Below are 57,671 nucleotides of genomic sequence, written 5' to 3' on the forward strand. Positions count from 1 at the left end.
AACATCGCGCGAGAGCAGCTTGCAAGCCATCCGGTGCGAGAGCAACTGGAACGGCTGGTGGAGTCTGTAGACAGTTCGGAATAACAGCACGTCACGCATCCTGTCAAAAATCGAATACGTCGCAGAAGTACAACGTATCTTCATCCAGGTCGTGTAGCAGGATGTAGCGAGAGCAATCGCCAATGCCCGGCCACGCATACATTTCCTGGCGACTTGGTCCCGGCGTCTTCAACCAATCTCTGGGCATGTAAGCCCAAAAGTCGCCATTCTGTGGATCTGCTGGAGCCAGTGGAACCAAATTCCAGTGCTGGATGATGCGCTGTTTCGCATCGTTTCCCGCGTTGAGTTTCCAGAAGAAAGCCCACCCCCAACCATCGCTGTGTCGATAGGCCGTGATCTTGAGATCGTCCTGTCCCGCCTGCTCAGCCGCTTCCAGCACGCGACGAGTCTCATCAGGCCAATGCTCACGGTTCTCGACGAGCCCAGGCCCCCAACGCAGTTGGTACGCTCGCTGGCTGGCCTCGTACTTTCGCCAAGTCAAGCCCACTGTGGCGAAGCACACGGCCGACATGGTGATCCATTTTAGAAGAGACCACAGCGAAAAGTGGGGAGACGACTCACTCACCGATACCTCACTCCGACTGCTCTTGAAGTTGCTTTGCCCTTCTCGCCAGGTCTGCCTCGCGGTCCGGCGGCTCGCCCACGACGATCGTTGTTGCCGGCAATCTCTGCCGCAGTTGCTCGACTACTACTGGCGAAAGCAAGCTGTATCCAAGCTCGAGCTCCTTCAATTCGGAAAATGCCGCGAGTTGCTCGACTGTTTCGTCGTCGATTGGAACGTCGCTGAACCATCTGCAGTGAAGGCATAGCTTGGTCAGACGGAAAAAAGCTCTATTCTCGTTCGAAACCAACAGTGACTTTACCATACCTGGCGGTCCCTGCCATTCGAATTCGGCACGCCCCGACAACCCCACGCCACACATCGGCACAAGGTCTTCCTCGTAGGCTTCGTAAATGTAGCCGCCTAGATTGGCTTCTAGTGTCTTGAGTGCTACCAATTCACGTTGCCGCTGCCGAGCCGCCCAGGAATACCAACCGGCAAGACATGCCACCACGGTCACCAGAAGCAGCAGTTCTCGCAGACGGAAGCGTAGCAGTTTGCGAAGCATTTGCCGCTCTCCGCTGGAGTGGAGTTGGTGACTTAGCGACCGACACTAAGTGTACCGCACCCCCTGATGCTCCGCTTCGAAGAACGCCGGCAGCAAACTGTCGACGCGGAGCAAACCATCGCGGGTCAAGCGAATGCGGTCCTCGTCTAGATTCGCGAGACCCTCACCCGAGTATTGCTGCCACACCGGCTGCCAGTGCTCGAGGATGTCGACGTCGTACTTATCCTGGAAATAGGCAGGGTCGAGCCAGCCTTTTTTAAGCTGCAGAATCATCTCCCGCACCAGGGCCTGGTGCGGCGTAATTTTCAGGGCCCGGCCAATGGGCAGTTCGCTCGCGTCGCCGTCGGCGTCGAGGCGGCCGACGTACTTGTCCCATTCCGGCTCGTTCTGGTAGTGCACCCCGGAGACGTGCCCAAAGCTGGCGATACCGGTGGCCAGCAAATCACTACCCCGCCACAGATTGTCGCGGTAGCTGAACTCTACACCGGGCTTGACCATCGTGTAGGCGCTCGAGGTGACGTAGCCCGCGTCCTGCAGCTGGTCGAACGCCCAGGTCAGCCAGTCGCGTTTGGTTTCCCAGTCGGCCACGGGCGACTCGATATCGCCGCCCAGGATGTCCTTGGAGTACACGGTGTTGAACGGCAGTTCCATCTGGTAGATCGTCACGCTATCGGGATCCATGTCGATCGCCCGCCGCACGGCGTCCTGCCACTTCTCGGTAGTGTCGCCGACCATGCCGCTAATCAGGTCGATGTTCACGCTGTCGAACCCGGCCGCTTCAATCCAGGGCCAGGCCTTAAAGATTTCGGGCGACTGGTGGGCACGGCCATTGTCTTCGAGAATCTTGTCGTCAAAGTGCTCGACGCCGAGGCTCAGCCGGGTAACGCCAATCTCCTTGAGTGTCTGAACCTTGGCTTCCGAGAGCGTGCCCGGCTCGCACTCGAACGTGACCTCCTCGGCCAGGCTCCAGTCGATGTTCGCCCGCAGTCGATCGACGAGTCCATGCAACTGCCGGCTCGAAAGGAACGATGGTGTACCGCCGCCAAAATACACGAATCGGAACGGTCGCCCACCCATAGCCGGCAATTTGCTTACCAGTTCGATTTCGCGCGACAAAGCGGCGAGGTACTCTTCGACTTCTTTGGCATTGCGGTCGGTGAACACCTTGAAGTAGCAGAACTTGCACCGTTTGCGACAGAACGGAATGTGCAAATACAACCCCAGCGGCACCTCGGCCGGCGGGGAATTGAGCGCCGCAAGCGCATCGCCCACGTTGTCCCGCGACCATTGCGAAAACGGCGGGTAGTTGCTGATGAAATAAGAGCCGACTTCGGTTTTGGTAGATTCAGACATTTGGCAGCCACGGATAAATTTAGCCACAGATCAACACAGATTAACACAGATGCTTTGCAGCATAGCTAATCGTAGACCAGGCGTTTGACTTGAACCTTAGGCTGACCAAAATTTAGCAGCAGACCAACGCGATTGTCGGTTGCGCGCAGGTAGTTGATGGACTGTGCAACATGCGAATCGTCTATGGCTCGAACATGCTTCAGTTCCACTACAACTATGTTTTCGACCAGGAGATCGACATAGTACTCACCGACGACTACTCCATCATAATGCACAACGAGGGGGTGTTGCTGGCTAACCATCAATCCAGACTTTCGGAGTTCGTAGGCGAGTGCGTTCTCATACACCTTCTCGAGAAATCCAACTCCCAGTGTATTCGATACTTGGAACGCGCAGCCGATGACCATCTCGGTAATCTCGTTCACTTCAAATCTGTGTTTATCTGTGTTCATCTGTGGCAATTGCGTCTGCTGCGACCAACTTCGGCTAGTTCTTCTCTCCAAAGCAGTAAAGGGTGCCGTCGGTGTTGGCGATTAGCAGTTTGCTATCGACCACCACCGGCGAAGCGACGAAATGTCCGCCGGCGTCGTAGGTCCAGGTAGCCTCGCCCGACTGGAGGTCGATGGCGTGCAGCTTGCCTCGCTGCGTGGCGGCGATGGCCACGTTGCCAGCGATGATGGGAGAGCTTTCCACGCGTGTACGGGTGGGGAACGTCCACTTGCGGTTGCCGGACTCAATGTCCACGGCAAACACCGCCTTACCCTGGCTGCCGTAGACCGCCAGTTTGTCGGTCACCGCTGCGGCCGTGCGAATGCCCTGCTTGCGGCGTTGGTCGATATAGGTCCACAGCACCTTCATCGGCTCCTGGGCAGTGTCGATGGCATAGAAGGTACCTTGCTCGGTACCAAAATACACCTTCGAACCACGAGCCGCCGGCGTGCTACCCGTGGGCCCGTCGATGTCGAGCGTCGTCACTTCTTTCGCGGTGGTAACGTCAATGCCATGCAGTTGACCATCGCAACCAGCCAGCATGGCCCGCCCATCGACGATGGTGGGCGTGCAGCGTAGCGGCGCGTCGATCACGAACTCGTTCAGCTGCTTGCCATTGTCGGCGTTGTGAATGGTGAAGGTGCCTGCCTCGGTGGTGACGAGCACCTTTTCGTCGGTCACCAGCGGTCCGGCCATGACTTCGGCTTTGAGTGTTACCTTCCAACGCTCCTTGCCATCGGCCAATGCCAAACAGCGCAGATCGCCATTAAAGTCGCCCACGAACAGTCGATCGCCATCGATGGCTGCAGGCGACAGAAATCCAGTATCTTCGAACTCTTGGGTCCAGACAGCTTTGCCCGTAGCCATATCGATGGCGTGAAACGTTCCGTCGACATCGCCCAGATAGGCAATGCCATCCTTTACCACGGCTGTAGCCTCAAACGCACCATCTTCGAGTTCGTAGCGCCAAAGCACTTCGGGCGAAGCGGGTAGGCTGCTCGACGCCACACCGGTTGAATTGAAATCTCCGCGGGCCACCAGCCAATCTTCGGCCAAGCACACGGGGGCAACGAGTAGCAGGATTGCAGAAACGGCGGATGCCTGAATTCTCAACCTATTCATACGCAGCCTCGTAGATAAACAGATAATCTTGCTCACTCAATTCGATAGGATTGAAAGTGCCTGTCCACTGTTTCGTGGCGGCAACCGCCAGGTGCTCCAGCCGGTGGCGTTCGATGCCTCGCTCCTGTAGTGTACCCGCCAGACCGGCCTGGCGAGCAAGTTGAGCGACAAAATCGGCTAGCGCAGAGGGACTTTGGGACGATAAATCTTCGTACCACGGCCCGACACTTTGGGCGTTGTGCCGAATAATGTGCGGCAGCATCAGTCCCACCGCCTCGCCGTGCACGACACCATATTCGGCCGTCAATGGGTTCGCCGAGGCATGCGCGGACCCAAGCATCGAGTTCTCAATCGCCAGTCCCGCGAACATTGCACCGAGCTGCATATCGCACCGCGCCTGCAGATTGTCGGGCTCGGCCAGTATCCGCGGCAAGGCGGGCGACAACAGCGCCCACGCCTCGCGACTATAAGCCACCGACATCGCGTTGCGTTTCTTGGTAACGAACGTCTCGAGCGTGTGTGCCAGGGCGTCGATGCCGGTAAGCGCTGTAACTCGCTGGGGCTGCGTGAGTGTGAGCTCCGGATCCAACAACGCCACTCGGAACGCCGCCCGCTTATCTCCGCAGGCCATTTTGACGTGCGTCTCGGCATCGGAGATCAGCGCGAACGACTGTGTCTCGCTGCCCGTACCAGACGTCGTGGGCACAGCGACCATCGGCAGCATGTCGGCCGTGGCTTTGCCGACACCCCAGTAGTCCTGCATTCGCCCTCCGCAGGAGTAGACAAAGTTGATCCCCTTCGCACAGTCCATGCTGCTACCACCGCCAATGGCGACGATGGCGTCGGGCGAAAAGTCGGTGGCCACGGCCAGCCCGGCATCAACGTTCTCGGTAGTAGGATTCTCCTGCAGCCCATCAAAGACGTGCGTCTCGAGCCCCGCCGTGTGTAGCGACTCCACGCCTCGCGCGGTGTGCCCCGCCTTCTCGATGCCCGGATCGGAAACCACGAGCACCCGCTTCACGCCAAGCGCAGCGGTGAGTGTTCCCAACTCGGCAATGCGGCCGGGGCCGTAGATGATTCGCGTTGGGCAGTGGAAATCAAAAGCCATGATTTTTTTGCCGCAGACGGAGGCGGGACGGCTGGGGTTTGGGGTGGTGCCGAGGTTCTTAAGGAGCAATGTCGCGAAGCGACGCTTATCCCCCTCTCCCTTGCGGGGAGGGGAACATGGCGTGTGCGCCTCGCAAGCGAATGGCAAAGCTGCTAAGCCAATTCACTTTCAACCAATCTGCAGCGCGCGGTTCTTGTACAGGAACTCGATCAAGTTCCCTTCGTGCGGTTGCAGCCAGTCGACTTGGGGGGTGGGGATCGGGCCGAGGTTCAAACGGTCGATTTCGGTGCAGGCAATCAAATCGCGGCGGAGTTCCTCGTCGTTCGTAACACCGGTGCAAATCAGCGAGTAGTCGATCGCGTCGATCATCTTGTCTTGCGGGCACTCGACCACGTTCACCATCGGGAACATGTATTCCTTGTTGCGAGAATCACTCTCAATGGATGCATGATGCAGCACGACCGGTCGGATGTAGGCCACCGGGTCGCGTTCAACCAGCCGCTCGCCATATTGACTGGTCATATCGGTAACAAGCGATGCCTTCGCGTCGTTTTCAATGGCGCCCCAGATCGCCTTCGCGGCGCCTTCGATCGTGAAGGCGGCGAGTCCGGCGTTCGGATCGTCGGGCGGCAAAACTTCGATCGGGCCGAGCTTGGCCGCCAGGGCTTCGGCAATTTCTTTTGTGTGCCGCGAGGCGTAGATACTCGAGGTGTTCAGACAGCTGCGGCCGCCGTTGCGGTAGACGCTGTCGGCCATCATGTCGACGTACTGCTCCCAGTCGTCGACGCAGTCGTCGCCCAGCAGAATCTTGGAAAAACCCGGTCCGTGGACCTGCACCTTGGGATTGCCCGAGTACTGCTGGACGGTTTGGGGGCCGCCAAAAATCATGCTGCGTCGGCAGCTGGAGAGGATCGCCCCGCCAATGTCCGCACCGGCACCGGGGTACAGGCAGAACGTTTCACGTGGGATGCCGGCTTCGACCATAGCAGAATAAACCCGGTAGGGCGTCCAAGGTTCCGATGAGCCGGGCTTCAGCACCAGGCCCATCTGCAGGGCGATCACCGGAATCCATAGCGTATGCACGCCGGGCGAGTTCGACGGCAGCACCGCACCAAGGGCGTCGCACTGCGCCTGATAGCTGACCGTGACGCCACGTTCCTCTTCGCCGTAGCCACGTGCCAGAATATTAAGATCGAGCCCGCGGGTCAGGGCGTCGAGAATCGTATCGATGTTTTTCAGCACAAACGCGTTCTTGGTGACGTTCGCCTGGCACATGGCGATCGGCATGCCAGTGGTGGCCGACTGCTGCTGGATGAAATCCTCGGGCGTCTGCTTCGAGTCGCCCACTTGGAGCGTGCCGGACTCGAACAACTCGCCCGCTTTCTTGCACATGGCGATCAGATCGGCCGGCGAGATCGCCTGCAGCGCGCGGCGGGCGAACTTCGCCTTCTTGGCATCCCGCTGCACGATCCCGGAACCCACGGTATGCACCCTGGCGACCGGCTCGCCGGTGTAGAAGTGCTTGACCTCGTCGATGTCGAGCGACTCGTAAGGCTCGCCCCAGCGGATGGCTTGTAGTTCGATCATTTTTGCGGAGGGGTCGGGATTCAGGGGTCAGGGAGTTATTGGGCCACGGATGAACCACATCACTCCAGGTGGCAAACCAGATTCTTCAGTCGCTTAGGCTCCCTCAGAATGACACAATCACGCTGCTCTGCGGGCGCTGTGTCCTCTGTGGCTAGTAAACTCCCACGGTCGTACCGCCGGCGAGTTTGCTGAAGGGGCGGACACCGCTGATGCCATCCCAGGGGTATTGCTCGCATGGCGGTTCGCGCTCGCCTTCGTCGCGTTCCAGGAAGCCTGGCACGAAGAACTCCTTGGTGAGCGTTGTCAGCTTGGAGCGGCCGGTCTCTCCGTAGCCAACCACCTTGTCGGTGTCGTCGAAGTCGACAACCTGCAGCACCGCGCGAGGCTGGGGGGCGTGGTAGGTGATCTTGTATTTGTTCTCTTTGGTCACCGGTTCGCTGCAGGCCAGGCCCATCAGGGTGTTGCCATAGGTGGGGGTCATGTAGATGCCACTCACTTCGGGTGGGCCGCCGAACAGCTCCTGGACGCAGAATTTGGTCCACTGTGGGGTGAACTCGGTGCCGCCAGAGAAGATGCCGGTGATGCCACACTCGGCGAGCGAGGTGCCGCGGTTCTCGAGTTCCAGGCAGAGTTGCTCGATCAGCTTGGGCGTACCGAACATGCACTTCACGTCATGTCCGGCGGTGAGAATGGTGACGGCCTGGTCGATGCAGTGCTTCTTGTATTCTTCCAGGTGATCCATCCACCCCTTCTTGATGAGCTTGATCACCCACCGCGGGTCGAGGTCGATACAAAAACAAATGCCGCCGCGATGCTGGGCCAGGTGCTCTACCGCCAGGCGCAGTCGCCGCGGACCGCTGGGACCGAGCATCAACCAGTTGCTACCAGGGGGAAAGTACTCGTCGGGCAGCGTGTCGCTGAAGTTCGAATAGTCGGTGCGAAAGTCCTCCATGGCGATACGACTTTTGGGCACGCCGGTCGTGCCGCCAGTTTCAAACACGTAGACCGGCTCGTGGGCCAGCCCCTGCGGCACCCATCGCCGCACCGGCCCGCCACGGAGCCATTCGTCCTCGAAGTCGGGAAATTTGTCCAGGTCGGCGAAGCATTTGACCTCGGTCAACGGATCGAAGTTCAGCTCGCGTTTCTTTTCGAGCCAGAAGGGACAACCCGTGTCGTCGCCAAAGTGCCAACGCACAATCTCGATCGTGTGAGCATCGAGTTGTTCCTGTGCCTGGTCGACGGCAGCTTGAAGAGAATCGGACATGGCGGGAGAGCGGCCTGGTGGGTGGGAAAGAAAGTTTCGAGGTTCAATTTTCAATATTCAACCAAATATGCTGATTGAACGCTGAGAATTGAACGCCGATCCTGGTGGTACTGAACGATAGCGGACCGGGCGCCGGGTGGCAAGTTTGTGAGACTCACCCGGCCCGTAAACAGCAATAGCCCCGACCAGAGTTGGCCGGGGCTATTGACGTTGAATTTCCGGAGTACCGCAGAACTTTAAGACTGAGCCTCGGATGTGTTCTGGGCGCCACTGGCACCGAGTTGGGCAAGCACCTGAATCACGCCATTCAGGTGGGCGAGGCGCGGTCCGTAGCGGTCGATGAATTCGTTGAGCATGAACTCACCTTCGACCAGGTCGTGCCGGGAGTCGCTGACCTCTTCGGTCAACCGGTCGAGGTATTCGACTTGCACCTTGCTGAGCACTTCGGCCGCTTCGCGGCAGCCATCGGCCAGGCCAGGGTTCGCCTTCTTCCACTGGTTGAGTTCGTGGTTGCGTTGCTTTTGCGCGGCAGCCATGGTGCCCAGCAACTCTTCCAGTAGTTCGTTCGTGCGGTCTTGCGCAGCCAGCACTTCTCGTAATAATTCGGTGTGTTCTTCGTGTTGTGTAAGCACTGGGCGAGTTTGGCTGGAGGCAGTTACGTCGACCTGGGAAAACATCGAAGCAATGGAGGGTTGAGGATTGCTCATGGGGCCCGAAGTCCTCGAATGTAATTGACGCTGAAATTGGGGACGATGCTCTTTGATATGGCGTTGCCGATCCAACAGCAGCCCTCGCCTGCGTGCCATCATGTCGCACGGAGCACCAAGGGTGGACGCGGTTCGTGTCCCCTCGCCAGAACTTTAGTCTAACGGAAACAAGCGCGAGGTTCCAGAATCTGAATGCGGGTTTTCCGTGGATTGTGGAAGGTTCCCTCTGAAACTCCACCGACCAGGTAGTTGGCGAAATCTGTAATGATTCTTCCGGATTCAAGTGCTCGGTAGCTGCGTCCCGATTCTGCTTTTAGTGGGACTCTATTGCCCACGCTTCCCGTGCCCTTTCGCTAGCACTGCCTCTTGCGCCACTGCCCCCTCGACCAACGCCGATGAGCACCCCCAAGAAGTCCGCTGACCCCGACTTTGCATTTCTTACCGTACTGGAAGACGCCGCTGCCGGCATGCTGGGAGGCCTATTAGTGGTCAACCGGCGAGGACGGCCGATCGAATTCCATTGCACAGCGCCCATCAGGTTCAGCCGTGCCGAAGAAATCTTGTTCGGGCCCACGCTACGGCCCCACTTCTACTGCGAACGAATCGGCGCAGCTTTGCTGGCAAAGCTGTCGACGGACGTCGCCCTGGTGGTGGTGAACCAGCTCGACTGCTGGCCCGTGGCCGAGCAAACAGCCAAGCCCGTAGTGCTGGTGGACCCCAGTCGCGTGGAACCGGTCAACGACTCGGACCAGAGAACGGGTGGTGGCGACTCTGCGTGCCTGGATCAACTCGATCCATTGCAGCGTCCCGAGGCCGAACGGTTACTGGCCGAGCTGGCGCGGTACGTCGATCTATCCGAGCCGTTCGAACGCATCGAAGAGGCCATCCGCGAAGCGGGCTTGCTAGTTGCCGAAGACATCGAGCACCCTACGGACGAGGAGCACTATGCCGAAGCTGCCTGAGTCGACAACTCCGCTGGCTCGGGTGTCGCTGTCGCTCGCGAATCTCGCCGGTGGATCATCCCAGCAGTCCACCACTCGCGAGCTCGTGGTTACCTCGACCAATATGTCGGACGCCCCGCTGCCCGAGGCGGTGTCGATGCCACTGATAACGGAGAAGGTGAAGGTCAAGAGCTTTCGGTTTGCCCCACGCGAAGAGGAGCCCGCGGGCGAGCGACCCAGTCGCCCGCGGCCGAATCGCAAGAAGAGCAAGCACACCCGCATCCGCGCGCCGCGGGATGTGGTTCGTCTGGAAGACCGCTTGAGCTACGTGCTGCAACCACCGCTGGAGACGTTGCTGGCGGACGAACTGGTGGAGCTGCCTTTCACGCCGTTCGACTACCAGCTGGACGGCATCGCCTTTCTGTTTCCGCGCAATCACGCGGTGCTGGCCGACGAGATGGGACTCGGCAAGACAATGCAGGCCGTAACGACCACGCGGCTGCTGGTGCGCAGCAAGCAGGCGAGGCACGTACTGCTGGTATGTCCCAAGCCACTGGTGACCAACTGGCAACGGGAGTTCGCCCTCTGGGCACCTGAGATTCCGGTAACGGTGATCTCTGGTCCTGGTGCACGCCGCGAGTTCCTGTGGCGACAACGCGCCGTGGTGACGCTGGTAAACTACGAAACCTTGGTGCGAGACGAATCCATCGTCGAAGAACTCGACCTCCATTTCGATTTGGTCGTACTGGACGAGTCGCAACGCATCAAGAATCGTTCCGGCACCACCAACCGTGTGGTTCGCAATCTGATGCGCGAACGGAGCTGGGCGCTGACCGGTACGCCGATTGAAAACAGCGTAGATGATCTGGTGGGCATTTTCGATTTCGTCTCTCCGGGATCTCTCCGCACCGGGATGAAACCGCGTGAGATGGGACGCGCCGTTTCGGACGTGGTGTTGCGGCGGACCAAAGACCTGGTGATGCAGGACATGCCACCGAAGCTGGTTCGCGACTCGGAGATCGACCTTACCCCCGAACAATGGGACGCGTACCAGCGGGCGGAAAACGATGGTGTCGTGGAGCTGGGCGAGTTGGGCGAAGAAATCACGCTGCAGCACGTGTTTCAACTGGTGCTGCGACTCAAGCAGATCTGCAACTTCGATCCCGCCACCGGCGAAAGCAGCAAGCGAGATCAACTGGCAGCCGAACTGGAAGAGGTCGCCGCCAGTGGTCGGAAGGCCATCGTCTTCAGCCAGTGGGTCGACACCATCGAAAAACTGAACGATTCGCTCACGCAGTTCCATCCCGCGCAATACCACGGCAAGGTGCCCCATGGACGTCGCGATACGGTACTGCAGCAGTTTCGCGAAGACCCCAAGTGCAGCGTGATCTTGATGAGCTATGGCGCGGGTGCCGTGGGGCTGAATCTGCAGTTTGCCAGCTATGTGTTTCTGTTCGATCGCTGGTGGAACCCGGCCGTGGAAGACCAAGCTATTAACCGCGCCCACCGCATCGGGTGTGCTGGACCTGTGACGGTAACTCGTTTTCTTGCGGCAGGCACCATTGAGAAGCGGATCGACCAGATCCTGGCCGAGAAGCGAGAGCTGTTCGACGCGGTGTTCAGCGAGGGTCGCTCGCCTCGCAACCTGAGCCTGTCGCGCGAGGAGCTCTTCTCGCTGTTCGACCTGGCCACGCCCGAAGGCCGCATGCAGGCGGCGTAGCAATCTATCGGCTGCAGGGCTGTGCAATCAGTCCTGGGTGGACGGTTGTTATTGGGGCTGTTCTCCGCTAGCTTCGAGCAGAACGTTCTAGCAACCGCGCAAACTGGGAGACCTCGCAATGGATGAGAAGTGGCCACTGGGTGTGTTCGCGAGTATCGACGCCGGCTTGGGTGTCGATTTACAGGTTGCCAAAGACTTGGGCGTCACCACGGTGCACCTCCACACTCCGCATGCCGAATCGCGGACGCCCGAACGGATTGCCGAGTTCCGAAAGACACTCGACGACCTGGGCATCCGGGTAACCTGCGTGTTTGCGGGCTTCGACGGCGAGAGCTACGCCGACATCCCAACTGTCGTGAAAACGGTGGGCCTGGTGCCCAAGGAAACTCGTTCCGCCCGTACAGCCGAGCTGATGGATATCGCCAAGTTCGCCCACGAGTTGGGAGTGGACACGGTGGGGCTGCACCTTGGATTCGTACCGCACGATACGAGCGATCCCGACTTCGCCGAACTGCTGGAAATTACTCGCCGGGTATGCGATGCCTGCGCTGCGGACGGCCAGAATGTCCACCTGGAAACGGGCCAAGAACCGGCCGACGTGCTCGAGGGCTTCCTGACGGCGGTCGATCGGCCCAATCTGTACATCAACTTCGATCCAGCGAACATGATCCTCTATGGATGTGGAGAACCATTGCCCGCACTCGAACAGTTGGGCAAGTGGGTTCGCAGCGTTCACTGCAAAGACGCCAAGTGGTCGGACCAGCCGGGCGAAACCTGGGGCGCCGAAACTCCCTTGGGCGAGGGCGACGTCGATTTCGCTAAGTTCCTGGCCGTGCTGGAAAAAATCGGCTACACGGGCCCGCTGACGATCGAGCGGGAGATTCCGCAGGAGCCGGAGCGGCAAAAAGCCGAAATCGGCGGTGCCCTGTCGCTGCTCAAGACGCTGAAAGCCGACTACGGGCTGTAGTCTCGTGTCGTAGCGGACACGCGGGCCGTAGCCAGGAGATAGGCTCCCAGTGCGGGATCCGCCAGGGTGAAAAAACCGGATACCGGTGGCTGAAAAGATTAGGCGAACTGGTTAAACTGAGGGTTTCCGCCCTCCCCGGCAACGCCGGACCGCCCGCCCTGCTTTCGGAACACCCACCGCATGCCTATTCTGCCTCGCCCCTGGACGATGGCCTGTCTCGCCCTGCATTTACTTGGCGCGACCCTGGCCACGAGTGCCCCAGTTGAACTGCCGGGATATCAGTCGGCCGACGAATTCGAAACGGCCCTTCAATCACTCGGCGAAAGCGATATCGCCACGGTCACCTCGCTCGGCAAGACTGCCGAGCAGCGCGACATCCAACTGGTCACACTCGGTACGGGCGACTGGGCCGCCAAGCCCGCCGTGCTGGTAATGGGCAGCGTGGACGCCGCTAATTTGGTGGGCTCGGAGCTATCGCTGCGAATGGCGCAGCAGTTGTCGACCCGCTACGCCGAGGGTGACGAAGCGGCCATCGAGTTGCTGGACGCCGTGACGCTGTACTTTATTCCCCGCCCCAGCCCCGACGCCTCGGCCCACGTGCTCGATGGTCCTACCACCGGCCGGGCCACGAACACCCGCTCGACCGACGACGACCGCGACGGCAAATACGACGAAGATCCCACCAACGACCTGAACGACGATGGCGTGATCACCATGATGCGTGTGGCCGATCCCGCCGGCCCCTGGATGGAGCACCCCGACGAGCCGCGTCTGTTGGTGCGAGCGGACATTAAGAAGAAGGAAGCGGGCAAGTACCAACTCTACTCCGAAGGCACCGACGACGATCAGGATGAAACCTGGAACGAAGACGGTCCCGGCGGCGTCGACTTCAACCGCAACTTGACTTTCAAGTACCCCTACTTCAAGCCAGGTGCTGGACGGCATCAGGTTTCGGAGCCCGAAACGCGTGCGGTGGTCGATTGGATGTTCACGCAGCCGAACATCTTCCTGGTGTTCTCTTTCGCCCCACAAGAGAACCTTGCCAAGCCATGGAACGCTGCCAAGGACAACGGCGGCCGCATCAAACAGCAAGTGCTGCGAGACGATAGTCCTTACTACGACTATCTCTCGGAGATGTACGTCGACAACATCGGCAACAAGAATTCCCCCGATACCGCCGCTCAAGATGGCGCGTTCACTCCCTGGGCGTACTTTCACTACGGACGCTGGTCGGTCGCCAGCCGCGGTTGGTGGATCCCTAAAATCGAACCTGCCAAGCCGGACGACGAGAAAACAGACGAGCAAGAAGAAGCTGATGAAGAGGCAGACGACGAACCGCCAGCCGTAGCAGAGGATGAAGCGGACGCAGACGAAGACGCGAAGAAAGAGTCGGCGCAAGACCCCGCTGCCGAGTCGGACGACGAGCCCGAAGCGGAATCATCGACCGATGAAGCCGCCACCGAGGATGAAGACCAATCGGACGACGACAAGACAGACGAAGAGAAGTCCGAATCTAAGAAACCCGACACCCGTAACGCGGACGAAGTGAACGCCCTGGCTTGGTTCGCCCAGGAGGGAATCGAAGGCTTCGTCGAGTGGCAGGAGGTCGAACACCCGGACTTTCCCGGCAAGCAAGTAGAGGTGGGCGGCTTCAAACCGCTGCTCCGCGAGCATCCACCCGCCGACGATCTCGACGAGTTGGCCACTCGGCATGCAAAATTCCTGGCCGATACCATCGCGCTCAGGGCCAAGCTCGCCTTTGGCAAAGCCAAGGTCGAAACCCTGGGGGCGGGCGTATATCGCATCCAGGCCACGGTTATCAATCAGGGCTATCTGCCCACCGTCAGCAGCATGGGCCGCACCGCCGGCAAACTGCAGCGACTGGAAATCGAACTCAAACTGCCCGAAGGCAGTAAAGTACTGGTAGGCGATCGCCGGCAAACCCTCGGCACGCTCGACGGCGGAGGCGGCAATCAGCAAGCCAAATGGCTGGTACGCCTGCCCGCGGGCACGGAGAAACTAGAGCTGCAGGCCGGCGAGCCCTCGGTTGGATATTGCCAACAGACCATCGAGCTGAACAAAGTGGATGAACCTCAACAGGCAGAAGAAACGGAGGCCAACGATGAAGGCTAAACTCGCATTGTTGCTGCTGGCCTTCGCGGCCTCGCTGTCGGCCTACGCCGACCAAAAACCGATGTATCAACCACTCGGCGCGCCCGCCGATCCGGACATTTCGGCGCGTTGGAACTTCTACCGCGACTATGCCCAGGCTACCGGACTGCTGAAGCAGATTGCTGCGGCGCATCCTGATATCTGCCGACTGGAGAGCCTTGGCACATCGCATGGCGGTCGTGAGATGTGGGTGATGACCATCACCAATCAGGCTCAGGGCGACCAACAAGATGAAGCCCAGAAACCCGCCTTCTGGATCGATGGCGGCATCCATGCCAACGAAGTGCAGGCAGTGGACGTCGTGTTGTACACGGCCTGGTACATGACCGAGATGTACGGCCGCAACGAGACCATCACTCGCCTGATCGACGAGCGGGTGTTCTACCTGATGCCGATGATGAGCCCCGACTCGCGCGACGCTCACATGCACGAACCCAACACTACCAATGGTCCGCGCGGCGGCCAGCGACCAGTGGACGACGACCGTGACGGTCGGGTGGATGAGGATCCTGCCGACGACCTGGATGGCGACGGGCACATCACACAGATGCGCATCCGGGATCCCCTCGGTCGGTACAAACCGGACGACGAGTATCCGGCGATGATGGTTCGGGCCGACCCCGACGAGACCGGCAGCTACACCCTGCTCGGCGCCGAGGGCATCGACAACGACGGGGACGGCCGGGTGAACGAAGACGCTGATGGATATTACGATCCCAATCGCGACTGGCCGTGGTACTGGGAACCTTCGTACGTACAGCGTGGCGCGCACAACTATCCGCTCAGCATCGAAGAGAATCGCATGGTGGCCGACTTCGTCATGGCTCACCCGAACATCGCCGGCGCCCAGTCCTATCACAACACCGGCGGCATGATTCTCCGCGGCCCCGGCGCCAAGCAGGATCGTTGGCCCCGGGAAGACATCGCCGTGTACGATCGGCTCGGCAAGCGAGGCGAGGAAATGCTGCCGGGTTATCGCTATCTGAACACGGCCGACGACCTGTACGAGGTCTGGGGGGGCGAAACGGATTGGTTCCACACCATGGTGGGCGCCTTCGCGTTTGTGAACGAACTGAACACTCCATTCAATCTATTCCGCGAATCTGCTTCAGGAGGCTTTTTTGCCAGCCAGGATAACCAGCATAAGTTCGACAGACTGCTGCTGTTGGGGGATGGCTTCGTCGAGTGGCACGAGGTCGATCACCCCACGTATGGTAAGATAGAGGTGGGCGGGCTGAAGAAGAACTGGGGGCGGCAACCTCCCTCGTTCCTGCTGGAGGAGGAGTGCCACCGCAACATGGCCTTCACCATGTGGCACGCCGACCAGTTGCCGAAGGTGGAAATCGAAGAGGTCGTCGTCCGCCCATTGGACGATGGTCTGTTCGAAGTGACCGCCACGCTGATGAATCGCAAACTGACCCCCACCCGCTCCGCATTCAACATCCAGCATAAGGTGACTCCGCCCGACGTGGCCCGCATCAGCGGCGACGACATCGAAGTGATAGCAGCGTTGGTTTCGGACGACCGCCCGTTCGACGACGTGGAGGACGCCGGTCGGACCCCGCACGACGTGCAACTGGATGTCATTCGCCCCTGGCAACCAAAATACGTGCGATGGCTGGTTACCGGCAGTGGCAACGTGGATGTGAACATTCAATCCATCAAAGGCGGCACGGCAAGCATCCAGGTGCCGCTTGAGGGATCGGACGAAACAAAACAAGACTGAGGCAAATACAATGACCTTCGCAGGCCGACTGCAAGTTGGATTGTCGATTCTGGTTCTCACCTGGGCCTGCGGGGCGCAGTTTGCCAGCTCCCAGGAACAGGCGCCTACGGACCCCGCGCCGCAGGCAGCCGAGGATCAACCGGCCGATCAGCCAGAAGCCCAACCGGAGCAGCCAGCCGAGGAACCTGAAACACCGCCTAAGGAGGAGCCCAAACCAGAGGAGTCCGCCGAGCCGGCTCCCCAGCAGGAGATGCAGGAGCAGCCGTCGGCCGAAGCCCCCGAGGACAAGGCAGAACCCAAGCCCCAAGAAGAAAAACCAGCGGCAGAGCCCAACGCGGATTCAGAAAGCAAGCAAGAACCACAAGAGGAACCACCTGCCGAGAAGCCCGCGCCAGTGCTGCCCGACGAGGTGGTGCTGAAACAATATGTCACCATTCCGCTGGTTGGCATCTATGGCCGGGCGAGTGTGCATATCGATCCGGTGGATGCCGCCATCGCTGAGGGCGAGTTCTCCATGCCCGAGCCGGGGGACAAACTCACGTCCGGAACGGGCCGCGAAGTGACTTGGCGATCCGCCTCGACGGGCGACGATGGGGTGCTTTCGACCCGTTCGATTCGTGGCGGGTACGCGGCCACGACCTTCGAATCGCCCACTTCCGGCATCATGTTGCTCGAAGCCACCGGGCACGCCATGGTTTACGTGAACAACCTTCCCTACGCCGGCGACCCCTACGCTTACGGCGACTTCGTCGTGCCCGTGCAGATCAAAGAGGGCACCAACACGCTGGTGTTTCACGTGGCCCAAAGTAAGCTGCAGGCCAAGCTGGTGAAACCGACGGCCGAGCTGGTGCTCTCGCCATTCCGCACCACGTTGCCTTCTTTGGTCCGCGGAGCCGAGGCGTCCCCCTTGTGGGCTTCGGTAACGCTAACCAACACCACGGAATCGCCACTGGACGGCCTCTCGATCGAAGCCCGCCTGGGCGATCTGGAGCCAACCGCGACGCCGCTCACCTGGTTGGATGGAGCCTGCCTGCGAAGTTGCGCGTTTCAGTTCGCCACGCCGGAGGACTTGCCACAGGATATAACCGTGCTGCAGGTTCGCGTGGTTCGCGACAGCCAGATACTGGTCGAGGGGCGATTCGACCTGGAAGTGGTAGACGCTTCGGCCATGCAAACGCGTACATTTCGTAGCGATATCGATGGCAGCGTGCAAGCCTACGTGGTAGTACCCGCGTTGAATTCGGATTCTGGCAAGACGCACCTGGTGGCGAGAACCTCGGATGAAGAAGAGGACGACAAAGGTAAAGTCCAAAACGAACCGGCGCCCGGCGCCATTGTCGCGCTGCACACCGATGGCATGACGGCCCGCGACTTTGCGGCCCAATACCAAGCGAAAGACTGGGCGCACGTCATCGTCCCCGGTGGTCGAGGCGAGTTTCCGCTCGACTGGGAAGAGTGGTCACGTCTCGACGCGATCGAAGCGATGACCGACGCACTCGATCAATTCCGTATCGATGAAGATCGGATGTACGTCACCGGGCACGGTATGGGCGGTCACGGCGCGCTGGTGCTTGCCACGTCGCTGCCCGGTCGCTTCGCGGCCCTGGCCACCACGGCCGCCTGGCCCAGCCTGTGGTCCTACGGCGGTGGTATGCCCGACTACGACGATCCCTCACCGGTGCAGGCGATGCTGCACCGCGCGGCCAGCCCCAGCGACATTCTCTCGCACCTCTCCAACCTGTGGGGCACCGGCGTCATGCTGATGCACGGTTCGCAGGACGAGCAAATTCCGCCCGAGCAGAGCCGTCTGGTGGTAAAGCGTCTGGCGACCTGGCACAGCGACTTCGCATATCTCGAGAAGCCCGATGCCGGCAACTGGTGGGGGGCGGAAACCGTCGACAATCCGGAACTGATGGGCTTCCTCGCTTCTCGAGCTCGCTCGAGCGATAGCCAGAAGGTCGTGAAGCTGTCCACGTCGGACCTGGGGATGCTGTCGCAAAGCGACTGGGTGACCATCGCCGCCCAGCAAACCCCCTTCGAAACCAGCAGCGTCGAACTCGAGGTGAAAAACACCCCGCTGTCGATCGTCGGCACCACCAAGAACGTACAGCGCCTGGTGATTGATCAGTCGGCTGTCCCCAAGGGCAAGTCGTTCATCCTGCGGCTGGACGGTGGACAGCCGGTGATGGTACGCCAGATGCCGTCCAACGGGCAGCTATGGCTGGAACGCTCGGGCGATCGTTGGCTGCAACGCCCGGTGCCGGATTCGGAGGACAAGAATCCCGATCGTTACGGCGGGATGAAGGGCGTGTTTAATCACGATGTGCTACTCGTCTATGGCACGTTAGGCAACGATCAGGAAAACGCCTGGTCGCGTGCCAAGGCTCACTACGATGCCCAGACGTTTGCGTACCGCGCTGGCGGCTCGCTGGAAGTTTTGTCCGATACGGAATTTGATCCGAACCAAGCCGGCGACCGCAACGTAGTGGTCTATGGTAATGTTGACACCAATCGCGCCTGTGCAGCTTTGCTGTCGTCGTCGCCGGTGCAAGCGTTCCGAGATCGGATTCGCGTGGACACCCGTCCGGAAAGCGGAGACGACATCGGCTTCGTCGTGGTTCGACCACGCTCCGGCAATGACGACCGCCTGGTTGCTATGGTCGGTGGTACCGGCATCGAGGGGATGCGGCTCACCAATCGGCTCCGATATTTCTGGGCTGGCACAGCCTATCCCGATCTCTTGATTGTCGGCCCCGAAGCGCTAACCACAGGCGATGGCGGCGTCCGCGCGGCCGGATACTTCGCGGAGGATTGGGACGTCGACAAGGCCGATATTGCGTGGCGCGACCTCGCGTTGTAGCCACCGGGGCAAGGTAGCCATCGATCGCCGGATTCGAGGCGACTGGTTCGTGAACGGACGCCTGGAATTCCGTATCGACGATGCGAGGGGGATGGTATGCGCGAGTGGTTGCTGCAACTGGATGGTTTGCTGCGCGGTGAGGCGACGAGCGAGGAGAAACTGGGCGAAGGGCTCCTCGGCGTCAGCGCCCGTGGCTTGGCGGTGATCGTATTGATCCTGGCGATGATTTACGGCCTGTGCATGGGCTGTTTTTCGTTGCTCAAGGAGATTCCGCCCGATCTCGCCGGCACGATCGGCACCTCGGATCGGGTAGCTCAACTACTAGCCAGCATGATCAAGGTGCCGGCCCTGTTCTTTCTGACGTTGCTCGTCACGTTTCCTTCCCTCTATGTGTTCAATGCCTTAGTCGGTTCGCGGCTACGACTGCTGAACCTGCTACGACTGCTGATTGCGTCGCTGGCGGTAAACGTGGCGGTGCTGTCGTCGCTCGGCCTGATCGTGGCGTTCTTCTCCCTCAGCACCAGCAGCTATCCGTTCATCGTGCTCCTGAACGTGGCGGTGTTCTCGGTATCTGGCGTGCTGGGTTTGATGTTCTTGCTGCAGACCCTGCACCGCATGACGGCTTACTACGCTAAAGCCGAAGAGGTAGAAGATGCAGCAGCCGTGCCCGAGGAATCTGTGCAGCCGGCGCCGGAAGTCGTCCTGCAGCCGGACACTGGCGGCGACCAACCACATTACTCCGAGGAATCGCAGGAATCGATGCCTCCGCCCAAGGAGCGGCCCGCCTGGCCAGCCGCGCTCGACATGCCCAAGGGGCAGGTATTTGCTTGCCACACGAGAATGGTGTTCCGATGCTGGCTGGTGCTTTTCTCGGTAGTTGGCGCCCAGATGGGTTGGGTGTTGCGACCGTTCATTGGGTCGCCCTACATGGAGTTCACGCTGTTTCGTGAACGCGAGTCGAACTTTTTCGCGGCCGTGCTAGGTGCTTTGTGGCAACTGTTAAGCGGTGGAGGTTGAGTCCGTGCCATCGGATCTACTTCACTGGCCCGACGACGTCCTGCGTCGCGCCACCTGGACCAACTCTCCCGCGTCCGGCCAACGGACCTTCGGCCGGCTGCTGGCCACGATGGCCGCCTGCGGACTGTTGTATGGTGCTGCCATGGGCAGCTTTGGCGCCGTGGCGGGCGGTAGCAACTGGCCGCTGCAGATGCTGTATTCGGCGCTCAAGGTGCCGCTGCTGCTGAGCGTGACGTTCGTCATCAGCGTGCCGAGCTTCTATGTCATGAATGCCCTGTTTGGCTTGGGTGGCGACTTTGCCGTTGCCCTGCGCAACCTGCTCGCCACCCAGGCCGGTTTTACCGTCCTGCTGGCAGCCTTTGCCCCGCTCACACTGTTCTGGTACGCCACGGATGGTGACTACTCACGAGCCCTCGTGGCGAATGGTGTGATGTTCGCCGCGGCGAGTCTCGCCTCGCAACGCCTGTTGCGGGGCTACTATCGGCCGCTGGTCGCTGGCAATGCTCGTCATCGCAAGATGATGTGGTTGTGGACTGGCCTCTACGCATTGGTCGCTATTCAGATGGCCTGGCTTCTACGACCCTTCATTGGCTCGCCCGACAAACAGGTCACTTTTTTCCGTCCCGAGGCCTGGGACAATGCGTACCTGAAGGTCTGGGAATTGGTTGTGCGAGTGTTCTCCTAACACTCAACTCCAGCGGCATCCGTCCACTACGCGCGAAATCGAACGCCTCCTGCGCCCTGCTGTTCGCGAACTCTGCCATGCAGATACAACTGCGGAGATTCAAGCTGCACTGATTCTCCCACGTCGGCGCATGAAGTATCATAAGCTTAGCGCGTCCCTCACCCGGCAAGCACAATTAGGAGTTACCCGATGAGTAAGCGTCTGGCGGAAGATACAAACCAAACGGCGTGTGAAAGTCCCAGTTGCGGTTGCGGACCGCTCGCGCGGCGAGAGTTCGTGCAAGTTGTGAGCTTGGGCGCCGTGGCGCTTACACCCGCGGCGATTGCTTCGGCCCGACCGGCTCCAGCGGTCGATTCCAGCGGCCGCTATGTCTCTCGGCAACAGCGCGAGTACAACGGTCCCTACACGGGCGAGTACCTCGATCGCGTGGCGATGCCCATTGGTGGTATCGGCGCGGGCATGTTCTGCCTGGAAGGCACCGGCGCCATCTCGCATGTCTCGCTGCGCAACGAGATGGAAGTGTTTAATGCGCCCACGTGCTTTGCCGCCTTGTGCATCAAGAACGACGAGGGCAACGTCGCCAAGGTGCTCGAGGGACAGGTGCCGGAATGGAAGATGTTCGGCCGCCCCGGCACGGGCAACGGTGCTGGCCAAAGCAGCCACGGCTTTCCCCGCTTCGAGAATGCCGAGTTTGTCACGCGGTTCCCATTTGGCGAAATCGAACTGTCGGACGAAGAAATTCCGCTGGACGTGAAGATCACCGGCTGGAGCCCCTTCACGCCGGGCGACGCCGATAATTCGTCGCTGCCCGTCGGTTCGCTCGAGTACACTTTTACCAATAACACGGACCAGCCGGTGGAGTGTGTGTTCAGTTACAACTCGGCCAACTTCATGGCCGCCGGCGACGATGGCGACAGTATCAAGGCCTTCCCGCAGGGGTTCTTGCTGTCGCAGCAGGGAACTTCCCGCCGTGAGGACCTGGCTGGCGACTGCGCGATCTACACCGACCGGCCCGACACCGTGGTCGACCACTGTTGGTTCCGCGGTGGATGGTTCGACTCGCTCACCCTGGCGTGGGAAAACATTGCCGGCGCCCGCCTGCTCGACAATCCTCCGGTTGATGGCGGTGGTCGGGGGGCTTCGTTGTTCGTGCCGCTATCGATCGCGCCAGGCACTTCCGAGACCGTGCGACTGAAGTTCGTCTGGTACGTCCCCAACACCCGGCTACGCTCAGGGTCGTCGGCCGAGGGCAGCGATCCGGCATTCGCCGCCGGCCCGGCCAGCGGTACCGCCGAGGGCCAGCAGTCCGTGTCTGGCTACGAAGGCGGCGGTCTGGTCAACACCTTCCATCCCTCGGGCGATGGCGCCGTGGGTACGCTCACATCGCCCGATTTCAAGCTCGAGCGCAAGTTCCTGCAGTTCCTCATCGGCGGCGGCAACAATACCCGCAGCACGATGATGCAGCTATTAGTTGCTGGAAAGCCGGTCCGCACGGCCACCGGCCGCGATACCGAGCATCTCGAGTGGCAGTCGTGGGACGTGAGCGAGCTACAGGGCCAGCAGGCGCAGCTACAGATTGTCGACCAGGCCACCGGTGGCTGGGGTCACATCAATGTCGACCACATCGTGCAGACCGATCAGGTGGCCTCGAGCAAGGACGAACTGGCTGACGCAATTGTGATCGCCGACTTCGAAGGCCAGGACTTCGGCGACTGGGTGGCCACCGGCCCCGACCCGAAGCCGCAGCAACAGCCCACCGAGCGATACCATCGGCCGTGGTATGCCGGCCGGTTCAGCGACGTAAAGCAGGTGGCCGACTACTGGAACCAGAACTACGACGAACTTCACACGGCCAGTCGCCGGTTCAGCGACACTTTTTACGACACCACGCTGGCTCCTGAGGTCATCGAAGCGGTGGCCGCTAACCTCACGATCCTGAAGTCGCCCACCGTACTGCGGCAGGCGGACGGACGTTTGTGGTGCTGGGAAGGTTGCTCCGACAGCCGCGGTTGTTGCGCCGGTTCCTGCACCCACGTGTGGAACTACGCCCAGGCGTTGTGCCATCTGTTTCCCGAGTTGGAGCGTTCGCTCCGCGAAACCGAATTCCACGAAAGCCAGTCGCCCGAGGGACACCAGACGTTCCGCTCGGCGCTGCCCATCCGCCCGGTGGCGCACAACTACCACGCGGCGTCCGATGGCCAGCTGGGCGGCATCCTAAAGGTCTATCGCGAGTGGCGTATCTCGGCCGATACCGATTGGCTCCAACACATGTGGCCGCAGGTGCAGGAGAGCCTCGACTACTGCATTCAGTCGTGGGACCCTCGGCACAAGGGCGTGCTCGAAGAACCGCATCACAACACTTACGATATCGAGTACTGGGGACCCGATGGCCACTGCACCAGTTTCTATCTCAGTGCGTTGGCCGCCGCCGTGGCGATGGGTCAGGCACTCGGCCAGGACGTGTCGCTCTACCAACAGCTCGTGCAGAAGGGCACGCAGTTCCTGGAGGAAGAGCTCTACGACGGCGAGTACTTCTTCCACAAGATTCAGGTCGATGGGCTCGACGCCAAGTTCCGGCCCATCACTTCCAGCAACAACGGCCCCGGCTACAGCGAGTTGATTGAGGATCTCAATCAGCAGGGTCCCAAGTACCAGTACGGCACCGGCTGTCTGTCCGACGGGGTGTTGGGATTCTGGATGGCCGAAGTCTGCGGCGTCGAACCAACCGTCGATCGCGACAAGCTTCGTTCGAACCTCAAGGCGATTCACAAGTACAACTTCAAACCCAGCTTGATGGACCACGCCAACCCGCAGCGGCCCACCTACGCTTTCGGCCACGAGGGCGGTCTGCTGCTCTGCACCTGGCCCAAGGGGGGACAGCTCAGCATTCCGTTCGTCTACAGCAACGAAGTGTGGACCGGCATCGAGTACCAGGCCGCCTCGCACATGATCATGCAGGGCATGGTCGACGAGGGGCTCGACATCGTGCGGGCGTGTCGCGACCGTTACGATGGCCGGGTCCGCAATCCGTTCAACGAGTTCGAGTGCGGACACTGGTACGCCCGCGCCATGTCGAGCTACGCCCTGCTGCAGGGACTCACTGGCGCGCGGTACGATGCGATCGACCGTACGCTGTATGTCAACTCGCAGGTGGGCGACTTCCGCAGCTTCCTCTCCACGGCCACCGGCTACGGGACCGTCGTGCTCGATGGCGACAAAGTGTCACTCGAAGTCACCCACGGCCAGATCCCTGTCGACCAGGTAATCGTTGCAGGCAAACCGACAAAGCTCTCCAGCTAGCTCCCCGCGGGCTTCTCGAGCGCCTCGCCCAACTCCTTACGCAACCAGCCCGGGCGGTTGGTGGTGATGCCGTACGCTCCCTGGTCGATGTAGAACTTCGCCACTTTCGGGTCGTCGATGGTCCATACGTGAAACTCGCCCAACCCGGCGGATTTGAGCCGCAGGATGAAATCCTCGTTGAACACGTCCGGCTTGCCGTTGCTGCCAAGCCCGTCGGCGCCCGAAGCCCGCAACGTTTGCACCACCTTGGCCAAACTGGGATTCCACGCCCCGAACTGACTCTTCTTGTACCCGGTGAGCCAATGCACTTTGATTTCGGGCATCTTCCGTTTGCATAACAGCACCGTGTCGGCGTCGAACGCGATGATCAGCATCTTGTCCTTCGGTACGTCGGTGTCGGCGAGCACCTTCTGCAGCGGTTCGACAATCTCGGGTCCCGACTTCAGCTCGATGATCATCCGCTTGCCCTCAGGAACGGTCTCCAGCACCTCGGCGAGCGTCGGAATCTTCTCGCCTTTGTACTTGGCGTCCTTCCAGCTACCGACGTCCAGCGCTCGAAGCTGTTCGAGCGACGACTCCTCGACAATCAGCTTCTTGCCGGCGGTCCGCTCGGTATCTTTGTCATGGATGCAGACAATCTGGTTGTCCGCGGACAGATAGAAATCGCCCTCGATGCCATCGGCCCCTTCCTCCCACGCCAGGCGAAACGCGGCCAGCGTGTTTTCCGGTGCGGTATGCGACGCCCCCCGGTGGGCCACAATCAACTGAGCATTCGCGGACATTGCACAAGCTCCCAGCAACATCGCCAGCAGTAAACATCTCATCGTTGGTTCCTTCTCGTCATCGTTGGTTCAGTTCAATCTTGCCCACCAACTCCGCCCGAGCAGATCATAGCCCACCGCGCTGGAAACCCGCAACCAACGCGGACTTCGCGTGCCAATGGTCACTCCCAGCAATCGCCGGCGACGGGGCCGCCCGAGTTTTGGTTCAGGTTGTAGCTCCCCAAGTGCGATTTATGGTCCCAAAACTCCGACCGTTTTGGTCCGCCACACCGCAAAAAACCCTTGTTTTCTAGGCAAAACCATTCGGGGGATGCGACAAAACCCTTCGCGTTGTTCCCCACATGTTTTTTGTTGTACCAATACTCTTACAGTGGCCATTCGCTCCGCGAATGAGCGCAATGCCACTAGCACTCGTTCGCTGAGCTAGCGGTCACAAACGATCACTCACCTGAATCTGCTCGCCTGCAGCACGACCAGGAGCCTAACGGCACCCGCTCGCCGGAGTGTGTACATAATGCCACATATTTATTAGACCGAACTGGAGGGAGGTTTCAACAACGTTTTTTTGACAGTAGGCCGGCCGGGACGGCCGGCCTACTATTGCGCCCGCGAATCTTCATACGCCCGGTACAAATCCCGCGCCAGCTGGTCGATGTAAGTTCTACCTTGCTTGCGATCTTCGAGTTTCGCGAGCAGTTCCGAGGGGATCGCGCCGACACCGAGGTAGGCTCCACTAATCGCTCCCGCCATGGCGGCGATGGTGTCGGTGTCGCCACCCAGCAGGATGGCATTGCCAATCGTCTCGCCGTACGACTCGGGCGTCAGTCCGAATGCCGCGATCGCCGTGACGACCGACGCTGTGGCTTCGATACCATTGCCGAACAGTCCCAGATCGCGAACATGGTCGAGTCGGGCCGCGCGGCGCAGGGGTCCACTGTACTCGTCCGCCGTGCACCGCTCGGCAATGGTCTCGAAGAACGACTCGCGGTCGAGCTCATCGGCCGTCGACGCCAGCGCAACGGCCAGCGCCAACACCTGGGCCCCTTCAATCCCCAGAGGGTGAACATGGGTGGGGAGCGACGACGCATGCGCCTCGCGCCACACCGTGGGGTGGTCGTCACGGAACATCAACCCCACGGGCGCCACGCGCATCGCTGCCCCATTTCCGAAAGAACCTCCTGGGAACAGCGTTTCAGCCAGGTATTGGTGGTCATGCCCCGCGCGCATCGCTTCGAGCACATACCGGGCACCGCGTCCGTAGCCTCGCTGCGGAAGGTAGTTCTCCGCAAACCGCTCGCACAACACACTGTTCTCAATCCGCCCGCATCGTACCAGCGTCTCGGCGATTCCAATCGCCATCTGCGTGTCGTCGGTGTACCAGATCTCGCCCGGTGGTGGACTATGAAGCAACTGTCGCGCGGAGTTGTATTTTCGCTCCATGAAGGCCGTGGGTTGGCCCTCGAAGTGGGCACCAAGGGCATCCCCTACGGCAAGGCCCAACAGGCAACCGACGAAACGCTCTTCTAGCGTGGGCTGGGTGGTCATCGACTGTTCTCCGTGTCGGGTGACATTTGACTCGCCATTCGTTCCACAAGATCGGGCACCGGCACCTACCCTTCGCTATGTCATTAATCCCGAAGAACGAATTCGCTTCTCCGACTTCTATCCATTCGCGGAGATCGGCGGGCCATTGTGCGAAACGCCAACGGTCGCGGCTCGTGGTGTCTCAAACAACCTGCACGCCCGCCGCTCGCATCTCTTCAAAAGCTCGCTCGCAATCGCCCGGTTTCAGTTCCACGCCGCGGACGCCTTCGGTCAGCACCCGTGTCGCGAAGCCCAAGCTCACAGCATCCAGTGCGGTGAACTTCACGCAGTAGTCGGTGGCCAAGCCGATGATGTCCACCGCGTCGACGTTCTTGCTCCGCAGGTATTCTTCCAATCCGGTTGATTTGCGTCGGGCGTTGTCGAAGAAGCCGCTGTAGCTGTCGATCCGCACGTCGGTCCCCTTCTGCACGATATGATCGATCGCCTCGACGTTCAGTCCGGTTGCAAACTCGGCTCCCGGTGTTTCTTGCGCACAGTGATCGGGCCAGAGAATCTGCTGCAGGCCGTCGACCTCAACGAATTCGCCCACGTCGCGCTCGTCGTGCTGGCTGGCGAACGACAGATGGTCGTCCGGATGCCAGTCCATGGTGGCCACCACCAGTTCGTACTCCGGCATCAACCGATTGGCCACCGCCACGACTTCGTCGCCCTCGGGTACGGCGAGCGCCCCGCCGGGGAGGAAGTCGTTTTGAATGTCTACCAGGATCAGGGCCTTCATCGTATTCCTCTTCCCACGCCATCAATAAGGTGGAAACAACCGTCGAAATCCGAGCAGCAATACCACGGCCGCGAACAGTACATTGCGCGCCGCCGTAGCCGGCCAGTGCATCGACGGCAACTGGTTCGCTTCTGCGCCGGACAATTTCACGGACAACGCTTCGGCCAGTTGTTCGAGCCACTTGACGTTCCGCGGCCATTCGCCCAGGCGATCGATCCACTCGCGAGGGATCGCCTCGGCCCCGAGGTTTGCCCCCGCGATCGCGCCGGTAATCGCCGCCACGCTATCGGCGTCGCCGCCCAGGTGAACGGCACTAGTTACAGCCTGTCGAAAGTCGTTTGGTGTAGCCACCCAGCAATACAGGGCCGCTGGCACTGTGTGATTGACGTAACCACTTACTCCGCGAGACCAGCCTTGCGACTGGGCAAACTCTGCTGGAGTGAGCCCAGTCTTCAGACTTTGGCAAAGGCCGCCCAAGCACCTACGAAGTTCGTCGCCTTGCAGCTGTCCCTCGATGTTTTCCACAAACTCCAGCGGCGTCGCACCGCGGCCACACACAGCAAGGCGAGCCGCTTCTGCCACCACCCAAGCTCCTTCTTCCGCTGTGGGATCGGTGTGCGTGACGCGGGTGGAGCGCCGCACCAGCTCTCGGCACTCCTGCTCGCTCTTCGCACACACGCCCAACAGTGCCGCCCGCATGGCAGGACCGTTTCCCGCGCTGAACACTCCGCTATGACTAGGCGGGACGCCCACTAGCAGTTTCAGACACGACCGCAATGTCGCTAGTCCGATGCCGGCCGGCATGGTCAATAGCCAGGGCCGCAGCTGCCGAGCGAACATGGCCTCAAACTCGTCTGGATCTTCACACACCTGCGCCAGCGCTCGGGCAACCATCACAGTGTGTTCGGTGTCGTCGCTGCACATGCCACGCCCCAGCAATAGCGTCGGCTGCACCGTGTCGCCATAGAGCCGGCGCGCTCGCCGAGGCGAAAGCCCTTCGCACCGCAGCCCTGCCGCATCGCCCACGGCGGTGCCGAGTAAACAGCCCAGGATGTGCGAACGGAGTGTCATCTCTCAAATCTCAAAATTAAAACCCTGCTTCGTCAGCCGGTCGTACGTTCGTTTGTCGAAGCGGTAGAGTTGGGCCGCGCGGTGGGCGACGTCTTTTTCGATCTCGCCGGTCTCTTTCACGATACCCATCGCCAGCACTTTCTTGCGGAAGTTGCGTTTGTCGAGTTCGCGGTCGAGGATCACTTCGTACAGGTGCTGCAGTTGCCGCAGCGTGAATCGTTCGGGCAGCAGCTCGAAACCGATCGGTTGGTAGCGGACCTTGCCCCGCAATCGCTCGTGCGCCATTTCGAGGATCTGCGGATGGTCGAACGCCAAGGGTGGCAGGTCCGACACCGGAAACCACGCGGCGTTGCGGGCATCGGTGCTGGCGCGGACGTTGTGCCCCGCGAGGTTCACCAGGGCGTAGTACGCCACGGTGACAACGCGCTCCCGCGGGTCGCGGTCGACCTGGCCGAAGGTGTAGAGTTGCTCGAGGTAGATATCCACCAAGCCGGTCTCTTCGGCCAGCTCGCGGCGCGCGGCCTCGTCGAGAGTTTCGCCCACGTGCACAAACCCACCCGGTAGCGCCCACTGCCCCTCGAACGGCGGCAGGTCCCGCTGAATGAGCATCACCTGCAGGTCGTCCTCGTCGAGCGCGAACACCACAATGTCGACGGTCAGCGCGGCACGAGGATATTCGTAGGAGTGTTTCATGGTTTACGCGAGGTCTTACGGTCTGAATTCTTCAACCAATTGAATGGGTCCCACAATGGCTTCGTTGAATTCGCCCAAGTCCTCTGCTGGAATCCAATACTCTCGTCGATCTCGACCGCCAACTTCGTGTACTTCATAACGTTGGATGAACGCGGTCAACACCTCGAACTGCAACACGTAACCCACAAAGTCGGAAGCTTGGTCCTTCGTATTCCAGTCGCGGGCGATGTGCTGCGCGTACTCCAGTGTCAACACTGGATAGAAGATCGGTTGCCAGAACAGTCGCGGCGGAAAACGCAGCCATTTAGTCTCTCGAATCAGATCGAGTTCTTTCTGCCCCACTGGTCTGTAAAGGGAGGTGGTACTTGGTGACATCTCGTCTCAATCCCCGATGGTCGATTTCACTTCGCGAATCATCCGGTCCCGCCGTTCATGCAGGCCGATGTCCATGCCCACGGGATACTCGTGTGGGTTGAGCAATCGGCAAATGGTGGGATGCAGTTCGGCGAGTTGTTGTTGGGCCCGTGATCGGGCAGTATCGAGCGATTCGTCACTGCCGCTGGCGAAGCGCTCGACCACCTCGCCACCACGCAGTACCGGCACCAGCAGGTCATCGCCAGCTTCGATGTCCGGCACGGTTTTGCGGCGGTGCGTGTCTTTCACGTCAATGATCGTGCCCCGCGGGTCGATGGGATGGTTCTGGTCGTAGATCATGTCGCCCAGCAGACCATTGGCGGTTCGATACCTTCGCACCTGCAGCAGGCCGGGGATGTTGATCTTGGCCGTTTGCTCGGAGAGTTTCAGCTTGGGCTCCCACGGACCGTCCGCCTCGCGGGTGGCGCCGAGTTTGTACACTCCGCCGAGCGCTGGCTGATCGTAGGCCGTGGCCAGCTTGGTGCCGACGCCCCACACGCTGATCGTTGCCCCTTGCCGTTTGAGGCTTTCGATGATCCGCTCGTCTAGGTCATTCGAAGCGACGATCGCCGCGTCGGGAAAACCACCGGCGTCGAGAATCTTGCGGGCCTCGATGCTCAGGTAAGCCAGGTCGCCCGAGTCGAGGCGGATGCCGACCATCTCGTGACCGCGCTCGCGAAGCGCGCGGCCAACTTCAACAGCGTGCCGCACTCCTTGGAGCGTGTCGTAAGTGTCGACCAGGAACACGCAGTTGTTGGGCATCGCCTGAGCGTAGGCTTCGAAAGCGGTGAGTTCGTCGTCGAACGACATTACCCAACTGTGGGCGTGGGTACCTTTGACCGGGATGCCATACCTTTTGCCCGCCAGCACGTTGGAGGTCGAATCGCAACCACCGATGTAGGCCGCGCGGCTGGCCGACAGGCCACCGTCGACACCTTGCGCCCGCCGCAGCCCGAACTCGATCACCAAATCGCCACCGGTGACACTGGTGATCCGCGCGGCTTTGGTGGCGATGAGCGTTTGGAAGTTGATGATGTTCAGCAGTGCCGTCTCCAGCAGTTGGCATTCGAGCATTGGCCCCGTCACCCGCACCAACGGCTCGTTGGCGAACGCCACGGTGCCCTCGGGCATGGCGTCGACATCGCAGGACAGTCGTAACTCGCGGAGGTAATGCAGGAAGTCGTCGTCGAACAGCGGTCGGTCGTCCCCACCGGTGAGCGTGGCCAGGTAGTCGACGTCCGACTGCTCGAAGTGGAAGTTCTCGAGGAACTCGATGGCCGGCCCCAGCCCCGCGGCCACAGCGTACCCGCCGGCAAAGGGCGGCTTGCGAAAGAACAAATGAAATGCAGCTCCCCGATCCGCGCGGTGCAGTTTCCAGTAGCCGTAGGCCATGGTGAGCTGATAGAGGTCGGTGAGTAAAGCGAGATTGGCGTGCATGACGAGCCCCGTGGTTTAGATAGTGTCATTATTACACTATCTTCGGGCGGGTCAAGATCCACGGATCAGGAATTCTGCAGAATCAGCCCTCCGCGTTGTGGGCCTCAACATTTTCAGGTGGCATGCGGTGCAGCAGCCAGTCGACCACACGCCGCACCAGGCCCGCCTTCCAGAGGCTTACCAGTTGGGCCAGCAGCAACACCCCCACGCCGACGCCGTACCAGGCCAGCCCGCGACGAGTCGCCGCGTCGCCAATCTCCTGTACGAACTGGCTCAGTCCTCGCCCTATGAGCATGGCGGTCAAAAAACCGATCGGCACCAGATGCCAACGGATTTGTTGATGCAGTCCATAGGCTATGGACGTGGCCGCCAGCACCGCGAGGGCGAGCATCACTTGCCACTCGGGCACCTCCCACCAGCTAGGCGGAAATGCGAAGGCCACCGCCGCGCCCAGCACCACCAACAGCACCGGTGCGAACACGCGAAGCAGCTGCGCGAGCCGGTCGCGACACACCAGTGGCAGCAGCAGCGTCCAGGCAGTCCATGCGGCGATGGCCATCCAAGCGTTGTTCTCGGAGACCCAGGTCTGGCCAAACTGGTAGCGAGCCAGCATCAGTCCCACCGCCGCGCCGGCAGAGAGATTCAGCATGTCTCGCTGCCACACGCCCCGCATGACAAGCCACACCAACAATACGGCCAGCAACCATGTGTCCGGCATGTGTAACTGAGTAAACAACCGGGTGTGCGGATCAAGACACGACAGCAGCAGCACGCTCGCCAGCGTTACAGACTTGGCCCATGAAGCTCCTCGTAGCCAAGCGTACGCGGCGACAAGAGTCGCTGCGATGGTCGTGAGTAGCGGCGGCGCGGCGAGCGTTTGTTCTAGCAGATCGAGCGACAACGCCTGCGCTCGGGAGACGTGCAGCGGAAACGATAACGCCACGATACCAAGCAACGAGCCAAGAGCGATTCGCTGGAGCGTTTTGGATTTGTGAGTGAGTCCGAATTGCAGCAATAGTACCGCGATCGCCAAGAGCAGCGGCACCAGGAAGTAGGGATGGAAGGCGGGGCTCAGGCCTTTGGCGTCGGTGAACGAGACGCTCAGCATCCACAGCCGCACGCCCATCGCCAGGGCCATGAACACGAAGATCGACCACGGGTAGTAAGGCCATGGCCAGGGCGTGCCGCTATCGAAGTGGCGGAGCCGCGGCGAGCCGATCGTAGGCAGCAACAACAGCAGCGACGCACCCGCGGCCACGGAGAATAGCAGCACGCCCAGGCACATGGAGGCTTCGCGTCCGTCGATGGAGAGCTTGCCCAGCACGGCCGGGAAGGCAAACAATAGCGCAAGCTGCACGTAGAAGGGCAGTCGATAGGCCAGTGGCAACCGAATACGCAGCATCGCCAGCACCGATTCGACCACCACGCAACAAAATCCCATCGCCAGCGCAAGCCGTACGGCCCCCTCGGCCGGGTTGTCGAGGCACAGTCGGTCGTAGCTGGTCGAAATGGCCGTGAACATCAGCAGCACGACCAACAGAATGGTCCGGGCATCCTCCCACACCCGTCCGAAGCGGACCACCAGCCACCCCGCCCCGGCGAGCATGATGACGTACGCAAACAGAAGCGACGTCTTCAGGTCATTGGCCTGCGGGTAAGGACCCTGCGAAGCGAGATGGATTCCGTATAAGACAAAAGTGGCACTGACAAGGTACAGCGGGTTATGCGGATAGATCCGCGGCAACCACACCTCCGCACGAGCTTGCATAGGGTAGCTCCAGTTGGTGAAGCCCCATCATCCCCTGGCTCGGTGGGTAGTTCGCGGGAGGGGTGGCGGATTATTGCAGCGGGCGGTTAGCTTTGCTGCCGACGCTCGACAAGAGGGGCAAGCTTCAATTCGCCTGGGCCCACGCCCGTTCAAACAACCTCGCAATCACCGTGGCCCCCGCAAGCGTCGGCTCGATGTTGAGGCACAAATATTCCGCCTCCTGGCCGCAGAAGGTGTCGTGAATTGGCGCGAGCAGCGCACCAACCGAATCACTGTTCCGCCGGATCGCTTCGTTGGCGGCGGCCAGGCCGGCGGCTTCCTCATCGCTGAGCACTGCGTCGGGATGGTAGATGTCGCCGACGATCAGCACGGCCTCGGGGTTTCGCTGACGGATGACGGTCAGTAGCTCCAGGTGTTCGGCGGCGAAGCCCTCCATCCCTTCCTGCAAGTACTGCTGTTTGTTCCACAACAAGTCGTTGCCGCCGATGGTCAGGGTGATCAGGTCGCCCGTGCCATCGCGCGGGACGCCTTCCATCTGACAGCCGTCGAAGGTTCGGTCGTCGAGATGCCACCCGGAGCCAAGCGATTTCGCAAACTGGCTGACCGCCCCGCCACCCTTGACTTCGGTGTAGTCGTCGATGCTCATGCTGTCGCCCAGGGCGAGGTAGGTTCGCGGTTGGTCCATCGCTGGGTTCTCCTTATGGTGATCCCCTGGAGCAGATATACCCGCTGCTCCGCGATTCTAACAAAAAAACCCGCCCGGCTTCATGGGGCCGGGCGGGCTGGGGTGTTGAAGTTGTTGAACTCGCACCTCATCCATACGCCGGCTTAGCTCCTGCATCGCTGGATGCGGAGGACAAAGATAACTGGCTGAAAGTGCTGAATTTCATAACAGGATTACTTACGCTTCTTCTTTGAAGGTTTGGTCATCTGTCGCCACAATCGCTGGCCGACCTTCCGGTCGAGCCGCACCAACTCGTGCTGGCGGGTGTCGACGCCGATGACGTTGCCTTTCACGTTCTTGACATAAACAAAGGGTAGGCACACGGCCACCACTTTGCGGGGCTCGCCCTGGTTACGAGGCAGATAGCGGACGCGGACCGGTTGGTCCTCTTCCAACGTTACTGCCGAGCAGCACCAGAGGAACGAAGGGTATTCGACCACCTCGTGCAGCACGGTTACAAAGTCGCCGGAGCGGATGTCCTCCCCCGCCACACGTGCGGCCACGGTGGTGTCGCTGGTTGTTTCGGTTTGCGCATTCATCGATTCTCATTCCAGATTGGTTCAGGAAAGCGGTGGTTTGCGTAGCTGGGTCGTCCTACGGGACGGCTTAGCCCGCGGTAAACTGCTGCGTCGCGAGTTGTATCAGCGAGGCACGCATTGCTTTCTCCTCAATCGTGGCCATGGGAAGTACCGGCAGCGGGAGGGTCGACTCTCCTCGGCCATCGGTGTCGAACAGAGAGACAAGAACCTGACCGGAGGGTTCGCGCGGGTGGACAACCGGCTCTGCGTGGTGACCGGCATCAAGCTTCTGCAGTTAGCCGCAGCGGAGCGGCCTGAGCCAGAGGAGTGAAACCGACCCGAGGCATCTGGTTTTCACATTCGGCACACTCCCCACAACTGTACAGCGGACGCGCGCCGACTGCTTGCTCCGTCGCCAGTTGCGCGAAGAAAAAGCTCGGAAAACAAAGCACTGGCGACCGCTAACCCGTATGGAGAAATTCGAGACAAACATCACCGCGAAAGCGGGCGTGGTGCATTTCGCAAACTAGAGTTTTACGAGCCTTCAACAAGCTGCCCCTCAATCGGTTTGTGGGCGCAGCCGCCGCCGGAGATCAAGCCATGCAAGCCGAATGGATCAACCCTTTTGTCACCTCCACCGTCTCGACTTTCGAGACGATGCTCGGCTGTGGCATTAAACGTGGAACCCCTTCGATCAAGACCAACCGACAACCTCACTACGAGGTCAGCGGTCTGATGTCGCTGGAGGGTATGGCCCGGGGCATTGTGGTAGTGAGTCTCGATCGCAAGGTAGCAATCTCTGCCACCGAAGCGGTGATCGGACACGCGGCCACGTCGATCGATGCCGACGTGATCGACTGCGTTTGCGAGATCACCAACATGGTGGCTGGCGGAGCCAACAATCACTTGGAACACCTGAAAATGCGGATTGGACTTCCGTCCGTCGTCTCAGGCAAAAACCATGTGATCAGCTACCCCACCGGGGTGGCGACCATTTCGATTCCCTTTCAAACCGACTGGGGCCCAATGTGTGTGGACGCCAGTATCAAGGAGTCGTCGCCTGCCGGCGACTCGGCCACTTCCATTGAATCAAGTGAAAAAGTAACCCTCAACGCGGGAGCCCCCACATGAGAGCTTTGGTAGCCGACGACGCAAAGATGATGCGTACCATCATCCGCCGCACCCTGGAAAGCATGGGATTCGACGCCGTGGTGGAAGCAGAGGATGGCGCTCAAGCCGTCGATGCTTTCCGTGGCGACGTATTCGATATCGTCCTCACGGACTGGAACATGCCTCACAAGGATGGTCTGCAAGTATTGAAAGACATCCGCGCAAGCGACACCAATGTTCCCGTGATCATCATCACCACCGAGGGCCAGCAGCAGCACGTGCTCGAAGCGGTGAAGGCTGGCGTATCGGACTATATCCTCAAGCCGTTCGAAGCGGACTCGCTGAAGGAAAAAGTCACCAAGCACGTGCCGAGCCTGGTGTAGCACACGCCACCCGAGTGTGCCGTGCTGAGACACACACAGTCCATTAATGACAATCGCCGCCGGAGCAATGCTCCGGCGGCTTTGTCAGTTTGGTCACTCACTCTTCTTCGTCAATCAACGACAGCCCGGCATCGATATACTGCCCACCCGTGGTCTGATGGCAGTGAATGGCAATAACATTGCCCGAGGGCTTAAGCGCGGCAAGCGCCTCAGCGAGAATTGGCATCGGGCCGTAGGTGCCCGTGTATCCCTCCAGTTTACGGGCCAGCACACCGTTAATGTAGATTTCGACGTCTTCGTCGTGGTGCAGGTGTAGCACCAGTTTGCCGCGGTCGATCTCGGGCAGATCGAAATCGCGACGAATCCAGATGTCGGAGCTGTCCCATTTGGTTCCTATTCGGGCGCCCGGCGTACCAGGCGTACCGAAGCCGGATTCGCCTTCGCGCCACGACGAATCGTCGTAGTCCGCTTGTTGCCAGTCTCCTTGCGGAGCATCGGTGGTATACCGCCAGGTCGCGGGTTCGGTATCGGCCGCCGGCACCACAACGGTGATCTCAGGTGGCACCGGCAAGTCGGCGAAGCCGCCCGCGTTGGTTTCATCCTGCTCGGCCCACTTTCGCCACGCCTGGTCGTCGTACAGCATTGGCAGGAACACGCCTCCCACGACAGGCCGCGCCGTGAAGCCCACCTTTTGGCCCGTCTTGGTCTCGTACCAGTCGGTCATCGGCGCCCGATCGCGGGTCTCGTTCAAGAAGCGATGCACCGGACGCACCAGCGACTTGAAGTCGTCCTCGTTCTGCGTGAGTGTCGCGGTCCACAGCACCCAATCGAGCTTGGTGTACTCGCGGCGATTGTCCAGCGGCAGACCATAGCGATTCTGCACCCGGCGATAGTAGGCCATTTCCTTTTCGCGGACTTCGTCGGGAAAGAGTCCAAGCCCCAAAATGCGGTCCCACACCAGGTTGTACTTCTGGCTCCAGGTATCCTGGGCGTCGAAGGCCAGTCGGAAGTGGTCGCCATCGTCGGCTTCCTCGATCCACTGGGTCGCATATTGCTTGGCGACCTGGCGATACTCCTCGGCCATTTTGACGTCGCCACGCAACTCGCATAGCTGAGCGAACGCACCCAAAGCACAGATAGCCTTGGCCGACAAGTTGACGTTGTGTGCCAGGTGGCCGGCGAAGTCGTCGGTACAAAGTTGCGACTCGGGATCGTATCCGGTCTTCTTCAGGTACTCGGCCCAGGCGACGAGCGTCGGCCAGTACTCGTTGGCAAAGTCGGCATTGCCGTCGATCTTGCCAATGGCTCCCATCAGCAACAGCAGGTTGCCGCACTCCTCCACCGGCATCTGATTCTCTTCGCTGGTCTCGCCGCCGCCGTACACCTGACCGTTGGCCTTGGGATAGGTGCCCAGGTCGTGCGGAGCAAAGGGGAACTTCCAGCGATCGCTCTTAGCGTATTCCATGAACGGGGCCACGAACGACTTCGCCAACGAAGGTCCAAACAGCAAGAATTGTGGCGACATGGGGTAGAATACGTCGGACGTCGCAATGCAGCCGTTGGAGTGATTTTCCTTGGAGAACTGCAGCGGCTGGCCGTTCGCATCGGCCACAAACTTGCCCGCAGCGAAGCACTGGCGGTACGCCAGGCAAGCGATGTCGGCGTACTGCGTACCACCGGCTGCAACCAGGTCCGAGACCAGTTGGTCGTCGAACTCCTTGCAGCGCTTGCTGAGTTCCTCGTAGTCGCGAAGCGATTCGTTCACCAGCCCAGGGCCGTCCAGTCCATTGCGTCTCCAATAGGGGCGCAGCTTGCGATGCATGAACTCGATGGAGTACAGATCGTCGTAGGCCAGCAACAGCCATTGCTCTTGCGGCGAACGGTTCACCCGCATCGGCTTGAGCACCATCAACAGTCCCAACTCGCCACCGGCGATGGGTTCAGAATGCTTGGTCGCCAGCGCATCGTCTTGCGAGAGATCCAGGTCGTTCAACTCATCCTGCTCGACGATGCCTGCCTGCTGCACCATGCCGTCGCGGGCGGCCAGATAGAAGTAGCCCCAATCGATTCGCAGGTCATCGCCCGACTTGCCAAGGACGAACTGTTCGACCGACCCGACCCGCAGCACAACATTCTTGTCGTTCGCAACGGTCTCGGCCGACACCTTCTGGCTGGGCGAATTGACGGCCACCTCGCCGGCGGCGCCGAACATCAACTGCACGTCATGCATTGCGCCGTCTACCGCGCGGACCTGGTAACTGACGTACGTGATGGGTCGGCTGAGCAGATCAATGTCTGCCGGCAGTGCGGGGGTGGTGAAGGTCATCACCACCTCGACGCCCGCCCCCCGGAGCGTGAACACCGACCGGGTTGGCAGCACCTTGTGCCCCACTTGCTCGAGTGCCGGCAGATCGCTGGGAGTGTTGCCGAGCAATCGATATTCCTTGCCGTCGACCCGCGCGATGCTGGCCAGGCGATGCGGCTTGCCTGTCCAGTGCGTGGTGTCGGTATCGACAATCGACTTGCCCCGCGACCAGATGCTGAAATACGGATCGCACGCCACGAGCGGGTAAGCGGGGGGAGTCCACTTCGATTGCTGATCACTGGATCCACTTTGCGCCAGCGCTGTGGTCGTGGCAGCCACAAATATCAGGGCTGCCAGAAAGGTCTTGCTGCTCTCCATCATATTGGTACGCATAACTGCCTGTACTCGTCGGGGTAGAAAATCGGTTTCAAGAAGGCCGTCCGAGCCTGCGAGCAACTTCAATTACAATCATGACTCGTTTTCGCGGCGTGCGCCGATATAAATGCCGCGAAACGTGGAAAGATGCCGCAACTGGACGGCACATTGGCGTGGCCAGATCCATTGTACTCGCGCGCTCTACTGCAACAAGTCGCAGAGCGGTTCGCAGCGGCCAGATGCCCGCACGAACTCGCCGGGTGGGCGCAAAAGAAGACGAGCTACGCCTCATCCAACGGACGGGGCGTAGCTCGTGTTTTATCGCAACAGATTCTCGGTCGCTCAAGCAGCAAACGGGACAGATTCCGGCATGGGCTCGGGCGCCGGCTCGGCCATGACTTGTGGCATGGGCGATGCCGTGAGGATGGCTCGCAGTCGTTCGAATTCCTCGGCGTCGGCAAAGTGAATGGTCACCTTGCCTTTACCTTTGGGATTTTGCGTCAGCTTCACGTTGGTGCCCAGCGAAGTTTTCAGTTCCTGCTCCAGGTGCGCCAACTGCTCGCTGCGGGTAGGCTTGGCCGCTGGCTGTGCATTGTCGCCGCCGATCGTATCGAGCATGTCTTCCGAGCTGGCATGTAGCGCATCTTGCACCTCCTGCTCAGTGGTGCGTACGCTCATGCTTTCGGCCTTGATGCGATAGGCGAAATCAATCTGCTGTTCTTCGTCGCCCAACGGCAACAACGCCCGCGCGTGACCTTGCGAGATATCGCCCTTGGCCAGCAACTTCTTCACCTGCTCGGGCAGTTCCAGCAGGCGAATCAAGTTGGCGATGGTGGAGCGATCGATGTGAATCCGCGAGGCCAAATCTTCCTGCGTGCAGTTATACTCTTGCAGATACGACTGGAAGCAGTTGGCCTTTTCTAGCGGGTTCAGATCTTTCCGCTGGATGTTTTCGACGATGGCCAACTCGGCCAACTGCTGATCGCTGACCTCACGCACTAATACTGGCACGCGTTCCCAACCGGCAGCCTTGGCGGCGCGTAGACGGCGCTCGCCGGCAATCAGCTCGAACCGCTCAGCCACCTGGCGAACCACCAACGGCTGAATCACGCCATGGGCGCGAATGCTGTCGGCGAGGTCGGCGATTTCGACTTCGTCGAATTCCTTGCGCGGCTGATTGGGATTGGTGTCGATCGTCACCACATCGAGCCACAACTGACCGTTGTAGTCACGGTCCATTCCGTCGTGTGTGCTGGCATCGCTGGCAGCATTGTTGTTGATGAATTCGTTCTCCAACGGAACCGCGTCCGTCGAAGGTTCGTCGAGCGAACGTCCCAGCAGTGCTTCCAGCCCTCGTCCCAGACGGCGTTGATTAGACACGATCGAGTACCTCCAGACATAGTTCGATGTACGCTCGCGCTCCCTGCGAACGTGGTGCGTAATTCATTATCGGCACGCCATGGCTCGGCGCTTCGGCTAAGGCGACGTCTCGGGGAACAACGGTGGTGAACACCACGTCGCCAAAAAATTCGCGGACTTCGCGATCGATCTCGCGAGTCAGGTCCAATTCAGATTCATACATGGTTAAAAGGATTCCGCCGAACTCGAGCCGCGCGTTATCCGTAGTCATCACCTGGCGGATGACTTCAATCATTTGGGTCAGCCCCTCCATGGCGAAGTACTCGCACTGGATCGGCATCAAAACTTCGTCACTTGTGGCCAGCGCCGTGCGCGTCAGGCCACCCAGCGAAGGAGGACAATCCACCAGCACCATGTCGTACACGCTCAGGCTGGCCGCCAGGTGCTCGGCCACACGCATCGACTCGGTATCGGCCGCGGTGGCCAGCGCATCGACATCGCGAAAGCTCTGACTGCCTGGCAACACCTCCAGGTGCTCGATGCCGGTTTGCTGCACGGCTTCGCGAATAGGGCGGGCGTCGACCAGCGGATGTCGCTGCACGGGGGCGAGCCCCACGGCACTGGTCGCGTTGCATTGGGGATCGAGATCCACCAACAGCGTCTTCTGTCCCCCCAGCGCGCAGCCAGCCGCCAGACTGACCGCCGTGGTCGTTTTGCCGACGCCGCCTTTCTGGTTGGCTATAGTCAGAACGCGACCCATATATAGGTACTGGGGACAGGGGAATGTTGGTCTGCCGGATGCATCAGCGCCCGGAGCGGGGACGGATTGTAGGACCGCCGGCCAACTCGTGGTATGTCAGTTCCTGCTAGCAAACCCGGCCGGGCACGCGCAATGTTGGGCAAGAGCGGTAGAATAGGTGCCAGCGACTCGCCCCGGCCAGCCCGCAGCAGGGAGAACGCGGCATGAATCAGGTCGAAGCCGACGATCGGACTCCGCCCTCGGTGCCTCGGCCTGCGGTGCGCCCGCGAGGTTACAAACTCGACCAATGGAATCGCCAGCAATGGAATTGGGACGACGGCATCTTCTCCGCCTGGGCCGGCATCACGATTGCGGGTGCGTGCTACGTGCCGATCGCCGTCGTGTCGCTGCTTGTTTGGGAGTTGGCGGTCACCGGCCATAGCAACGTGATCACGCACGCCGACGCCCTGCCCGGCCTGGGATTGACCATGGTACCGGTCGCAGTATGGTCCGCGGTGATGGGATTCATCTTCGGGGGCATACTGCTGCTGGTACTGAGCATTCCCATCCTGTACCTGGACCTCCATCGTCACGCCGCGCTGTTCGGCACGCTGATCGGTGGGATGGCGGGTATTTCGTACTCCGTGGCGCTGCTGAACAATTTCTCGCCCGCAGATGCAATCGCCGACCGACTGGGCAACTTCTTGATCCTGCCAGGGCTTGCGACGCTGTGCGGTCAGATTGGCGGCGGCTGGGGCATTTGCAGGATTCGATCGCGTCGCGCCACGGAGCCCCGCCCGCTCCGCTTTCGCCTGCTGTCGGCATTGGTGTTCACCACCTGGGTGGCGGCTTTTCTTGGCGTCGCTCAATGGGGCCTGGGCGACGAGGCCCCTTGGTTCGCACCAGCTATGGTGTGGTTGGTGTATCAATTCGGCACCGCCTGGCTGGTGATGCAACTACTCACCTGGCGGGGACTGCGAAGTGCACGCGTTGAAAGCGCACTGACGCAGCCACTAGAATGTTGAGGACGCCCGCCACGCGAGACGCGCGATGCTCGATCAAGACTATACCCACTATCCCAACCAGGTGCCGCTCCCACGGCCCCTCGGGTATCAGTTCCGCCAGCCCGAGACTCGCTTCGGCCTGGCACTGACCGGTATCACGACAGCGGGAGCCATACATGGCGGGGTGGTGGTGGGGATACTGTTTTGTTTCAGGTTGCTGGTATCGGGCATGCCAACCCAGGACCTGAGTGAACTGTTCTGCGGCTTCGTTGCTGGTATCTGCCTGCTGGGCATGATCGCCATGCTGTACCTGGCCGTGCTGGTGTTGCCGCTGGCCATCATGTCGCTGGGACTGTGCCTGGTCATCGTCCGTACCCTTGGTGTGAAGGTCCGCTGGTCGGTGCTCGGTGGCTTCGGTGGCGGACTGACAGGCTACATCGGCACCTGTTGGCTACTCGCACGGGCTTCTTCTCCGAGCTGGGAATCGGCGCTTACGATAGTGCTCGGCCCGCTCCTGGCCACCCTGCTGGGCCAGGCAGGTGGCGCGTGGCCGGCGCTCGCGCCCTGGGTCAAGGAGGAGGGTGCCGACCCGTACCACCAGGACGAGACACAAAGCGTCTTGCGATTCGACATTCGGCAACTCTTGATCGCCACGGCTTGGGCGGCCAGCATCCTGGCGGTTCTCAAAGGCTTAGGCGCATTGGGCGTCGGCTCGGCCAGCGTGCTGTTTGGTGGATTGGTATTTCAAGTAGCCTCGCTGCCTTTGGTGCTCCGCGTGGTGAAAGGAATTCGCCAGCGATGACCGCCGAAAGAACCAACCCGACATTGGCTGAAGCAGAACTCGAGCAGTTGGATCAAATCACCCAGCACCGCGAGCGGAGGCAGCGATCGCAAACCTGGACAGAAAAAACGCGCAGCCCCGGCGACACCGAACTGGCCGCACTGTGGAACATCGCCTGGCGGGGTACACTGGCCGGCTGGTGGGGCGCGGCACTGGCGGGCGGCGCCGTGGGCACCCTCGTCTTGCCAGTCTTGGGCACGGTCATGGGCTTCGTGGTGCCCGTCGTGGTAGGCCCTGGACCGATGCTGCTTGCGGGCCTGCAATTCGCCGTGCTCCGTGGCAGAATCCCCATCACCTGGTTGATGACCTGGGCGGGCGTTCTGACAGGCATGGTCACCTTGAACTGCTTGTTACCACCCAACACTCATAGGGACTTCCCTTCACAGTTAATCCTGATCGTGCAGACCATCGCGGGCTTCTGCGGTGGTGTCGGCGCACGGCTGATGACAAAGCGAAGCATCCGCAAGTTCGATCTGGCCGAAGGCTTGGGCACCCGCAGTTGGCAACGGTTTGGTGTGCTCGACCTGTTGCTGCAAACCACTTGGGTGGCAATAGTCGTAGCCTTTGTAAAGACCTGGGAACTCGAGAAGTCCGTGGGCATCACGCTGGCCTGGTTCGGTCTCAGCGCGGCCGTGGCATGGTTGATCTCCGTGGCCGACAGGTCCGTCTTTCCGAAAAAGACTTGACCATGGACCAGCAGGACCAGCAACAACTCGACGCCATTGCCAGACTCCACGCCGAGCGAATGGAACTCGAGCGTGATGGCTACCTGCTCACCAGCCCGGGCAGGACCGAACAAAAAGCCTTGGCCGTGGTGGCCCTGCACATCTTCCTCTGGGGATGGTTCGGCACGGCGCTGGCCGGCGCGATGCTCGGCACGCTGATGTTTCCCTTGATTGGTACCGTGCTAGGTTTCCTCTCCGCCGGCATTGGCGGAATCGTACCCTGCATCCTCACCTCCCTGCTCTACGCGATAAGCCGCGGACGGATCTCGCCCAAGCTGACCATGGCCTGGGGCGGCGCCATGACCGGCGTCGGGTGCTTCGCGCAACTGATGCCCTGGCCCATCCTATTAGGCTTCGGCGCGGTGGCCGGTGTGTTTGGTGCCACCGGCGCCCGGTTGTCGACAAGGCGATCGTTGAAACGTTACCAATTCGAAGAAGGGCTTGGCATGCGATCGTACCATCAGTTCTCCATCCTCGACCTGATGCTCCTGACCGTCTGGCTGGCGTTGTTTCTCACCGCGCTGCAGATAGTCACGCGCATTGCCATGGCGCCTTGGTCGACAACATTGGCCTGCCTGGCCATCAGCTTGGCATGTGCCTTGGCGATCGAAACCGTCGCGCAACTGAGCGGGCGACGCCAATCGAGGCGGTCGACGTAGTGCATCGTTCCACGTGGAACAGATTGCCCACTTCACGTACTCTTCGCGCCCGACGCGAAACTCCCCTGCGGTAAGTCCTGCCCCACCGCTCCGCGCAGGCGAGTTCGAGCCGCACGCGCGAGCGTCGGGTGGCAAGGAACTAGGCGAGGCGCAGGGCCATTCGCCCGAGGCTAGCGCCATTGGTTCACCGCCACCAGCGATTGGTAATGCTCAGGAGACGTTCTTGCCGCCGAACTCCTGGCGGTACTCGTGGCGCAGCAGGGCGTTGGCTTCTTCCAGATTGGTCACCTGCAGCGCCTCGGCGTCCCACTCCAGTTTCGTGTCGGGGAAGCGTCCCGCTACCACGCCCAGTAGCAAGGCCTCGGTCAGCGGTCCGGCGTAGCTGAATGGCACACTGGTCTCGCCCTGGCCAAGGCAGGCGTCGACCCACTGATGATAGTGGTTGCCCTCCTGCACCTCGGGTCGCTGGTAGTCGGCAAACTTCTCCTGGGGCAGTAGCACCGGCTCGGCCACGTGTGGCAGCAGCAGCATCCCTTGCTCTCCCACAAACAGCGATCCCTGCCCGGGCAGCTTCGCTTCGGGCGCCAAGGGCACTTCCAGATCGGCCGGCGGAGCAAACGCCCCGTCATACCATTTCCAGGTCAGGGTGTCGGTCGTGTACTTGGTGCCTGGGAACTCGTACTCCACCAGATTTTTCATGGGATGCCCCAAGCCGGTGGGGGGCCGGCAGGTGGTCTTCGCCCAGTTGGGCGCCGTCAGCTCGAGTGCTCCATAGGGCGTATCGAAAATGTGCACGCCCATGTCGCCGAGGGTACCGGTGCCGAAGTCGATCATCCGCCGCCATTGGGCTGGGTGATAGATGCCCGGCACGAACGGCCGCTCGTCGGCCACACCGAGCCACAGGTCCCAATCGAGCGTCTCGGGAACGGGGGCCGTGGCGGGCAGCTCGCTCGCATCGAATCCCCAGGCTTTGTCCGACCAGGCGTGCACCTCGCTCACCTTGCCAATGGCCCCCGACTGGATCATCTTCACCGCACGGCGGTACGGCGAAGTGGAATGGATCTGCACGCCCATCTGTGTGACCAGCCCCTTCTCGTCGGCCACTTCGCGCAGCCGGCGGGCTTCGAACACCTCGTGCGTGAGCGGCTTCTGGCAGTAGACCGGCTTGCCAGCCAGCATGGCTTTCAGGGCCGCAGGGGCGTGGGTGTGGTCGGGCGTGGAGACCACCACCGCGTCGATCTTGTCGCCCAACTGGTCGATCAGTTCGCGGTAGTCGGCGAACGTCTGGGCCTTCGTATGTTGCTGTAGCGCGGCGTCCAATCGCTGACTGTCGACGTCGCACAGGGCGGCCACTTCCACCTGCGGATGCGAGCTAATGGCGTTCAGGTCCGCCCGGCCCATTCCCCCCACGCCAATATGAGCGGTACGCAGCTTCCCATTGGGCGACGCGGCGCGAGCCAAGCAAGGGGCCAGGCCCAGGGCTCCGACGGCGGCGGTGGCCTTCAGGAAATCGCGACGGCTGCGTGAATAGGGACGATGGCTCATGATGTAACTCCTGATGCACGAACGGTAGGCGGGGAACAAGATAACGCTAGTTCATAGCAGGCTGGTCGCCTGGGGGCAAGTTTTTGCGCATCACCGAACACTGCCTCCCGCGCCAGCCAGCGGAACTTACTGCATCTCTTCTGCCGCGACGTTCCACGTGGAACACCTTGCCCACTTCGCGCACACTGCGCGTTCCACGTGAAACTCCCCCGCGGCGATCTCTGCCTGGTCGTTTCATGTGAAACACGATCAATCGCTCCCCAACGCGTACCTCACTCCAGCGGGTTGATCACCAGGCCGCTGAGCACCTTGGGATAGAAGTAGGTGCTCTTGGCGGGCATGCGCTCGCCGTTGGAACTGATCTGGCGGATGTGCTCCACGGTGGCTGGCATCACCAGGCAACCGAGTTCGAACCGGCCACCGCTGCCTTGTTGGCCGGTGAGGTCGCGCCCCGCCGAGTCGCCTTCCTTCAGTCCGGTGGGCACCTCTTCCAGGGCACGGACGTACTTCGGCGCCGGCAGGTTGGGGGCGTCCAACAACGTGTCGACCACCAGGCGGTGAAGAATGCTCACCCCCAGGCCGCGCCAGTCGTCGGAGCGATCACTGGCCACGGCGGCCAATCGCTCTTCTCCTGCCTCGGTCAAACGGGCGATGGTCCAGGCGTCATCCTCGGCGGTGTAGAACGCCATGGTGCCCTGCTCGTCCTCGGTTTCGATTTCCTCCCATAGGCCGATGGCGCGATCGGGACCGTTGCCAGCCGGTTCGGTGTCGAACGAGTCCCCCAACTTCTCGACCAACTGGGCCGAGGTCATCGCTGGCAATCCGCGGAACAAGCGATGCGTCGGCAATACCTGCATGCCTGGATCCGACATCGATACGCACATCATCAGCACAAAGTTCGCTGGATGCTCCTCGGGCAGGTCTTCGCCATGCTGCTCGCGCCAGGCAGCCGCCACTTCGTCGCGATAGTTACACGCGGTCTCGTAACGATGGTGGCCGTCGGCGATGTAAATAGGGAGCTGAGCCATGACCGACTCGAGCATCGTGATCGAATCGAGATCGGTGACGGGCCATAGCTGGTTGACCACGCCCAGATGATCGGTGGCCTCGTGCGGGGCGTGCCCAGCAACCGCGGCTTCGAGGATGACTTGTGCCTGGTTGAAGTTGTCGGGATACAGGCCAAAGATCTGGCTGAGGTTCGCGCGACACGCCTTCCACAACCTCAGGCGGTCGGCCTTTGCGCCACCGTGCGTCTCTTCGTGCGGGTAGATGTCGCCCTCGCCAAACCGTTCGAGCCGGCAGCGGCACATGAAGCCCCGCCGGGTGTACTCCTGCCCGTTGGCCGTGTAGTGCTGGTGGTAGACGTAGATCGCCGGATCGGCTTCGGTGAACAGGGCCCCATCGCGCTGCCACTGCTTGAGCAGCTTGGCTGCCCGGGTATAGCGGTTATCGTTGTCGTCGTCGCCCGGCTCGTCCTTGTTCAGAATCAGCCGCACAACGTTGTACTCGTTGGCGTCGTACAGTTGTTGCTGAAGCTCGGGGTCGATCACGTCGTACGGCGGAGCGACCACACTGGAAAGCGATCCGACCTGACCGAGGTTGTAACGCAGGCCGCGAAAAGCACTGATCTGGGGCATCTTGCTCTAGGGGGATAGAGTGGGGGCTGAGCGGGGAATCGGGCCTACGATGTTACCAGATTCCAACCCGCGGCTTTAGCCCCGGCCAATCCCCGGGTGCTACCCCCTATCCGAGGAACTGATCTGGCTCCAGAGGGTACGGCCCGTTACCCACTGCAGCCCGCCCGCAATCATCGCGACGAATCCCACCCCGAGAACCAGCAGCGCCACCAACATCCCGCCGGGCAGCGTTTGGGCAATTAAACTGGCTGCCACCAGGGCGGCCAGCGAACCAACGAACCCCGCCCCACAGATGCCCAGCCCCAACAGCCGCAGGCGACGCGCGTCGGGCCCAAAGCTAAGCCCCTTGGCCGACACTCGCCAGCCGACATAGAGCGAGACGATCAGCGCACCAACGAAGAACACGATCATCAACAGCGGCGGCTTGCGGTCGATCGAGGAGACAATCCAGAAGTCGAACAGGCACCAGAGCAAGGTGGGGATCACGTAGCAGGCGACTCGAAATACAAGCTGAGCTTGAGCATGCCACGCCGGAGCGGCCGGCTTGGGTGAGGCGGCAGGAACTGCAGTAGGTCGAGCAACGGCCGACGAGGGACTGGATGGCGGCTCAACTTCGTACTCGTCGTCGAGCTCATCCCACAACGAATCGGACTTCTTCGTCTCCGGAGGAGGAGGCGCCGGCACCTTAAATCGCTGACCACACTTGCACGAGGCGTATCGTCCAACAGCCTTCTCGGGTACGTTGTAACGCTTCTTGCACTGCGGGCACGCAACCTTCGGCATGATTCTCCCCTCGGTACGCCTTAGAACTCGCGGCTACAGTATAACCGCGATTGGACTGCGGAGAGGAACGTCGTAAGAAATTTGTATTACTCGGCCGGCCAACCTTCGAGCTGGAACTTCTGCTCGACGTTCGCTGTGTGCTCACCGAAGTGGCGGTCCATTTGCTTGAGCAGCCGACGGAGCGTCCAGCGACTGCCGGGGGCCGGTCGGTCGAGATCGACGCCGTTGAGCAAATACGCAAACCGCCGAACGTAAGCATTCGCCCGCTCCATCTGCCGAGCTTCTTCGGCCCCGTCCCAATCGGCATGCGCAGGTTTGAAATCGGGTGGCATCTGGGCGGGGTTCAGATCGATGTGCGTGAAGGTCTCCGGCTCGATGGCCGAGTAGATTTGCGAGAAGAACCCCAGCTGCCGCCCCATCATGTGCTCGGCGTTCCACCGCGGAGTGTGCGTGCCATTGGGTGGTTGCCAGCTCATTTGATTGGCGGTGAGAGGAGCGAAGACCTTCTGCGACTCCTGGCACGCGGTGTCCATTTCCTTCATAAGCTCCGCCAGTTCCCCCGTGGGCTGCCACGGCTTATAGTCGAGCACCACAAGTTTGTGCTTCGCCTCCGCATCCTTTGGCGACGCCTTCACCGCCAGAGTGTTGTGCGACACTTTGTTCAGTTCCCAACCGGCCGGCATGTGCTCGACGAACTTGTCTACAGGCTCGAGCGGAATCTTCAGCTTGTCGGTCTTGTAGTGAATGGGAATAACGATGCGCGGTTTCACCTGCTCGACGATGTCCCACGCCGAGTCGCCATCAATGGTATAGACGCCACCTACGGGGAGGAGCATGACGTCGACGGGGCCTATCAAAAACATCTGCTTGTCGGTTAGTTTGCTTTGCCCCAGGTCGCCGCAATGGAGAATGGAAACTCCATCTACCTCGACCTTGAACAAGGCTGTCGCGCCGCGCTGCTTGCCTTGGGTGTCATCGTGCCAGGCGGGGATCGAGCGGACCACAACGGAGTGAGACGTTTGCTTGGTGGAGTCAGCTTTGGTCTCCCGCCACCACCACTCGGTCTCGCTTGAGTTAGCGAAACGATCGAGCAACTTCCATATCGGGTGAACCTCGCCAGAGCTGTTCAGGCCACGCGAAACTACCGGCTCGCCCTTCACCGCCTCGACATTGTTATGGTCCCCATGCTCATGCGTCACCAACACCAGGTCCGCGGTCAGCTCCGGCACCTCGTACCCGATCTTGTCGTTGTACGGATCGATCACCACCGTGAGGTCCCACCAAGACTCGATGCCGACCATCCCCTGCCCCCACCAACGAATGGCAACTGGGTGAGAATCGGATTTCGCTGACGCAACGCTGGGGGCGTTATATTGAGCGGAGCTGGGGACCGTAAACATCACGGCTAGGATCAAACTGACGAGATAACGCATGGGGGAATCCTCAGAAATCCAAAGGGCGATCGACGGCTTGATTGTATGGCACACTTGCTACAGTAAGTAGGATGGGGAGCTCCTGCTAGCCGCAGCGTGTGGGTTGAGGCGATTTGGGTCGCACCGCTCCGGCGGCCCCGTTCGGCCCAACCATCGCCAAAATGGCGATCACATGGCATAACCAGTGTAGGACGATCACCCCGGAAATCCGCCGGGACAATCGAACCAGCCCACATCAATCGCAGCAGCCGGAGAACCGATCCGGCGAATTCGATTCCACACCACACGTCTAGCAGATAGACTACAATAGCAGGAGCCTCGTGCAATAAGGTGCACGAGCGAGTTGACCGCGGAGAGGTGAATCTGTGCCATTGAATCTGACACTCGAGAGCCTCCGCGTCATCGCGATTGTTGCCATCATTTGGCTGCACACGCCCGAGTCGCTAGCACTCGCCGGCTCACAGAACCTCTGTCGATTTGCGGTACCTTTCTTCGCAGCGGCTTCCGGCTACCTCACTTCGCGGTCGGCGGCCCGAAGACACGAGTACACCATCGCGAAGATCATTGCCGATCGCTCGCTTCGCATCTACCTGATGTTCGCTCTGTGGAGCGTCGTCTACTATGTAGTCCGCTGTATTGGGGGCAAGCTGCAAATGGATGCAGGGGTGGGCCAGCTCAACTGGGCAACGCTCGTCAATGGCACCGCGCACCACTTGTGGTTTCTTCCGTTTATTGCGGTGGGTACTGCCTTGGCGTTCGCCTGGGCGCGATTGGCCACGATTATCCACAAGCCCGGACTAATGGCAGTATTGACTGGCGTGGCGGCGATCACTTCGATGTTCATAAGCGATGCCTCAATTCAATCGCCCGAGTGGTACTGCGTGAGATTGTCACTGGCCGCCCTACCCGGGTTACTGGCCGGCATGGCGTTTGGACTGATGGAGGACACCCCCAGCAGCCGCTTGATGAGAGCCAAGTGGCTTGGCATGGTCGGTCTGACGGTTTGCATCCTGGCCACAGCTTGGATAGCCTACGATGGGCGGACAAGCTGGATCGAGAACCTATCGGGAGTGGGCCTATTGTTGTTTGCCATTTGCTTGCCGAGCGCCATCCAGCTTCCCCATGCCAAGATGCTCGGCGCGCTGACCTTTGGCGTGTTTGTCTTCCATGTGCTTCCGCTCGAAGCCGGACAGGACGTCTTGCACAAACTCGGAATCCGGCCGTCGGTGCTAACCGACATCAGCCTGTTCGTGGTCACGACCATCTTCTCTTTCGTAGTAGCTGCCAAGTGCGCAACCATCTGGCCACTGAATTACATGTTCTCACTGCGAAGCAATCGTAAGAAGATACCCGTCGTCGCATCAGCAAATCGAGTGGATTTACAAGCTGAAGCACCTTCGAAAGCGACACCAGTCCGAGAGCTTCACTAAAGCATACACACGACAAAAAAACCGCCGGCTTTCGCCGGCGGCTGTGAGCTTCTCGTGATAACTCAGCAATCGGGATCTCTAACCCCCGACCCCTGAATCCTACCCCCTACTAGTAGCGGTAGTGGTCCGGCTTGTAGGGGCCGTCGACCGGGACGCCGAGGTAATCGCTCTGCGTGGTGGTCATCTTGGTGAGCTTCACGCCCAGCTTGTCGAGGTGCAAACGGGCGACCTCTTCGTCCAGGTGCTTGGGCAGCACGTGAACACCGACGGGGAACTCTTCTTCCTCGCCCCACAACGCGAGCTGCGCCATCACCTGGTTGGTGAACGAAGCGCTCATCACGAACGAGGGGTGACCTGTGGCACAGCCGAGGTTCACCAGACGGCCCTGAGCCAGGATGAGGATCGAATGACCGTCGTCCTTGAAGGTGTACTTGTCCACGGCACCTTCGCGAGGCGGCTTGATGTTGGTCTTGGTGACCTTGCCATCCTTCACCTGACCTTCGAGCCAGGCCATGTCGATCTCAAGGTCGAAGTGACCGATGTTGCAGACGATCGCGTCATTCTTCATCTGGCTCATGTGCTCGCCAGTGATAATGTCGCGGTTACCAGTGGTGGTGACGAAGATGTCACCCTCCGTGACGGCGTCTTCCATGGTGGTGACTTCGAAACCTTCCATCGCGGCTTGCAGGGCGATGATCGGATCGATCTCGGTCACCAGCACGCGGGCGCCGAAGCCACGCAGGCTTTGGGCACTGCCCTTACCGACGTCGCCGTAGCCAGCCACGACGCACACCTTGCCGGCGACCATGATGTCGGTGGCACGCTTGATGCCGTCGGCCAGCGACTCGCGGCAACCGTACAGGTTGTCGAACTTGCTCTTGGTGACCGAGTCGTTCACGTTGATCGCGGGGCACTTGAGCTCGCCTTTGGCGTGCATCTGATACAGGCGATGGACACCCGTGGTGGTCTCTTCGCTGAGGCCTTTGATCTCACCCAAGAGTTCGGGGAACTTCTGATGGACCATGGCCGTGAGATCGCCACCATCGTCGAGAATCAGGTTCAGCGGCTCGCCACTGGGGAAGTGCAGCGTCTGCTCGATGCACCAGTCGAACTCTTCCTCGCTCATGCCCTTCCAGGCGTAGACGGGAATGCCGGCCTTGGCGATGGCCACGGCGGCATGATCCTGGGTGCTGAAGATGTTGCAGCTGCTCCAGGTCACTTCCGCGCCAAGCTCGACCAGGGTCTCGATCAGCACGGCGGTTTGAATGGTCATGTGCAGGCAGCCGGCAATGCGGGCACCCGCAAGAGGCTTCTCCTTGCCGTATTCTTTACGCAGGGCCATCAGACCCGGCATCTCGTTCTCGGCCAGATCGATTTCCTTACGGCCCCAGGCGGCCAAACGCTCAAATTCTTCGGGCGTGCAATCAAGGACCTTGTAGGGCAGCTTTTCGGTTTCGACTTGGGACACGACAGCGGATCTCCTTCGTTGGTTGGATACCCCCAATGGGGGGCAAAGCTTTTTTCAAATCAGATGCGTTAGTGTAGTTGGTTGGCCCACGGGTCGACAAGCGTCGCATCCGGCGACAATCCGGATATATGAGGCGAGAACCGCGAATTATTGGCCAAAAACCACGAATCAAAGCGACTCGAAGGCCGCGGTGGCCGCCGCCACGAAGTCGCGGACCTTCACGATGTCTTTCACACCGGGAGCACTTTCGACACCGCTGGCCACATCCACGCCGGACGGGCGGACCATGCGGATGGCCTCGGCCACATTGTCGGGCGTCAGGCCGCCAGCCAAGATCAACGGCACCTCGCCGAGCCACCGCGGATGGTCGGCCAGGCCGGCCCAAGAAACGGTTTCGCCCGTGCCGCCATATCTTCCCGGGGTGAATGCATCGACCAGCACCGCATCGGGTACCCGCCCCGCCGCGCGGCAGGCTTCCAGATCCTCGGCGATGGCCGCGACGCCGCGGTCGTCCATTCTTCTGGCACGAATTATGGGGAGATCGGGTAGCTCAGCCAGGAATTCGGGCGGTTCATCACCGTGGAGCTGGATCATATCGATCTTGGCAAGTTCGATATGGCTAAGAATCTCGTTAACGCTCGCATTCACGAAGAGCCCCACCGCACCAAACGGGCGATACAACGACCGATGGATCCCTCCAAGCTCAAGTAGATCGACAACTGATCCTTTTAGGTAACGCGGACTCTTGGTGTAGAAGTTCAGCCCGATAGCATCAGCACCGGCTGCAAATACCGCCTGAGCGTCTGCCTTGCGCGTAATCCCACAAACTTTGATTCGAAACGGCGGTGCTGGCATCGATAGCAAACCACTGGAGGGAGCCGAACCGCCGCGCGGTCCGCGAAACACGAGGAAAAGCTAATTATATGGACGATGCTCGGGGGCGCGGACGGGCGGGTGGAGACGTATTTATTGTACCACTTTTCGCATTGCAGTTCTCCAACTCGCAGATGATACACCCATCCGAGTTTAACCTTTTAGCAGGACTGGAGTTGCAGCCGTGGCATGGTCGATGGAAACGACGAGGTACGCCACGGAGGTTGTACCTTGCCTTCCACCGCGATTGTCCAAGGACGTCTCATGCTCACTATCGCCGAACTCGCCCGCGCCACCGAGCGTGTGTTCCCCACCCATGCCAGGGTGGAACGCTATTACCCGGCTGGAGCAGCGCAGCAGGCCCGGGAAATCCTGGGCCGATGCCTGGATCGCGGCGAAGGACCAGCACTGCTGATCGGCTCGCCCGGCACCGGCAAGTCGATGCTGCTGAATGTGCTGGCCGACGATCTGGGCCAGAACCGCCCCGTGGTGTTCCTCACCAGCGCCCAACTCTGCACCCGGCGGGCGCTGTTGCAGTCCATTCTGTTCGAGCTCGGTCAACCGTATCGCCAGCGGGACGAGGGCGACTTGCGGCTGGCGCTGATGGACTACCTGAAGAACGGCGACGTAACCAACTCGGGCGTGCTGCTGCTGGTGGACGAAGCCCAGTCGCTGCCGATTCGGTTACTGGAGGAACTCCGCATCCTGGGCAACGTCGCGCACCGGGGCGTGCCGATCGTGCGATTGTTGCTGGCCGGTTCTGCACCGTTGGAAGAGACCTTCTCCGAGCCGGAAGTCGAGGCGTTCAACCAGCGCATTGCGGCGCGGTGTTACCTGTCTCCGCTCAGTCATCACGACACCGCGCAGTACGTGCGCGGTCATTTGGCGGCAGCCGGCGCCAATCCGGACGAACTGTTTACTGCCGACGCGCTCGATGCGGTGTATCGCGCCACCGATGGAATCGCGCGGCTGGTAAACCAGGTTTGTGACCGGGCGCTCGTGCTGGCCGCCGCGCACCAGCAGACGCAGGTGAGTAAGCAGTTGGTGGAAGGGGCATGGGCCGACCTGCAGCAATTGCCAACGCCGTGGAACTTGCCCGAAGTGCCCGACACCTGCAGTGGCGACGATGACGACGATTCGGAGATAGTGGAATTCGGCCCGCTGTCGGAGGATAGCGCGGATGACTCCGAGGAGAAGTTTGTCGAAGCGACATTCGAGCAAGCAACCACCGCCAGGCTGCACGAGCCAGAAGAAGAGCTGGAACTCGAACTGGAACTCGAAGAGCAGCTAGAAGTCGATCTGCCAGAAGTTGCCTCGGTACCGCAGGCCCAACCATCCGCGCCGACGACCGAAGGGCTCACCACCGAAGAACCCACGGTGGAAGTGACGGACGTTGAAGTCGCCACGAACGTTACCAGGACGCAGCCGTTCAGCAAGCCGGTGGCGGCCAGCGATAGCAGCCCGGCCTCGACGTTGGACGACCTGTTTGGCGGCGACGAATTCGAAGAAGAGGTGATTATCGACGAATTCAAGAGTTTCGAGCAAACCATTCCGCCCAGCCGCCCGCGGGTCACCAGTGCCTGCGAGGCGGAACTCAGCCAGATGCTGCACGAGGTGATTCAGTCGGGCGGTGTGACGGAAGACGCACCGATCGAGGCCGCGCAAGCAGAACCAGACGAAGTCATCGCGGATAGGGAAGAGACCACCACGCTTCCGTCGTTCGGCATCGTGGATATCGAGGTGAACGAACTGCACGATGTGGACGAAATAGCTCCGGACGGCACTGAGTTGGACGACGAGACCGACCAGGTTCTGGCCGAAATAAACGCCATCGCCGACGAAGCGCAAGACGCGGCCGATGCGAAGAACCAGCCGGCCGCATGGCAGGGTGACGAGTTGGAGATTTTGGTGATCGAAGACGAGATGTCGACTCCAATGGACACGGCCGCCGCCCACCGCGCGGATTATCGCCAGTTGTTCAAGACGCTTCGCGAGGACTAGCAGGCCGATTGTGTTGTCCAGGCCGATCGCGTGAGGTAGGCTTTCGAGTTCCTCCGACTTCTTGCCTCTAGCCACTTGCCCCACGACATGACAACCTACCTGGTCACCGGCGGTGCGGGATTCATCGGTTCGCACATCACCACGGCACTGGTCAAGCGTGGCGACAAAGTGCGGGTGGTCGACGATCTGTCGAGCGGCTTCGAGACGAATCTCGACCACATTCGCGACGACGTGGAATTCGTCAAGGGAGATGCAGCCGATCCGTCGCTGATGTCGCGGATGTCCGAGGGCGTGGAGGTGGTGTACCACGAAGCAGCGCTGGCCTCGGTACCGGCCAGCGTTCGGGATCCGATGGCCTCGCATAGGGAGTGCGCCACGTCGACGGTGAACGTGCTGACTTGCGCCCAGCGCGCAGGCGTCCGGCGGGTAGTGCTGGCGGCCTCGAGCGCCGCCTACGGCGACCAACCCAAGCCGGTGAAGCAAGAGACCGACCCGCTCGACCTTCTTTCGCCCTACGCCGCGGCCAAGATCGCCAGCGAGTTGTACTGCCAGGCTTTTACCAAGAGCATGGGAATCGAAACCGTGGCGTTGCGGTACTTTAACGTGTACGGACCGCGACAGGATCCGGCCAGCGAGTACTCGGCCGTGATCCCGATTTTCGTCAGCAAGATGCTCGCCGGCGAGCGCCCCACCATTTTTGGCGATGGGCTGCAGTCGCGGGACTTTGTGTTCGTATCCGACGTCGTGGCGGCCAATCTACTGGCGGCCGACGCGGAAAAAGCTGTGGGCGAATCCATCAATGTCGCCTGTGGCGGGCAATCGACGTTGCTCGACCTGATGGCCGCCATCAACGCCGCGCTCGGCACCGAAGTGCAGCCCGAGTTCGCCCCCCCGCGGACGGGCGATGTCCGCAACAGCATGGCCGATATCTCTAAGGCGCGGGACTGCTTGGGCTACGAGCCGGCCGTCGATCTGGCCGAAGGCCTGAAGCGGTCGATTGAGTACTACCGCTCTATCGCTGGCTGAATGTAGTATGGCCGCCCCGGCCGTACATGGTCCCCGGCGGCTACGGCCGGGGCGGCCAAAGTACGCTTATGATAGCTGTATCAATTTTGCAGCTCGTAGCGCCAACGGGGTCGGCGCATCTGCCGAATTGCGACGAAATATCTCAAGTCGCGAAACCTATATTTCGGCGTGGCCGGACGGGATAGAGGTCGGCCTGCAACTTGACTCAGGATGCCAAGAAATGTCGAAGCGAATTGGAATTCTTACCAGTGGGGGCGATTGCCCGGGTTTGAACGCCGTGATTCGGGGTGCGGTAAAAACCTGCGTGCAACTGGGATACGACTGTGTCGGCTTCCTCAAAGGATACGAAGGTCTGTATGCCCCCGTGCAGTACTTGCCGCTGACCGGCGAAAGCACCAAGGGCATCTTGAATCAGGGGGGCACCATCCTGGGCTCCACCAACAAGGGCCGCTTCTCCGCGATCCGTGGTGTGAGCGACCGGGTGGAGATCGCCCAGCACCTGATCGACGGCGTCAAGGAAACCGTGCGGCATCTGGACCTGGACGGTTTAATTTGCGTCGGCGGCGACGGTTCGCTGGCCATTGCCCAACAATTCTACGAAAACGGCATCCCCGTAGTGGGCGTGCCGAAGACGATCGACAACGACCTGACTGCCACGGCGTTCACCTTTGGCTTCGACAGTGCGATTGAATGCGCCACCGATGCGCTCGACCGCCTGCACACGACGGCGGCCAGTCACGAACGCATCATGGTGCTCGAGGTCATGGGTCGGCACGCCGGCTGGATCGCCCTGCACTCGGGCATCGCGGGCGGCGGCGACGTAATCCTGATTCCCGAGATTCCGTGGTCCTACGAACACGTGTGCCACAAGATTCTGCACCGCGAGAGCCAAGGCAAGAAGTTCACCCTGGTGGTTGTTGCCGAAGGGGCCCACTTGCCCGATGGTGCGATGGTGGGCGAGCAGCAGGATGGCCGGCAGATGAAGCTGGGCGGCATTGGCAAAGCGGTGACGCAGGAAATCGAGCGGCGACTGCATCGCGAGACGCGACTGTGCGTGTTGGGTCACTTGCAACGTGGTGGTGCCCCCACCACTTTCGATCGAGTGCTGGCCACCCAGTTTGGCGCCCACGCGGTGCGATTGGTGGTCGAAGGACGGTTCGGCGAGATGATCTGTTCGCGCCCGCCGGAGATGACCAGCGTGCCCATTGCGGAGGCCGTTAGCAAGATTCGCCAGGTCGATCCGCTCGGCCCTGCCGTGCAGGCCGCCCGGGCACTGGGCATCAGCTTTGGCGACCGCCCCGCGGACGAATTGTCTCATGGCGTTTTCGACCTGAAACTCGAACACGTACCCGACGGACCAGACACCGAAGGGCTGCTCGAAAGCACTCAGTCGGCCGTTCAAGCGGCGTTCGCGTAGGGCGAGCCGTCATGGCTCAACAAGGTGCGTTTCGCAGGTAAGGTCAAGGGCTGGAACGCCTGCTTACTACGGCCTTTTCGTGTTGCGATTTCCGGTTTTCTCGAGCCTCTGCGGTTTGCTGCCAGAAGTGGGCCGCGGACGTTGTCACCGGCCGATGGCCAAGCTAAGCTGAGGAACATGAACATCACCTCTTGCGTCCGATCGTTGGCACTCATCCCTCTGTCGATGGTGCTGGTTACAACCACTTCGCGTGCCGAAGACTCTGCCGGCTATTCTTGGAACAACAACGAGTCCCAACACTACGCTGAGCTGAGCTTCGATGGTTCGCCTCTGGTGCGTTACATGTACGCTCCGCTGGACGAATCGTCGGACGCAAAGCGGGCGGAGACCTACAAGCCATACCTGCATGTATACAGCCCCGATGGATCGCAGATCATCACCAAGGGCCCGGGTGGTTTGTACCCGCATCACCGCGGCATTTACTTCGGCTTCAACAAGATCACCTATGGCGATGGCAAGCGTTGCGATACTTGGCACTGCACCAACGGCGCCTACGAACAGAACGAGAGCATCGATTCGATAGATGCCGACGACGATAGCGGCACCCTGGAGACAACCATCTCCTGGCATGGCAAAGGTGG

Annotated in this window: 49 protein-coding genes (1 of these 49 running past the window's edge); 21 read left to right on the forward strand and 28 right to left on the reverse strand. The window is 60.7% G+C overall.

The annotated features are described in order from the left end of the window. Window positions 1–103: 103 nt before the first annotated feature. From NG895_RS00965 to NG895_RS01005, 9 genes are all read right to left on the reverse strand, one after another. Window positions 104–625 carry a hypothetical protein gene (locus NG895_RS00965; RefSeq protein ID WP_252850568.1) on the reverse strand — a complete coding sequence of 174 codons (522 nt, stop codon included), beginning with the start codon at window positions 623–625 and terminating at the stop codon, window positions 104–106. A gap of 7 nt (window positions 626–632) precedes the next feature. Continuing rightward, window positions 633–1,169, reverse strand: coding sequence for a hypothetical protein (locus tag NG895_RS00970; protein WP_252850569.1), 537 nt, complete (start codon window positions 1,167–1,169; stop codon window positions 633–635). A 45-nt stretch (window positions 1,170–1,214) separates the two neighbouring features. Beyond that, the gene (locus NG895_RS00975) at window positions 1,215–2,522 is read right to left on the reverse strand and encodes a coproporphyrinogen-III oxidase family protein (protein WP_252850570.1); all 1,308 of its coding nucleotides are present in this window, start codon (window positions 2,520–2,522) and stop codon (window positions 1,215–1,217) included. A 65-nt stretch (window positions 2,523–2,587) separates the two neighbouring features. Then, window positions 2,588–2,974, reverse strand: coding sequence for a GxxExxY protein (locus tag NG895_RS00980; RefSeq protein ID WP_252850571.1), 387 nt, complete (start codon window positions 2,972–2,974; stop codon window positions 2,588–2,590). A 34-nt stretch (window positions 2,975–3,008) separates the two neighbouring features. Further along, window positions 3,009–4,133: an outer membrane protein assembly factor BamB family protein gene (locus NG895_RS00985; protein WP_252850572.1), complete on the reverse strand. Its 1,125-nt coding sequence runs from the start codon at window positions 4,131–4,133 to the stop codon at window positions 3,009–3,011. Next, complete coding sequence (locus NG895_RS00990; protein ID WP_252850573.1) at window positions 4,126–5,241, reverse strand: iron-containing alcohol dehydrogenase; 1,116 nt, start codon at window positions 5,239–5,241, stop codon at window positions 4,126–4,128. Before NG895_RS00990 ends, NG895_RS00985 begins: the two co-directional genes overlap by 8 nt. A gap of 168 nt (window positions 5,242–5,409) precedes the next feature. Further along, window positions 5,410–6,828, reverse strand: a complete 1,419-nt coding sequence (locus NG895_RS00995) for an aldehyde dehydrogenase family protein (protein ID WP_252850574.1) — start codon at window positions 6,826–6,828, stop codon at window positions 5,410–5,412. 151 nt (window positions 6,829–6,979) lie between these two features. Next, a complete protein-coding gene (locus NG895_RS01000) occupies window positions 6,980–8,092 on the reverse strand; it encodes a phenylacetate--CoA ligase family protein (RefSeq protein ID WP_252850575.1) in 1,113 nt (370 codons plus the stop codon). 236 nt (window positions 8,093–8,328) lie between these two features. Then, on the reverse strand, window positions 8,329–8,799 hold the full coding sequence (locus NG895_RS01005; RefSeq protein ID WP_252850576.1) for a hypothetical protein: 471 nt from the start codon (window positions 8,797–8,799) through the stop codon (window positions 8,329–8,331). Between the two features lie 395 nt (window positions 8,800–9,194). Here NG895_RS01005 and NG895_RS01010 point away from each other — a divergent pair, with 395 nt between their 5' ends. From NG895_RS01010 to NG895_RS01050, 9 genes are all read left to right on the forward strand, one after another. Further along, the gene (locus NG895_RS01010) at window positions 9,195–9,761 is read left to right on the forward strand and encodes a hypothetical protein (RefSeq protein WP_252850577.1); all 567 of its coding nucleotides are present in this window, start codon (window positions 9,195–9,197) and stop codon (window positions 9,759–9,761) included. Next, entirely contained in the window at window positions 9,745–11,460 is a 1,716-nt protein-coding gene (locus tag NG895_RS01015; RefSeq protein WP_252850578.1) for a DEAD/DEAH box helicase, read from the forward strand. Before NG895_RS01010 ends, NG895_RS01015 begins: the two co-directional genes overlap by 17 nt. Window positions 11,461–11,578: 118 nt before the next feature. Then, window positions 11,579–12,427, forward strand: a complete 849-nt coding sequence (locus tag NG895_RS01020; protein ID WP_252850579.1) for a sugar phosphate isomerase/epimerase family protein — start codon at window positions 11,579–11,581, stop codon at window positions 12,425–12,427. Between the two features lie 180 nt (window positions 12,428–12,607). Beyond that, complete coding sequence (locus tag NG895_RS01025) at window positions 12,608–14,560, forward strand: M14 family metallopeptidase (protein WP_252850580.1); 1,953 nt, start codon at window positions 12,608–12,610, stop codon at window positions 14,558–14,560. After that, window positions 14,550–16,325 (forward strand): M14 family metallopeptidase, encoded by a 1,776-nt coding sequence (locus tag NG895_RS01030; protein WP_252850581.1) that lies wholly within the window; start codon window positions 14,550–14,552, stop codon window positions 16,323–16,325. The genes NG895_RS01025 and NG895_RS01030 overlap by 11 nt, the downstream gene beginning before the upstream one ends. 10 nt (window positions 16,326–16,335) lie before the next feature. Beyond that, entirely contained in the window at window positions 16,336–19,185 is a 2,850-nt protein-coding gene (locus NG895_RS01035) for a prolyl oligopeptidase family serine peptidase (protein WP_252850582.1), read from the forward strand. A gap of 96 nt (window positions 19,186–19,281) precedes the next feature. Beyond that, entirely contained in the window at window positions 19,282–20,202 is a 921-nt protein-coding gene (locus NG895_RS01040) for a hypothetical protein (RefSeq protein ID WP_252850583.1), read from the forward strand. Between the two features lie 4 nt (window positions 20,203–20,206). Next, complete coding sequence (locus NG895_RS01045; RefSeq protein WP_252850584.1) at window positions 20,207–20,887, forward strand: hypothetical protein; 681 nt, start codon at window positions 20,207–20,209, stop codon at window positions 20,885–20,887. Window positions 20,888–21,076: 189 nt separating this feature from the next. After that, entirely contained in the window at window positions 21,077–24,187 is a 3,111-nt protein-coding gene (locus tag NG895_RS01050; RefSeq protein ID WP_252850585.1) for a GH116 family glycosyl hydrolase, read from the forward strand. On the opposite strand, the gene NG895_RS01055 is transcribed toward NG895_RS01050, so the two are convergent. From NG895_RS01055 to NG895_RS01100, 10 genes are all read right to left on the reverse strand, one after another. Continuing rightward, the gene (locus NG895_RS01055; protein WP_252850586.1) at window positions 24,184–25,011 is read right to left on the reverse strand and encodes a glycerophosphodiester phosphodiesterase; all 828 of its coding nucleotides are present in this window, start codon (window positions 25,009–25,011) and stop codon (window positions 24,184–24,186) included. The genes NG895_RS01050 and NG895_RS01055 overlap by 4 nt on opposite strands. Window positions 25,012–25,566: 555 nt before the next feature. Continuing rightward, on the reverse strand, window positions 25,567–26,514 hold the full coding sequence (locus tag NG895_RS01060; RefSeq protein ID WP_252850587.1) for an ADP-ribosylglycohydrolase family protein: 948 nt from the start codon (window positions 26,512–26,514) through the stop codon (window positions 25,567–25,569). 181 nt (window positions 26,515–26,695) lie between these two features. Beyond that, window positions 26,696–27,292: a bifunctional nicotinamidase/pyrazinamidase gene (gene pncA, locus NG895_RS01065; RefSeq protein WP_252850588.1), complete on the reverse strand. Its 597-nt coding sequence runs from the start codon at window positions 27,290–27,292 to the stop codon at window positions 26,696–26,698. Between the two features lie 21 nt (window positions 27,293–27,313). Beyond that, the gene (locus NG895_RS01070) at window positions 27,314–28,363 is read right to left on the reverse strand and encodes an ADP-ribosylglycohydrolase family protein (RefSeq protein ID WP_252850589.1); all 1,050 of its coding nucleotides are present in this window, start codon (window positions 28,361–28,363) and stop codon (window positions 27,314–27,316) included. Window positions 28,364–28,366: 3 nt separating this feature from the next. Further along, entirely contained in the window at window positions 28,367–29,056 is a 690-nt protein-coding gene (locus NG895_RS01075) for an NUDIX hydrolase (protein ID WP_252850590.1), read from the reverse strand. Window positions 29,057–29,071: 15 nt separating this feature from the next. Continuing rightward, entirely contained in the window at window positions 29,072–29,431 is a 360-nt protein-coding gene (locus NG895_RS01080) for a hypothetical protein (RefSeq protein ID WP_252850591.1), read from the reverse strand. A gap of 6 nt (window positions 29,432–29,437) precedes the next feature. Further along, on the reverse strand, window positions 29,438–30,907 hold the full coding sequence (locus NG895_RS01085; protein ID WP_252850592.1) for a nicotinate phosphoribosyltransferase: 1,470 nt from the start codon (window positions 30,905–30,907) through the stop codon (window positions 29,438–29,440). Between the two features lie 82 nt (window positions 30,908–30,989). After that, window positions 30,990–32,675 (reverse strand): hypothetical protein, encoded by a 1,686-nt coding sequence (locus NG895_RS01090; protein ID WP_252850593.1) that lies wholly within the window; start codon window positions 32,673–32,675, stop codon window positions 30,990–30,992. A 124-nt stretch (window positions 32,676–32,799) separates the two neighbouring features. Beyond that, window positions 32,800–33,360, reverse strand: coding sequence for an SGNH/GDSL hydrolase family protein (locus NG895_RS01095; RefSeq protein WP_252850594.1), 561 nt, complete (start codon window positions 33,358–33,360; stop codon window positions 32,800–32,802). Window positions 33,361–33,572: 212 nt separating this feature from the next. Further along, window positions 33,573–33,938: a hypothetical protein gene (locus NG895_RS01100; protein WP_252850595.1), complete on the reverse strand. Its 366-nt coding sequence runs from the start codon at window positions 33,936–33,938 to the stop codon at window positions 33,573–33,575. Between the two features lie 37 nt (window positions 33,939–33,975). Between NG895_RS01100 and NG895_RS01105 the strand changes: the two genes are divergently transcribed. The 3 genes from NG895_RS01105 to NG895_RS01115 all read left to right on the forward strand — a co-directional run bounded on the left by NG895_RS01105 (window position 33,976) and on the right by NG895_RS01115 (window position 35,410). After that, complete coding sequence (locus NG895_RS01105; RefSeq protein WP_252850596.1) at window positions 33,976–34,248, forward strand: hypothetical protein; 273 nt, start codon at window positions 33,976–33,978, stop codon at window positions 34,246–34,248. A 269-nt stretch (window positions 34,249–34,517) separates the two neighbouring features. Then, window positions 34,518–35,048: a chemotaxis protein CheX gene (locus NG895_RS01110; RefSeq protein ID WP_252850597.1), complete on the forward strand. Its 531-nt coding sequence runs from the start codon at window positions 34,518–34,520 to the stop codon at window positions 35,046–35,048. Beyond that, window positions 35,045–35,410, forward strand: coding sequence for a response regulator (locus NG895_RS01115; RefSeq protein ID WP_252850598.1), 366 nt, complete (start codon window positions 35,045–35,047; stop codon window positions 35,408–35,410). Before NG895_RS01110 ends, NG895_RS01115 begins: the two co-directional genes overlap by 4 nt. 97 nt (window positions 35,411–35,507) lie before the next feature. Here NG895_RS01115 and NG895_RS01120 read toward each other — a convergent pair whose 3' ends face one another. The 3 genes from NG895_RS01120 to NG895_RS01130 form a co-directional block, all read right to left on the reverse strand. Beyond that, window positions 35,508–38,108: a glutaminase family protein gene (locus tag NG895_RS01120; RefSeq protein WP_252850599.1), complete on the reverse strand. Its 2,601-nt coding sequence runs from the start codon at window positions 38,106–38,108 to the stop codon at window positions 35,508–35,510. A gap of 324 nt (window positions 38,109–38,432) precedes the next feature. Then, on the reverse strand, window positions 38,433–39,470 hold the full coding sequence (locus tag NG895_RS01125) for a ParB/RepB/Spo0J family partition protein (RefSeq protein ID WP_252850600.1): 1,038 nt from the start codon (window positions 39,468–39,470) through the stop codon (window positions 38,433–38,435). Then, a complete protein-coding gene (locus NG895_RS01130) occupies window positions 39,463–40,209 on the reverse strand; it encodes a ParA family protein (protein ID WP_252850601.1) in 747 nt (248 codons plus the stop codon). The genes NG895_RS01125 and NG895_RS01130 overlap by 8 nt, the downstream gene beginning before the upstream one ends. A gap of 203 nt (window positions 40,210–40,412) precedes the next feature. Here NG895_RS01130 and NG895_RS01135 point away from each other — a divergent pair, with 203 nt between their 5' ends. From NG895_RS01135 to NG895_RS01150, 4 genes are read left to right on the forward strand one after another with little or no spacing between them, the layout of a single operon-like run. After that, on the forward strand, window positions 40,413–41,213 hold the full coding sequence (locus NG895_RS01135) for a hypothetical protein (protein ID WP_252850602.1): 801 nt from the start codon (window positions 40,413–40,415) through the stop codon (window positions 41,211–41,213). 25 nt (window positions 41,214–41,238) lie between these two features. Further along, entirely contained in the window at window positions 41,239–41,994 is a 756-nt protein-coding gene (locus NG895_RS01140) for a hypothetical protein (protein ID WP_252850603.1), read from the forward strand. Then, window positions 41,991–42,719: a hypothetical protein gene (locus NG895_RS01145; protein WP_252850604.1), complete on the forward strand. Its 729-nt coding sequence runs from the start codon at window positions 41,991–41,993 to the stop codon at window positions 42,717–42,719. The genes NG895_RS01140 and NG895_RS01145 overlap by 4 nt, the downstream gene beginning before the upstream one ends. A gap of 2 nt (window positions 42,720–42,721) precedes the next feature. Next, the gene (locus NG895_RS01150; protein WP_252850605.1) at window positions 42,722–43,417 is read left to right on the forward strand and encodes a cell division FtsX domain-containing protein; all 696 of its coding nucleotides are present in this window, start codon (window positions 42,722–42,724) and stop codon (window positions 43,415–43,417) included. 210 nt (window positions 43,418–43,627) lie between these two features. On the opposite strand, the gene NG895_RS01155 is transcribed toward NG895_RS01150, so the two are convergent. From NG895_RS01155 to NG895_RS01170, 4 genes are all read right to left on the reverse strand, one after another. Further along, the gene (locus NG895_RS01155; RefSeq protein WP_252850606.1) at window positions 43,628–44,962 is read right to left on the reverse strand and encodes a Gfo/Idh/MocA family oxidoreductase; all 1,335 of its coding nucleotides are present in this window, start codon (window positions 44,960–44,962) and stop codon (window positions 43,628–43,630) included. 272 nt (window positions 44,963–45,234) lie between these two features. Beyond that, window positions 45,235–46,599 carry a DUF1015 domain-containing protein gene (locus tag NG895_RS01160; RefSeq protein ID WP_252850607.1) on the reverse strand — a complete coding sequence of 455 codons (1,365 nt, stop codon included), beginning with the start codon at window positions 46,597–46,599 and terminating at the stop codon, window positions 45,235–45,237. Window positions 46,600–46,698: 99 nt separating this feature from the next. Continuing rightward, the gene (locus tag NG895_RS01165) at window positions 46,699–47,382 is read right to left on the reverse strand and encodes a hypothetical protein (protein WP_252850608.1); all 684 of its coding nucleotides are present in this window, start codon (window positions 47,380–47,382) and stop codon (window positions 46,699–46,701) included. Window positions 47,383–47,468: 86 nt separating this feature from the next. Continuing rightward, on the reverse strand, window positions 47,469–48,815 hold the full coding sequence (locus NG895_RS01170; RefSeq protein WP_252850609.1) for an MBL fold metallo-hydrolase: 1,347 nt from the start codon (window positions 48,813–48,815) through the stop codon (window positions 47,469–47,471). A 365-nt stretch (window positions 48,816–49,180) separates the two neighbouring features. Between NG895_RS01170 and NG895_RS01175 the strand changes: the two genes are divergently transcribed. After that, a complete protein-coding gene (locus tag NG895_RS01175) occupies window positions 49,181–50,245 on the forward strand; it encodes an acyltransferase family protein (RefSeq protein WP_252850610.1) in 1,065 nt (354 codons plus the stop codon). 109 nt (window positions 50,246–50,354) lie between these two features. Here NG895_RS01175 and ahcY read toward each other — a convergent pair whose 3' ends face one another. Next, window positions 50,355–51,713 carry an adenosylhomocysteinase gene (ahcY, locus tag NG895_RS01180; RefSeq protein WP_252850611.1) on the reverse strand — a complete coding sequence of 453 codons (1,359 nt, stop codon included), beginning with the start codon at window positions 51,711–51,713 and terminating at the stop codon, window positions 50,355–50,357. A gap of 168 nt (window positions 51,714–51,881) precedes the next feature. Next, complete coding sequence (locus NG895_RS01185; protein WP_252850612.1) at window positions 51,882–52,568, reverse strand: phosphoribosylanthranilate isomerase; 687 nt, start codon at window positions 52,566–52,568, stop codon at window positions 51,882–51,884. Window positions 52,569–52,850: 282 nt separating this feature from the next. On the opposite strand from NG895_RS01185, the gene NG895_RS01190 reads away from it, so the two are divergent. The 4 genes from NG895_RS01190 to NG895_RS01205 all read left to right on the forward strand — a co-directional run. Then, complete coding sequence (locus NG895_RS01190; RefSeq protein WP_252850613.1) at window positions 52,851–54,587, forward strand: ExeA family protein; 1,737 nt, start codon at window positions 52,851–52,853, stop codon at window positions 54,585–54,587. 87 nt (window positions 54,588–54,674) lie between these two features. After that, the gene (locus NG895_RS01195; protein WP_252850614.1) at window positions 54,675–55,613 is read left to right on the forward strand and encodes an SDR family oxidoreductase; all 939 of its coding nucleotides are present in this window, start codon (window positions 54,675–54,677) and stop codon (window positions 55,611–55,613) included. Window positions 55,614–55,833: 220 nt separating this feature from the next. After that, the gene (locus NG895_RS01200; protein ID WP_252850615.1) at window positions 55,834–57,030 is read left to right on the forward strand and encodes a 6-phosphofructokinase; all 1,197 of its coding nucleotides are present in this window, start codon (window positions 55,834–55,836) and stop codon (window positions 57,028–57,030) included. 177 nt (window positions 57,031–57,207) lie between these two features. Next, on the forward strand, window positions 57,208–57,671 hold the 5' end (the start) of the coding sequence (locus tag NG895_RS01205; RefSeq protein WP_252850616.1) for a DUF6807 family protein. Its footprint extends 535 nt past the window's final position; the window shows 464 of its 999 coding nt (coding positions 1–464); the start codon lies at window positions 57,208–57,210; its stop codon lies beyond the right edge, outside the window.

Source organism: Aeoliella straminimaris, from assembly GCF_024054565.1.
Classification (GTDB): domain Bacteria; phylum Planctomycetota; class Planctomycetia; order Pirellulales; family Lacipirellulaceae; genus Aeoliella; species Aeoliella straminimaris.

Excerpts from the sequence above, each read along its gene's own strand:
- NG895_RS00970 (WP_252850569.1), bottom strand. The coding sequence starts at position 1,169 with ATGCTTCGCAAACTGCTACGCTTCCGTCTGCGAGAACTGCTGCTTCTG.
- NG895_RS00975 (WP_252850570.1), bottom strand. The coding sequence starts at position 2,522 with ATGTCTGAATCTACCAAAACCGAAGTCGGCTCTTATTTCATCAGCAAC.
- NG895_RS00980 (WP_252850571.1), bottom strand. The coding sequence starts at position 2,974 with ATGAACACAGATAAACACAGATTTGAAGTGAACGAGATTACCGAGATG.
- NG895_RS00985 (WP_252850572.1), bottom strand. The coding sequence starts at position 4,133 with ATGAATAGGTTGAGAATTCAGGCATCCGCCGTTTCTGCAATCCTGCTA.
- NG895_RS00990 (WP_252850573.1), bottom strand. The coding sequence starts at position 5,241 with ATGGCTTTTGATTTCCACTGCCCAACGCGAATCATCTACGGCCCCGGC.
- NG895_RS00995 (WP_252850574.1), bottom strand. The coding sequence starts at position 6,828 with ATGATCGAACTACAAGCCATCCGCTGGGGCGAGCCTTACGAGTCGCTC.
- NG895_RS01000 (WP_252850575.1), bottom strand. The coding sequence starts at position 8,092 with ATGTCCGATTCTCTTCAAGCTGCCGTCGACCAGGCACAGGAACAACTC.
- NG895_RS01005 (WP_252850576.1), bottom strand. The coding sequence starts at position 8,799 with ATGAGCAATCCTCAACCCTCCATTGCTTCGATGTTTTCCCAGGTCGAC.
- NG895_RS01010 (WP_252850577.1), top strand. The coding sequence starts at position 9,195 with ATGAGCACCCCCAAGAAGTCCGCTGACCCCGACTTTGCATTTCTTACC.
- NG895_RS01015 (WP_252850578.1), top strand. The coding sequence starts at position 9,745 with ATGCCGAAGCTGCCTGAGTCGACAACTCCGCTGGCTCGGGTGTCGCTG.
- NG895_RS01020 (WP_252850579.1), top strand. The coding sequence starts at position 11,579 with ATGGATGAGAAGTGGCCACTGGGTGTGTTCGCGAGTATCGACGCCGGC.
- NG895_RS01025 (WP_252850580.1), top strand. The coding sequence starts at position 12,608 with ATGCCTATTCTGCCTCGCCCCTGGACGATGGCCTGTCTCGCCCTGCAT.
- NG895_RS01030 (WP_252850581.1), top strand. The coding sequence starts at position 14,550 with ATGAAGGCTAAACTCGCATTGTTGCTGCTGGCCTTCGCGGCCTCGCTG.
- NG895_RS01035 (WP_252850582.1), top strand. The coding sequence starts at position 16,336 with ATGACCTTCGCAGGCCGACTGCAAGTTGGATTGTCGATTCTGGTTCTC.
- NG895_RS01040 (WP_252850583.1), top strand. The coding sequence starts at position 19,282 with ATGCGCGAGTGGTTGCTGCAACTGGATGGTTTGCTGCGCGGTGAGGCG.
- NG895_RS01050 (WP_252850585.1), top strand. The coding sequence starts at position 21,077 with ATGAGTAAGCGTCTGGCGGAAGATACAAACCAAACGGCGTGTGAAAGT.
- NG895_RS01055 (WP_252850586.1), bottom strand. The coding sequence starts at position 25,011 with ATGAGATGTTTACTGCTGGCGATGTTGCTGGGAGCTTGTGCAATGTCC.
- NG895_RS01060 (WP_252850587.1), bottom strand. The coding sequence starts at position 26,514 with ATGACCACCCAGCCCACGCTAGAAGAGCGTTTCGTCGGTTGCCTGTTG.
- pncA (WP_252850588.1), bottom strand. The coding sequence starts at position 27,292 with ATGAAGGCCCTGATCCTGGTAGACATTCAAAACGACTTCCTCCCCGGC.
- NG895_RS01070 (WP_252850589.1), bottom strand. The coding sequence starts at position 28,363 with ATGACACTCCGTTCGCACATCCTGGGCTGTTTACTCGGCACCGCCGTG.
- NG895_RS01075 (WP_252850590.1), bottom strand. The coding sequence starts at position 29,056 with ATGAAACACTCCTACGAATATCCTCGTGCCGCGCTGACCGTCGACATT.
- NG895_RS01080 (WP_252850591.1), bottom strand. The coding sequence starts at position 29,431 with ATGTCACCAAGTACCACCTCCCTTTACAGACCAGTGGGGCAGAAAGAA.
- NG895_RS01085 (WP_252850592.1), bottom strand. The coding sequence starts at position 30,907 with ATGCACGCCAATCTCGCTTTACTCACCGACCTCTATCAGCTCACCATG.
- NG895_RS01090 (WP_252850593.1), bottom strand. The coding sequence starts at position 32,675 with ATGCAAGCTCGTGCGGAGGTGTGGTTGCCGCGGATCTATCCGCATAAC.
- NG895_RS01095 (WP_252850594.1), bottom strand. The coding sequence starts at position 33,360 with ATGGACCAACCGCGAACCTACCTCGCCCTGGGCGACAGCATGAGCATC.
- NG895_RS01100 (WP_252850595.1), bottom strand. The coding sequence starts at position 33,938 with ATGAATGCGCAAACCGAAACAACCAGCGACACCACCGTGGCCGCACGT.
- NG895_RS01110 (WP_252850597.1), top strand. The coding sequence starts at position 34,518 with ATGCAAGCCGAATGGATCAACCCTTTTGTCACCTCCACCGTCTCGACT.
- NG895_RS01115 (WP_252850598.1), top strand. The coding sequence starts at position 35,045 with ATGAGAGCTTTGGTAGCCGACGACGCAAAGATGATGCGTACCATCATC.
- NG895_RS01120 (WP_252850599.1), bottom strand. The coding sequence starts at position 38,108 with ATGCGTACCAATATGATGGAGAGCAGCAAGACCTTTCTGGCAGCCCTG.
- NG895_RS01130 (WP_252850601.1), bottom strand. The coding sequence starts at position 40,209 with ATGGGTCGCGTTCTGACTATAGCCAACCAGAAAGGCGGCGTCGGCAAA.
- NG895_RS01135 (WP_252850602.1), top strand. The coding sequence starts at position 40,413 with ATGAATCAGGTCGAAGCCGACGATCGGACTCCGCCCTCGGTGCCTCGG.
- NG895_RS01140 (WP_252850603.1), top strand. The coding sequence starts at position 41,239 with ATGCTCGATCAAGACTATACCCACTATCCCAACCAGGTGCCGCTCCCA.
- NG895_RS01145 (WP_252850604.1), top strand. The coding sequence starts at position 41,991 with ATGACCGCCGAAAGAACCAACCCGACATTGGCTGAAGCAGAACTCGAG.
- NG895_RS01150 (WP_252850605.1), top strand. The coding sequence starts at position 42,722 with ATGGACCAGCAGGACCAGCAACAACTCGACGCCATTGCCAGACTCCAC.
- NG895_RS01155 (WP_252850606.1), bottom strand. The coding sequence starts at position 44,962 with ATGAGCCATCGTCCCTATTCACGCAGCCGTCGCGATTTCCTGAAGGCC.
- NG895_RS01160 (WP_252850607.1), bottom strand. The coding sequence starts at position 46,599 with ATGCCCCAGATCAGTGCTTTTCGCGGCCTGCGTTACAACCTCGGTCAG.
- NG895_RS01165 (WP_252850608.1), bottom strand. The coding sequence starts at position 47,382 with ATGCCGAAGGTTGCGTGCCCGCAGTGCAAGAAGCGTTACAACGTACCC.
- NG895_RS01170 (WP_252850609.1), bottom strand. The coding sequence starts at position 48,815 with ATGCGTTATCTCGTCAGTTTGATCCTAGCCGTGATGTTTACGGTCCCC.
- NG895_RS01185 (WP_252850612.1), bottom strand. The coding sequence starts at position 52,568 with ATGCCAGCACCGCCGTTTCGAATCAAAGTTTGTGGGATTACGCGCAAG.
- NG895_RS01190 (WP_252850613.1), top strand. The coding sequence starts at position 52,851 with ATGCTCACTATCGCCGAACTCGCCCGCGCCACCGAGCGTGTGTTCCCC.
- NG895_RS01195 (WP_252850614.1), top strand. The coding sequence starts at position 54,675 with ATGACAACCTACCTGGTCACCGGCGGTGCGGGATTCATCGGTTCGCAC.
- NG895_RS01200 (WP_252850615.1), top strand. The coding sequence starts at position 55,834 with ATGTCGAAGCGAATTGGAATTCTTACCAGTGGGGGCGATTGCCCGGGT.